At 70.5% G+C, this 57671-nt stretch carries 46 protein-coding genes and 5 pseudogenes (1 of these 51 running past the window's edge); 31 read left to right on the forward strand and 20 right to left on the reverse strand.

Features of this window, described 5'->3' with window-relative positions; genetic code table 11:
• From ABZ434_RS12175 to ABZ434_RS12195, 5 genes and pseudogenes are all read right to left on the reverse strand, one after another.
• A pseudogene (locus ABZ434_RS12175) lies at positions 1-392 on the reverse strand (6-phospho-beta-glucosidase); the annotation flags it as partial.
• Between the two features lie 3 nt (positions 393-395).
• The gene (locus ABZ434_RS12180) at positions 396-1307 is read right to left on the reverse strand and encodes a carbohydrate ABC transporter permease (protein WP_359134585.1); all 912 of its coding nucleotides are present in this window, start codon (positions 1305-1307) and stop codon (positions 396-398) included.
• A gap of 5 nt (positions 1308-1312) precedes the next feature.
• On the reverse strand, positions 1313-2266 hold the full coding sequence (locus tag ABZ434_RS12185; protein ID WP_359134587.1) for a sugar ABC transporter permease: 954 nt from the start codon (positions 2264-2266) through the stop codon (positions 1313-1315).
• A gap of 3 nt (positions 2267-2269) precedes the next feature.
• Positions 2270-3610 (reverse strand): extracellular solute-binding protein, encoded by a 1341-nt coding sequence (locus ABZ434_RS12190; RefSeq protein ID WP_359134589.1) that lies wholly within the window; start codon positions 3608-3610, stop codon positions 2270-2272.
• Positions 3611-3667: 57 nt separating this feature from the next.
• Positions 3668-4840 carry an ROK family transcriptional regulator gene (locus ABZ434_RS12195; protein WP_359134591.1) on the reverse strand — a complete coding sequence of 391 codons (1173 nt, stop codon included), beginning with the start codon at positions 4838-4840 and terminating at the stop codon, positions 3668-3670.
• Positions 4841-5135: 295 nt separating this feature from the next.
• Here ABZ434_RS12195 and ABZ434_RS12200 point away from each other — a divergent pair.
• Positions 5136-5417 (forward strand): annotated as a pseudogene (locus ABZ434_RS12200) (formate dehydrogenase); the annotation flags it as partial.
• 172 nt (positions 5418-5589) lie between these two features.
• Here ABZ434_RS12200 and ABZ434_RS12205 read toward each other — a convergent pair.
• A complete protein-coding gene (locus tag ABZ434_RS12205) occupies positions 5590-6174 on the reverse strand; it encodes a TetR/AcrR family transcriptional regulator (protein ID WP_359134593.1) in 585 nt (194 codons plus the stop codon).
• 88 nt (positions 6175-6262) lie between these two features.
• Between ABZ434_RS12205 and ABZ434_RS12210 the strand changes: the two genes are divergently transcribed.
• Positions 6263-7240, forward strand: coding sequence for a zinc-binding dehydrogenase (locus tag ABZ434_RS12210; protein ID WP_359134595.1), 978 nt, complete (start codon positions 6263-6265; stop codon positions 7238-7240).
• Positions 7241-7455: 215 nt separating this feature from the next.
• Here ABZ434_RS12210 and ABZ434_RS12215 read toward each other — a convergent pair whose 3' ends face one another.
• Positions 7456-7878, reverse strand: coding sequence for a YjbQ family protein (locus ABZ434_RS12215; protein WP_359134597.1), 423 nt, complete (start codon positions 7876-7878; stop codon positions 7456-7458).
• A 158-nt stretch (positions 7879-8036) separates the two neighbouring features.
• Here ABZ434_RS12215 and ABZ434_RS12220 point away from each other — a divergent pair, with 158 nt between their 5' ends.
• Positions 8037-9131, forward strand: a complete 1095-nt coding sequence (locus ABZ434_RS12220) for an NAD(P)-binding domain-containing protein (protein WP_359134599.1) — start codon at positions 8037-8039, stop codon at positions 9129-9131.
• Between the two features lie 21 nt (positions 9132-9152).
• Here the strand turns inward: ABZ434_RS12220 and mltG are convergent, their stop codons facing one another.
• The 3 genes and pseudogenes from mltG to ABZ434_RS12235 all read right to left on the reverse strand — a co-directional run bounded on the left by mltG (position 9153) and on the right by ABZ434_RS12235 (position 12348).
• Positions 9153-10001: an endolytic transglycosylase MltG gene (gene mltG, locus ABZ434_RS12225; RefSeq protein WP_359134600.1), complete on the reverse strand. Its 849-nt coding sequence runs from the start codon at positions 9999-10001 to the stop codon at positions 9153-9155.
• A gap of 261 nt (positions 10002-10262) precedes the next feature.
• Positions 10263-10469: pseudogene (locus ABZ434_RS12230) on the reverse strand (hypothetical protein); the annotation flags it as partial.
• 70 nt (positions 10470-10539) lie between these two features.
• Positions 10540-12348, reverse strand: a complete 1809-nt coding sequence (locus ABZ434_RS12235) for an ABC transporter ATP-binding protein (RefSeq protein ID WP_359134602.1) — start codon at positions 12346-12348, stop codon at positions 10540-10542.
• 223 nt (positions 12349-12571) lie between these two features.
• Here ABZ434_RS12235 and ABZ434_RS12240 point away from each other — a divergent pair, with 223 nt between their 5' ends.
• Both ABZ434_RS12240 and ABZ434_RS12245 read left to right on the forward strand, forming a co-directional pair.
• Entirely contained in the window at positions 12572-13015 is a 444-nt protein-coding gene (locus ABZ434_RS12240) for a MarR family transcriptional regulator (protein WP_359134603.1), read from the forward strand.
• 43 nt (positions 13016-13058) lie between these two features.
• Positions 13059-15992, forward strand: coding sequence for an FAD-binding and (Fe-S)-binding domain-containing protein (locus ABZ434_RS12245; protein WP_359134605.1), 2934 nt, complete (start codon positions 13059-13061; stop codon positions 15990-15992).
• A gap of 10 nt (positions 15993-16002) precedes the next feature.
• On the opposite strand, the gene ABZ434_RS12250 is transcribed toward ABZ434_RS12245, so the two are convergent.
• On the reverse strand, positions 16003-16743 hold the full coding sequence (locus ABZ434_RS12250; RefSeq protein ID WP_359134606.1) for a L,D-transpeptidase family protein: 741 nt from the start codon (positions 16741-16743) through the stop codon (positions 16003-16005).
• A 351-nt stretch (positions 16744-17094) separates the two neighbouring features.
• On the opposite strand from ABZ434_RS12250, the gene ABZ434_RS12255 reads away from it, so the two are divergent.
• Both ABZ434_RS12255 and ABZ434_RS12260 read left to right on the forward strand, forming a co-directional pair.
• A complete protein-coding gene (locus tag ABZ434_RS12255; protein ID WP_359134608.1) occupies positions 17095-18942 on the forward strand; it encodes an ABC transporter ATP-binding protein in 1848 nt (615 codons plus the stop codon).
• Complete coding sequence (locus ABZ434_RS12260; protein ID WP_359134610.1) at positions 18939-20720, forward strand: ABC transporter ATP-binding protein; 1782 nt, start codon at positions 18939-18941, stop codon at positions 20718-20720. Before ABZ434_RS12255 ends, ABZ434_RS12260 begins: the two co-directional genes overlap by 4 nt.
• Positions 20721-20801: 81 nt before the next feature.
• Here the strand turns inward: ABZ434_RS12260 and ABZ434_RS12265 are convergent, their stop codons facing one another.
• A complete protein-coding gene (locus tag ABZ434_RS12265; RefSeq protein WP_359134921.1) occupies positions 20802-22379 on the reverse strand; it encodes an MFS transporter in 1578 nt (525 codons plus the stop codon).
• A 299-nt stretch (positions 22380-22678) separates the two neighbouring features.
• On the opposite strand from ABZ434_RS12265, the gene ABZ434_RS12270 reads away from it, so the two are divergent.
• A complete protein-coding gene (locus tag ABZ434_RS12270; RefSeq protein WP_359134612.1) occupies positions 22679-23674 on the forward strand; it encodes an AsnC family transcriptional regulator in 996 nt (331 codons plus the stop codon).
• A 15-nt stretch (positions 23675-23689) separates the two neighbouring features.
• Here ABZ434_RS12270 and ABZ434_RS12275 read toward each other — a convergent pair whose 3' ends face one another.
• The gene (locus tag ABZ434_RS12275; protein ID WP_359134614.1) at positions 23690-24481 is read right to left on the reverse strand and encodes a metal-dependent hydrolase; all 792 of its coding nucleotides are present in this window, start codon (positions 24479-24481) and stop codon (positions 23690-23692) included.
• A gap of 170 nt (positions 24482-24651) precedes the next feature.
• Between ABZ434_RS12275 and ABZ434_RS12280 the strand changes: the two genes are divergently transcribed.
• Together ABZ434_RS12280 and ABZ434_RS12285 are read left to right on the forward strand one after the other, a co-directional pair.
• Positions 24652-27165, forward strand: a complete 2514-nt coding sequence (locus tag ABZ434_RS12280) for a DUF3516 domain-containing protein (RefSeq protein WP_359134616.1) — start codon at positions 24652-24654, stop codon at positions 27163-27165.
• Between the two features lie 46 nt (positions 27166-27211).
• On the forward strand, positions 27212-28093 hold the full coding sequence (locus tag ABZ434_RS12285; RefSeq protein ID WP_359134618.1) for an acyl-CoA thioesterase II: 882 nt from the start codon (positions 27212-27214) through the stop codon (positions 28091-28093).
• 4 nt (positions 28094-28097) lie between these two features.
• Here ABZ434_RS12285 and ABZ434_RS12290 read toward each other — a convergent pair whose 3' ends face one another.
• The gene (locus ABZ434_RS12290; RefSeq protein ID WP_359134923.1) at positions 28098-28289 is read right to left on the reverse strand and encodes a DUF6011 domain-containing protein; all 192 of its coding nucleotides are present in this window, start codon (positions 28287-28289) and stop codon (positions 28098-28100) included.
• Positions 28290-28382: 93 nt separating this feature from the next.
• Between ABZ434_RS12290 and ABZ434_RS12295 the strand changes: the two genes are divergently transcribed.
• From ABZ434_RS12295 to ABZ434_RS12305, 3 genes are all read left to right on the forward strand, one after another.
• Positions 28383-29072 carry a hypothetical protein gene (locus tag ABZ434_RS12295; RefSeq protein ID WP_359134620.1) on the forward strand — a complete coding sequence of 230 codons (690 nt, stop codon included), beginning with the start codon at positions 28383-28385 and terminating at the stop codon, positions 29070-29072.
• Between the two features lie 214 nt (positions 29073-29286).
• Positions 29287-31059: a cation:proton antiporter gene (locus tag ABZ434_RS12300; RefSeq protein ID WP_359134622.1), complete on the forward strand. Its 1773-nt coding sequence runs from the start codon at positions 29287-29289 to the stop codon at positions 31057-31059.
• Positions 31060-31186: 127 nt separating this feature from the next.
• A complete protein-coding gene (locus ABZ434_RS12305) occupies positions 31187-32527 on the forward strand; it encodes a chloride channel protein (RefSeq protein ID WP_359134624.1) in 1341 nt (446 codons plus the stop codon).
• Between the two features lie 28 nt (positions 32528-32555).
• Here the strand turns inward: ABZ434_RS12305 and ABZ434_RS12310 are convergent, their stop codons facing one another.
• A complete protein-coding gene (locus ABZ434_RS12310; RefSeq protein WP_359134626.1) occupies positions 32556-32993 on the reverse strand; it encodes a hypothetical protein in 438 nt (145 codons plus the stop codon).
• Positions 32994-33159: 166 nt separating this feature from the next.
• Between ABZ434_RS12310 and ABZ434_RS12315 the strand changes: the two genes are divergently transcribed.
• Genes ABZ434_RS12315 through ABZ434_RS12325 form a run of 3 tightly spaced genes read left to right on the forward strand, consistent with a single transcriptional unit; the run spans position 33160 to position 34860 of the window.
• Positions 33160-33741 (forward strand): XRE family transcriptional regulator, encoded by a 582-nt coding sequence (locus tag ABZ434_RS12315; protein ID WP_359134628.1) that lies wholly within the window; start codon positions 33160-33162, stop codon positions 33739-33741.
• 14 nt (positions 33742-33755) lie between these two features.
• Positions 33756-34322, forward strand: coding sequence for a GNAT family N-acetyltransferase (locus ABZ434_RS12320; RefSeq protein ID WP_359134629.1), 567 nt, complete (start codon positions 33756-33758; stop codon positions 34320-34322).
• A gap of 49 nt (positions 34323-34371) precedes the next feature.
• Entirely contained in the window at positions 34372-34860 is a 489-nt protein-coding gene (locus ABZ434_RS12325) for a glutathione peroxidase (RefSeq protein WP_359134631.1), read from the forward strand.
• Positions 34861-34938: 78 nt separating this feature from the next.
• Here the strand turns inward: ABZ434_RS12325 and ABZ434_RS12330 are convergent, their stop codons facing one another.
• Positions 34939-36168: an acyl-CoA dehydrogenase family protein gene (locus ABZ434_RS12330; RefSeq protein WP_359134633.1), complete on the reverse strand. Its 1230-nt coding sequence runs from the start codon at positions 36166-36168 to the stop codon at positions 34939-34941.
• A gap of 171 nt (positions 36169-36339) precedes the next feature.
• On the opposite strand from ABZ434_RS12330, the gene ABZ434_RS12335 reads away from it, so the two are divergent.
• On the forward strand, positions 36340-36990 hold the full coding sequence (locus ABZ434_RS12335) for a TetR family transcriptional regulator (protein WP_359134635.1): 651 nt from the start codon (positions 36340-36342) through the stop codon (positions 36988-36990).
• 12 nt (positions 36991-37002) lie between these two features.
• On the opposite strand, the gene def is transcribed toward ABZ434_RS12335, so the two are convergent.
• Positions 37003-37548, reverse strand: a complete 546-nt coding sequence (gene def, locus ABZ434_RS12340; RefSeq protein ID WP_359134637.1) for a peptide deformylase — start codon at positions 37546-37548, stop codon at positions 37003-37005.
• A gap of 384 nt (positions 37549-37932) precedes the next feature.
• On the opposite strand from def, the gene ABZ434_RS12345 reads away from it, so the two are divergent.
• The 14 genes and pseudogenes from ABZ434_RS12345 (at position 37933) to ABZ434_RS12410 (ending at position 55002) form a co-directional block, all read left to right on the forward strand.
• Positions 37933-39171 (forward strand): MurT ligase domain-containing protein, encoded by a 1239-nt coding sequence (locus ABZ434_RS12345; RefSeq protein WP_148015277.1) that lies wholly within the window; start codon positions 37933-37935, stop codon positions 39169-39171.
• A 34-nt stretch (positions 39172-39205) separates the two neighbouring features.
• Positions 39206-39934 carry a glutamine amidotransferase gene (locus ABZ434_RS12350; protein WP_148015276.1) on the forward strand — a complete coding sequence of 243 codons (729 nt, stop codon included), beginning with the start codon at positions 39206-39208 and terminating at the stop codon, positions 39932-39934.
• A 143-nt stretch (positions 39935-40077) separates the two neighbouring features.
• Positions 40078-41103: a 6-phosphofructokinase gene (locus tag ABZ434_RS12355; protein WP_359134639.1), complete on the forward strand. Its 1026-nt coding sequence runs from the start codon at positions 40078-40080 to the stop codon at positions 41101-41103.
• Positions 41104-41221: 118 nt separating this feature from the next.
• Positions 41222-42172, forward strand: a complete 951-nt coding sequence (locus tag ABZ434_RS12360) for a cytochrome c oxidase assembly protein (protein ID WP_359134641.1) — start codon at positions 41222-41224, stop codon at positions 42170-42172.
• A 244-nt stretch (positions 42173-42416) separates the two neighbouring features.
• Complete coding sequence (locus ABZ434_RS12365; RefSeq protein ID WP_359134643.1) at positions 42417-42575, forward strand: hypothetical protein; 159 nt, start codon at positions 42417-42419, stop codon at positions 42573-42575.
• A gap of 151 nt (positions 42576-42726) precedes the next feature.
• Positions 42727-43263 carry a hypothetical protein gene (locus tag ABZ434_RS12370; RefSeq protein WP_359134645.1) on the forward strand — a complete coding sequence of 179 codons (537 nt, stop codon included), beginning with the start codon at positions 42727-42729 and terminating at the stop codon, positions 43261-43263.
• A gap of 3 nt (positions 43264-43266) precedes the next feature.
• Entirely contained in the window at positions 43267-43665 is a 399-nt protein-coding gene (locus ABZ434_RS12375) for a cupredoxin domain-containing protein (RefSeq protein ID WP_359134647.1), read from the forward strand.
• 748 nt (positions 43666-44413) lie between these two features.
• Positions 44414-45949: an endo-1,4-beta-xylanase gene (locus ABZ434_RS12380; protein ID WP_359134649.1), complete on the forward strand. Its 1536-nt coding sequence runs from the start codon at positions 44414-44416 to the stop codon at positions 45947-45949.
• Positions 45950-46181: 232 nt separating this feature from the next.
• A complete protein-coding gene (locus tag ABZ434_RS12385) occupies positions 46182-48935 on the forward strand; it encodes a glycoside hydrolase family 48 protein (RefSeq protein WP_359134925.1) in 2754 nt (917 codons plus the stop codon).
• Positions 48936-48997: 62 nt separating this feature from the next.
• Positions 48998-49690, forward strand: a pseudogene (locus tag ABZ434_RS12390) (hypothetical protein); the annotation flags it as partial.
• A 33-nt stretch (positions 49691-49723) separates the two neighbouring features.
• A pseudogene (locus ABZ434_RS12395) lies at positions 49724-50476 on the forward strand (cellulose binding domain-containing protein); the annotation flags it as partial.
• A gap of 288 nt (positions 50477-50764) precedes the next feature.
• Complete coding sequence (locus ABZ434_RS12400; RefSeq protein WP_359134927.1) at positions 50765-52819, forward strand: glycoside hydrolase family 6 protein; 2055 nt, start codon at positions 50765-50767, stop codon at positions 52817-52819.
• 355 nt (positions 52820-53174) lie between these two features.
• Positions 53175-53888, forward strand: a complete 714-nt coding sequence (locus tag ABZ434_RS12405) for a lysophospholipid acyltransferase family protein (protein ID WP_359134651.1) — start codon at positions 53175-53177, stop codon at positions 53886-53888.
• 64 nt (positions 53889-53952) lie between these two features.
• Positions 53953-55002 carry an NAD-dependent epimerase/dehydratase family protein gene (locus ABZ434_RS12410; RefSeq protein WP_359134653.1) on the forward strand — a complete coding sequence of 350 codons (1050 nt, stop codon included), beginning with the start codon at positions 53953-53955 and terminating at the stop codon, positions 55000-55002.
• A 57-nt stretch (positions 55003-55059) separates the two neighbouring features.
• Here ABZ434_RS12410 and ABZ434_RS12415 read toward each other — a convergent pair whose 3' ends face one another.
• The 3 genes from ABZ434_RS12415 to ureG all read right to left on the reverse strand — a co-directional run.
• A complete protein-coding gene (locus tag ABZ434_RS12415) occupies positions 55060-56637 on the reverse strand; it encodes an alpha/beta hydrolase (protein ID WP_359134655.1) in 1578 nt (525 codons plus the stop codon).
• Between the two features lie 155 nt (positions 56638-56792).
• The gene (locus tag ABZ434_RS12420; protein ID WP_359134658.1) at positions 56793-57566 is read right to left on the reverse strand and encodes an urease accessory protein UreD; all 774 of its coding nucleotides are present in this window, start codon (positions 57564-57566) and stop codon (positions 56793-56795) included.
• Positions 57563-57671: the final stretch of an urease accessory protein UreG gene (gene ureG, locus ABZ434_RS12425; RefSeq protein ID WP_359134660.1), read on the reverse strand. It continues 569 nt past the right edge of the window; 109 of the gene's 678 nt are visible here — the last part of the coding sequence; the start codon falls outside the window, past its right edge; its stop codon occupies positions 57563-57565. Before ureG ends, ABZ434_RS12420 begins: the two co-directional genes overlap by 4 nt.

Consider the following 57671-nt stretch of genomic DNA (forward strand, 5'->3'; position numbering starts at 1 on the left):
CGGACGCGCTCGGCGATGTCCAGGACGACCGGGACGGTGCGCAGGGCCTTGGCGAGGCCGCCGGCCCCGGTGGTCTCCTGGCCGACGCAGCCGCATTCCAGCGGCCATGTCTCGTCCTGATTGCGGGCGGCCTGGCCGCCCACCCGCAGCTGGAGCAGGACCGCGTCGGCGCCGGCGACGCCCGCGTCGATGTCCGAGGTGGTGACGATCCGCCCCGGGTGGCCCTGCTTGGCGAAGATCCGCCGGGCGAGGCCGCCGACGAGTTCGAGCCGGTCGGCCGCCGGGTCGACGAGCACGAGCTCCTCGATTGGCAGGGTGTCCCGCAGCCGTGCGAAACCGTCGATCAGTTCAGGTGTGTAGGTGGACCCGCCACCCACTACTGCGAGCTTCATCAATCAGCCCTTTACTCCGGTCAGTGTGACGCCCTCGACGAAGGCCTTCTGTGCAAAGAAGAAAACGATGACGACCGGCACCATCACGAGGAGCGTCGCGGCCATGGTCAGGTTCCAGTTGACGCTGTGGGCGCTCTTGAAGGACTCCAGTCCGTAACTGAGCGTCCAGGAAGCGGGGTTCTGAGCCGCGTAGATCTGCGGGCCGAAGTAGTCGTTCCAGCAGTAGAAGAACTGGAACAGCGCGATGGCGGCGATCCCGGGCTTGGCCATCGGAACGATGATCGTCAGCAGTGTGCGGAGCTCCCCGCAGCCATCGACGCGGGCCGACTCGATGTACTCCTTGGGGATGGTCAGCAGGAACTGCCGCAGCAGGAAGATCGAGTAGGCGTCGCCGAAAGCCATCGGGATGATCAGCGGCCAGAGCGTGCCCGAGAGGTGGAACTGCTGAGCCCACACGAGGTACATGGGGATCACGATGACCTGGGGCGGGAGCATCATCGTGGAGATGACGAGGATCATCAGCCCTCGTCGGCCGCGGAAGCGGAACTTGGCGAGTGCGTAGGCGACCGGGACGGCCGAGCAGACGGTGAAGAGCGTGCCGAGCCCGGCGTACACCAAGGAGTTCTTCCACCAGGTGAGGAAGCCCTCCGTACGGAAGACGGCTGTGTAGTTCTCCCAATGCCAGGAATCGGGCCACAGGTCGCCGCTCATGGCTTGCGCGTCGCTCATCACCGACGTCAGGAACACGAAGACGAACGGCAGGACGAACAGCAGCGCGATGGCCAGGGCCACGCTGTGGACGGCGATCCAGTTCAGCACGCGTTTGCGGCGGGCGCGCACGGCTTCGGGGCCCTGCGCGGGTGAGGTGGACGGGGCCCTGGCAGCGGCCGGGGCTTCGACGGTCGTAGCGGTCATCGGAATCAGTCCTCCGCCGAGAGCAGGCCCGAGCGCTTACGCATGAGCAGCATGGTCACGGCCATCGCGATGGCGAACAGCACGAGCGACAGAACGCACGCCGCGCCGGTGTTGAAGTTCTGGAAGCCCATCGAGTAGACGAGCTGGGGGACGGTGAGGGTCGAGTGGTCCGGGTAACCCGGCTGGATGACCGAGCCCGGGCCGATCGAGACCCCGGAGGCGAGCTTCCCGGCCACCAGGGCCTGCGTGTAGTACTGCATCGTCTGGACGACACCCGTGACCACCGCGAACATCACGATCGGTGTGATCGACGGCCAGGTGACATAACGGAACCTGGCCCACGCTCCCGCACCGTCGAGCTCGGCGGCCTCGTACTGCTCCTTCGGCACGTCCAGCAGGGCCGCCATGAAGATCACCATCAGGTCGCCGATGCCCCAGAGCGAGAGCATGACCAGGGAAGGCTTGGCCCAGTTCGGGTCGTTGAACCAGTTCGGACCGTCGATCCCGATGGCCGAGAGGATGCCGTTGACCGGCCCGGTCGCCGGGTTGAGGAGGAAGACGAAGGCGACGGTCGCTGCGACCGGAGGCGCCAGATAGGGGAGGTAGAAGGCCGTACGGAAGAAGCCCGGGCCTGTCTTGATCTTCGTGATCAGCATACCGAGCGTCAGCCCGAAGACCACCCGCAGCGCCACCATGATCACGACCAGCCAGAGGGTGTTCCACAGGGCGGGTCCGAACAACGGCATCTGTTCGAAGACGTAGGTCCAGTTCCGCAGGCCGACGAAGGTCGGCGCCTGGATCTGGTTGTAGTGCATGAACGAGAAGTAGACGGTGGCGATCAGCGGATAGGCGAAGAAGACGCTGAACCCGATCAGCCACGGGGAGAGGAAGCCGAGCGTTCGCAGTCTGCGCCGCGCCGGCATGGAAAGGGTGAGGGCCATGGTGTGGTGCTCCCGCATCGGTCAGCTCTTCGACTGAAGGGTGTCTGCGTCGATCTGTGCGTCGAGCTCGCGCAGCCCCTTGTGCAGGTCAGGGATCCGTCCCGCCTCGGCGGAGTAGGAGAAGTCCTGCAGCGACGTGATGTACATGCCACCGGTGGTGGACTGCGGCATGGCTTGGCTGTACTTGTTCTGCGCGATGTCGATGAACGTCTTGAACGTCGGGTCGGCGTCCAGGTCGGGCGACTTCAGCGCCGCGTAGGTCGAGGGCACGTTGTGGATCGCGTTGGCGAAGTCCACCACCTGCCGGGTGTCCGTCGTCAGGAACTTGACCAGCTCCCAGGCCGCGTTCTGGTGCTTGCTGCTGTGGCCGATGCCGGTGACCGTGCCGGTCAGATAGCCACGCCCGTACGTGTCCGCCTGCTCGTCGGGCACCGGGAGCGGGGCCACGCCCCAGTCGAAGCCGGCCTTGGCCTCGTTCAGCATCAGACCGCGCCACTCGCCGTCGAGGTGCATGGCGAGCTTCCCGGTGAGGAAGGCGTTCTGCGCGGACGACTCGTCACCGAACGAGGTGCGGAACTTCTCCAGGGCGCCGTAACCGCCCTGCGCATCCGCCAGCTGGCCGGCGACTCGGTAGAAGTCGGTCGTCGCCTTCTGCCCGGCGAGGACGGAGTGGCCCTCCTTGTCGAAGTACGTGGGGCCCCACTGGCTGAACAGACGGTCCGGGCTGTTCTGGTACAGCCGGAAGTTGGGCATGAAGCCGACCCGCTCGTACGACCCCTTGCCGGAGCGCACGGTCAGCTTCTTCGCGTCGACGACGAACTCCGACATGGTCCTTGGCGGACGGGCGATGCCCGCCTCCCGGAACGCGTCCTTGTTGTAGTACATGCCGAACGCGTCCGCGAGCAGCGGGAGCGCGCACTGATTGCCCTCGAAACTCGTGTACTGCAGAAGGCTCCTGGGGAAGACCTTCGTCTTGTCGACGCCGGACTTGTGCAGGAACGGATCGAGGTCCGCCCACATCCCGGATTCGCAGTACTGGCCCACGTTGTTGGTGGTGAACGAGGTGATCACGTCGGGTGCGCTGTCGCCACCGGCCCGCAGGGCCTGGTTGATCGTGGCGTCGGTGACGTTGCCGGTCGCCTGAACGTGGATGTTCGGGTGGAGCTTCTCGAAGCGCGCGACCGAATCGTTGATCGCCTTCACTTCGCCGGGCGACGACCAGCCGTGCCAGAACTTCAGTGTGACGGGGGCGGTCACGTCGTCGTCGGCACTGCCGACTCCGGGGTTGGCACAGCCGGACAGCAGCAGTCCGGCTGTGGCAAGTGCCGCGGACACGCACGTGCGCATGCGCCATCGCTTCATGGCGGCTTCCTTTGCGGTGGTCTCCCCCACTGGGGAGTACGGAACAGGGGCGGGGGATCAGGCGGAGGTGTCGAAGACGGTGTGGCGTGCCCGGGTGAGGGCGCGGCGCAGAGCGCCGATCAGGATGGGGTCGCCGTCCAGGTCGCTGATGCGGAGCTCGGGTCGAGGAAGCGCGAGGCCGGTCATCTCCTGCTCCACCAGGGCACGGAGTGATTCGCCGCCGGCTTGGGCGACGCTGCCCGACAGCACGACGAGGTCGGGGTCGACCACGGCGACGACCGAGGCCAGGCCGGCGGCCAGCCGTCGGGCCAGCTCCTTGCGTACGGAGTCGTCGGCGAGCGCCTCCTCCAGCGAGGCGGTGCCGCCGGCGAGCCGGCGTACGGCGGCCGCGGCGACGAGGCTCTGGAAGCCGCCGCCGGCGTCCCGGCCGGTCCCCTCTGCTTCCTCGCGGGCGAGAGGTGCGCCGGGCAGGGGCATGTAGCCGATCTCGCCCGCTCCCCCGGTCGCACCGCGCAACAGCGTCCCTCCCAGCACGATGGCGGCGCCGACGCCCTCGTCGATCCAGACCAGCACGTAGTTGTCCCGGTCCTGGGCGGCGCCGTCGTACTGCTCGGCGAGCGCGGCAAGGTTGACGTCGTTCTCGATGTCCACCTGGGTGCCCAGCACCTCGGCGAGTTCGCCGCTCAGGGTGCGGGAGTGCCAGCCGGGCAGGTGGGGGGCGTAGCGGAGCTGTCCGCTGCGGGGGTCGATGGCTCCCGGCGTGCCGATGACGGCGGCCGAGACGTCGTCATGGCCGAGCCCGGCCCGGCGGAGCGCTCCGTCGACGGCCTCGGCGACGAGCTGGGCGGTGCGGTGACGCACGTCCTCGGCTACGGCGCTGGCCGCGATGTGACAGCGGCCGACCTCACGTCCGGCGATGTCGGCGACGATCGCCGTGATGCCGGTGGGGCCTGCGGAGAGGGCGGCGACATACCCGGCGGAGGGATCGACCTCGTAGAGCAGTGCATTCGGACCGGGGCCACCGGTCTGCGCCCCGACCGCCCTGGTCAGCCCTGCGCTCTGCAGACGCTCCAGCATCTGCGAAATGGTCGCCTTGGAGAGTCCGGTGAGTTCGCCGATGCGCGCCCGGGTCAGGGCTCCGTGCGCCACGAGGAGGTCCAGGGTCGCGCGGTCGTTCATCGCACGCATGGTGCGCGGGGTGCCCGGGGTTCCCCTCACCGGAGCGGCCATGGAGTGACTCCTCGTTGAATAGTTAGGACACTTTCCGATCTATTGCAGGAATGTAGGTCCGGCCGGCTAGGGCGTCAAGGGGTGTCCACGCAGGAGAAGGCGAGGAAATTCCGGGAGAAATGCGGTCAAGTGAGTGCACGCCTCACGCTCCCGGCCCGGCGGATCCGCCGGGCCGGTCCGCACCAGAGCCTCAGTCCTGAGCTTCCCCACCGGTCCAGCCGGATGAGAGCCTCCCTGGAGCGGGCACGACGCCACGACATGCTGGTGTCCTACGAGATGCGGGACGAGCCGCTGACTGCCTCACACGGAGCCCCGGTGCGCCGTCACCGCCGCCCCCCTCTACCTACCGGTGCCGGCCGAACTTGTCGGCCGCCGGAGGCTGTTGGTCACCCTGCACGAGTGGTCGGGCGTCGCCATACCCGTCCCGCTCCTGACCGGCCTGATCTCCCGAGCGTTCCGTGCCGATCTCAGCCGCCTCAACCGATTCGGCCCGCACGATCGCGGCTGGGTGCGTGCAGCCGTTCGTCGACGGTCTCGTACAGCGGCGAAATTCAATGCCAGTCAGACGTTGCACGCGAACAACCGGGCGATGGTGAAGCGGGGAGCCAGGGACCGGCCGGTGTCCACCAACATCCGTCAGGACAACCCTCAAGGTGCCTGATCGCACCCTTCACCTGATGCGCCATCGGGCAGATGCCAACCCGAACACGCGCCCCGCGAGCCCGACGACCTCGGCCAGGTCGGCTGAATCACGTATCCAGCAAGGTCGTCACCATCAGCCGCAACGTGACCGCCAGCCGTTCTCCCTCTCCCGTCTCCAGGAGTTGCAGAATGGGCTCACTTCCCAGGGTCGACAACAGAACGTGTGCCACCAACTCGGCATCCAGCGAGGGGCGCAGCTCGGCAAGCAACATGCTGAGGTGGCCGTGCCAGAAGCGGTAGACAGGATGACCGTCGTCCGCCTTGGGGCGTTGGGTGGTGGTGGCGTGACCGAGGGCCGCGAGCAGGCCCTTGTTGCGGGCCACCACGTCCACGATGCCGTCGAGGAACGCGAAAAGGCGCGACCGTGGGTCGGCGTCGGGACCCAGCGGGGGCGGGCCGGAGACCACGGCGTCGTGCAGGGCCAGGGCGCGGTCCTGGATCAAGGCGTCCATGAGGCCCGCGCGGCTGCCGAAGCGGTGGAACACGGTGCCCTTACCGACGCCCGCTGCCGCGGCGACTCGTTCCATGGAGATCTCTTCCGGGCGGTACACGGCCAGGAGTTCCTCGGTAACGCGCAGGATCGCGCGGCGATTGCGGGCCGCGTCGGCGCGCTCGCGTCGGACTTCCGCCATCGAGAAACCTCCGAGACAACTGGACCGGCGGTCCAGTACGCTCACAAATTGACTGCCAGTCCACTTTAGCCGGGATCGAGGGGCCATCATGCGGCGTGTCCGCTACCACGAGTACGGGGGACCTGAGGTCCTGCAGGTCGAGGAGACCGAGGTGCCGGTTCCTGGCCAGGGTCAGGTGCTCGTCAAGACGGAGGCGGTCGGTGCCAACTTCGTCGACACCAAGTACCGGCAGGGGCCAAAGGCGGGGGAGATCTTCCAGCGGCCGCTGCCGGGCAAGCTGACCGGTGACGTGGTCGGCACCGTCGAGGCTGTCGGTGAGGGTGTCGAGGGATTCGCGGTCGGAGAACGAATTGCGGCCCTCGCGGTGGAGGACGCCTACGCCGACTACGTGCTCGCCACGGCGCAGTGGATCGTCAAGGTGGACGAGCGTATCGACAACGGTTCGGCCACCATGCTGCCGATGGGCGCGCCGGTCGCGTTGCGCGCGCTGCGGACGGGCAACTTCGCCCCCGGTGAGTCGGTACTGGTGCACTCGGCGGCCGGAGGCATCGGGCACCTCGCCGTGCAGATCGCGAAGCTGCTCGGAGCCGGCACGGTGGTCGCCACCGCCGGCTCGGCCGCCAAGCTGGAGTTCGCCCGCGGGCACGGCGCCGACGTCGCGGTGAACTACACCGAGGAGAACTGGACCGACCAGGTGCGCGCGGCGGTGCCGGGCGGGGTCGACGTCGTGCTCGACGCGGTCGGTGGCGACATCCTGCAGCGCAGCTTCGAGGTGCTGGCGCCGTACGGCCGGGCCGTGACCTACGGTGCGGCCGGCGGTGACCTGATCTCCGTACCGGTCACGAGCATCTTCGCGCTGAAGTCCCTGGCGGGCTTCAACCTCACGGCATGGCGGATGGCCAGGCCCGAGCAGGCACGCGCGGAAATGGACGAGCTCGCCGGCTACTTCGCCGCAGGCAGACTCACCACCTCCGTGCACGCCACCGTGCCGCTCGCCGAGGCGGCCGAGGCGCACCGGCTGCTCGACAACAGGGCCGCGCTGGGCCGGGTTCTACTGGTCCCGTAACGCCTCGGCTCGGCCTCGTACGCGCGTCAGCTCTCGCCCAGGCCCTGCGGCTCGACGACGCTGGCGGCCAGGGCGCTCCGGACGCCCGTGCAGCCGTGGGGAAGGGGGCAGGCCGGGCTCGTGGTGGTCCGGAGGGGAAAGGCAAGTTCCTCGGCCGTTCAGGTGGGCGCTTGGTGCGGCCGGACATCACTCCTGCAGTGACGACAGACGCCGCTCTACCCGAGGAATGACAGACGGACCTGCCGATCCGCATTGTCGACGTTCGTGTCCACCAGACACACCGACTGCCACGTCCCCAACTCCAGCCGCCCCCCGATCACCGGCAGCGTCGCGTGCGGCGGGACGAAAGCGGGGAGTACGTGGTCGCGGCCGTGGCCCGGGCTGCCGTGGCGGTGTTGCCAGCGGTCGTCCGCGGGGAGCAGGGCGTGCAGGGCCGACAGGAGGTCGTCGTCGCTGCCCGCGCCGGTCTCCAGGACGGCGATGCCGGCGGTCGCGTGGGGGACGAAGATGTTGAGCAGGCCGTCGCGGCCCGCGGCCGTCCGGGTGAGGAACTGTTCGCAGTCGGACGTCAGGTCGGTGACGGTCTCCGTCGTACCTGTGGTGATGTGCAGGACGCTGGTGGTGAAGGCAGAGGACATGGGCTCATTGTCCTGCCCGCGCAGCGGGATTGCTCGTCCGCTTGCCGAGACGACCGGTGTCGGCCCCGGCCCGGGGCCGGCGGGGAGGGCGGCGACGGATCCTGCGCGGGAAGATCCACGCTGCCGATGCGGTTGGTAGAAGCGTGAACAATGCCGGGGTGCACTCAGTGGATGTCGTGGTGATCGGCGCCGGACAGGCAGGGCTGTCCAGCGCCTACCATCTGCGTCGCAGCGGGCGGGAGCCGGACCGCGATTTCGTGGTCCTCGACCACGCCCCGCGTCCCGGCGGCGCCTGGCAGTTCCGCTGGCCCTCGTTGACGTACGGCAAGGTGCACGGCATGCACGCCCTGCCCGGCATGGAGCTGACGGGCGCCGACGACAGCCGGCCCTCGTCCGAGGTGATCGGTGCGTACTTCGACACGTACGAACGCACCTTCGACCTGCGGGTGCACCGGCCCGTGGAGGTCGGCGCGGTGCGGGAGGGCGGGGGCGGGAGACTGCTCGTCGAGACGTCCGAGGGTACGTACTCGACGCGGGCGCTGATCAATGCCACGGGGACCTGGGACCGGCCGTTCTGGCCGCGCTCCCCGGGTCAGGAGACTTTCCGTGGAAGGCAGTTGCACACGGCGAACTACCCGGGGCCTGACAAGTTCGCCGGGCAGCGGGTGGTCGTCGTGGGTGGTGGGGCCTCCGGGACCCAGCATCTGATGGAGATCGCCGAGGTGGCGGCGGCCACCTTCTGGGTGACGCGCCGACCGCCGGTGTTCCGGGAGGGTCCGTTCGGGGCCGACCAGGGCCGGGCGGCCGTGGCCATGGTGGAGGAGCGGGTGCGGCGCGGGCTGCCGCCGCAGAGTGTCGTGAGCGTCACCGGGCTACCGCTCACCGATGCGGTACGGCGTGCCCGCGAGTCGGGGGTGCTCGACCGGCTGCCCATGTTCGACCGGATCACTCCGGACGGCGTGGCATGGAACGACGGTCGCACCGTAGAGGCGGACGTCATCCTCTGGGCGACCGGTTTCCGGGCCGCCGTCGACCACCTCGCCCCGCTGAAGCTCCGTGAGCCCGGCGGCGGGATCCGGGTCGAGGGGACACAGGCCGCGCGCGACGAGCGCGTCCATCTCGTCGGGTACGGGCCGTCCGCCAGCACCATCGGCGCCAACCGGGCCGGACGCGCCGCCGTGCGCGGCATCAGCCGGCTGCTGGAGCGCGTCGGGCCGCCTGCCGCGGAACGGACGGCCTCCGTGCCCGTGTGAGGGGCCGCTCAGGCGTGTCGCTCAGCCGTTGGCCGCCTCGCGGCGGTTGCGGTTGAACTCGGCCACGTTGCGCTGCTGCTCCGCGTAGTCGTCGGTGAATCGGGTGTCGCCGGGTGCGACCGTGACGAAGTACAGCCAGGGGCCGGAGGTGGGGCCGATCGCCGCCACCATCGCCTGTTCCCCGGGGTTGCCGATGGGGGTGGGCGGAAGTCCCTTGTGGGCGTAGCTGTTGTACGGGCTGTCGATCTTCGTGTCACCCGTGGTGGTGTCCAGTGTGCTGCGGTTCATCGCGTAGTTGAGCGTGGAGTCCATCTGGAGCGGCATGCCGCGGTCGAGCCGGTTGTGGACGACGCGGGCCACCTTGCCCATGTCGGACCGGGTGTCCGCCTCGGCCTGGACGATGGCCGCGATGATCACGGTCTGGTAGACCGTGACGTTGTTGCGCTGGGCACCCGCCGTGATGTGGTCCGAGCCGAACCGGCTCAGCGCGGTGTCGACCATGTAGCGCAGCAGGCCCTTCGGGGTCGTGGCGGACGTGACCGGGTACGTCGCAGGGAAGAGGTAACCCTCGGGGTTGCCCTTCGCCTCGGCCGGAAGCGGCAGGTCTGCCGTGGCGACGGCCTTCTCCGTGGTGCCGGCGGGCTCGTCGAGGGCCTGGTCGGCGGCCGCGTACACCTGCGAGGCCCGCCACCCCTCCGGGATGACCAGTGTGCGGGGCTGTTCGCTCGTCGGCTCCCTGGTCAGCAGCGGTACGAGCACGGCGGCGGCCACCGCGAGGACGACGACGGCGCCGATGACCAGCGTCAGACGGCCGCGACGCGTGGGGCGGATCCTGCGGCGAGGAGGGGTGTCCGGGGACTCGTTCACCATGCGGGAACGCTATCCCGCGCCGCTCCGGCCGTCGGTAACCCGTCCGCGGCGACACGCGGTGCACACCACGCGACGTGAACACACGAACAGGGGATCGGGTGTTCGCCGGAACGCGTGATCGTATCGGCATTCGTCTCTCAGCTACCCACCGCCGGTTGATGATTGCAGGGCGCAGGCAACGGGCTGCAGCCCGCGACCGCGCCGTCCCGGAGATTCACCATGCGCAAGGAGAAACACCCGGTGAACCTGATCACCAACCTGCACGGACGCCTCGATGAGTCCGCCGCCCGCCCGCGCGGTGTGGTGCGTGAGCGCGTTGCGCAGCGCCGGGCCGTCATCGAGTGCGGCCGGCAGATCGGGGGCCAGGGCGAAGAAGTGCAACGAGAGCACGTCGTCGTGGTCATTCGCCCAGGCGTCGTCGCCGACAGGCCGGAATCCGGGGAGTTCGACCCCGAGGAGAGCTCTCATGGCCGGGGATCATGCCCTACCGCGCCCCTGCTCCGCGCAGAGGGGCCGGGTGCACGAGACCCGGAACCGATCAGCTCGCCACGGGGGCGAGCCGGGTGTCGTCCCTGCGGACCAGGGCCGCGTACCGTCCGTCATGTCGCAGCAGTTCCTCGTGACTGCCGCGTTCCGCGGTGCGGCCGCCGTCGAGGACGACGATCTGATCGGCATCGCGCACGGTGGAGAGCCGGTGGGCGATGGTGATCGTCGTACGTCCGGCCGAGAGTGCGTCGATCGCCTCCTGTACGGCGAACTCGGTACGGGTGTCGAGGGCGCTCGTCGCCTCGTCGAGGATCAGCACCGGCGGGTCGCGCAGGATGGTGCGGGCAATGGCCAGGCGCTGTTTCTCCCCGCCCGAGAATCGATAGCCCCGTTCACCGACGAGGGTGTCGTACCCATCGGGCAGCGAGGCGATGTGGTCGTGGATCTGTGCGGCTCGGGCCGCCGCCTCGATCTCCTCGTCGGTCGCCTCCGGCTTGGCGAAGCGCAGGTTCTCGGCGACCGAGGCGTGGAAGAGGTACGTCTCCTGGGAGACCACGCCGACCGCCCTGGCCAGGGTGTCGAAGTCCAGGTCTCGCACATCCACCCCGTCCAGCGTGACCCGGCCGCCGGTGACGTCGTAGAGCCTCGGCACCAGATAGCTGAGCGTGGACTTGCCGGAACCGGTGGGACCGACGACGGCCAGGGAGGTACCGGCGGGAACGGTCACATCGACGCCGCTGAGGGTCGGGCCGCTCTTCTCGTCGTAACTGAAGTCGACGTTCTCGAAGCGGATCTCACCGCGGATCCTCTCCAGCCGTACCGGCTTCTCCGGCTCGGTGATGTCCACCGTGAGGTCGAGGTATTCGAAGATGCGCTGGAACAGGGCGAGGGACGTCTGCATCTGCACCCCGGTCGAGAGCAGGCTCACGGCGGGTCGGAAGAGGCCCTGCTGGAGCGAGACGAAGGCCACGAGCGTCCCGATCGAGACATCCGGACCACCGGACTGCAGGGCGATACCGGCGGCCCAGTAGATGACGGCCGGCATGGCGGCCATCACGATGCCGATCGTCGACATCCGCCAGCGCCCGGCCATGCTGGAGCGCACTTCCAGGTCGACCAGACGCTCGGACTCCTCGGCGAAGCCCTTGGTGAGCGAGTCCGAGCGACCCATCGTGCGGCCGAGCAGGATGCCGCTGACGGAGAGCGATTCGGTGACGGTCGCCGCCATGGCGGCCATCTGCTTCTGGCGCTGGGTGGTGATCTTCTTCCGCTCACGGCCGACCCGGCGGCTGATCCAGACGAAGACGGGCAGCAGGAGCAGCGAGACGCCGGTGAGCCGCCAGTCGAGTGCCAGCATCGCCACGATCGTGGCGATGACCGCGGTGAGGTTGGAGACCAGTGAGGTCGCCGTCGAGGTGACGGTGGCCTGCATGCCGCCGATGTCGTTGGCGATCCGGGACTGAACCTCGCCCGTGCGGGTTCTGGTGAAGAACGCGAGCGGCATCCGCTGGAGCTGCGTGTAGACGGCGGTGCGCAGGTCGTGCATGACCCGCTGGCCGACCGTGGTGGAGATGAGGGTCTGCAGCACACCGAAGACGCTGTTCATCACCGCGGTGAGGATCATGCCGAGGGCGAGCAGGGAGAGCAACCCGGTCCGCCCCTGCGGGATGGCGGTGTCCAGGATCTCCCGCAGCAGGAACGGGGAGGCGACCGACACGAGCGACGAGGCGCCGACGAGCAGGCCGACCACCGCGAGGCGGCCGCGGTAGGGGCGGAACAGGCGGAGGATGCGGCGCAGCTCGGCGGGCGGCTGGCCGGCGTCCCGGGGTGGGGGTGTCCACGTGGGTCCGTCGGGTTTCATGGGCTCCTTCGTCAGGCGTGCGGCAAGGTGAGGGGCGGGCGCCCGTGAAGCGTGCGCGTCCGCTGTGCGGCGGCGCTGCGGGCTCGGGGCCCGGCCGTGCTGCCTGCCGTGGTCTCTGCCAGGGGCTCGGGCGTCGCGGTCCCCGGCAGTCAGGTACAGGATGAGAGCCTAGCTCATTGTTACCTGTACTCACAATGAACAAGGTCCTGATATTGTTCCCGGTATGGATTCCCCCGACCCCGACGGCCTGCTCGCCGAACAGCTGCTGCGGCTGACTCGCAGGCTTCAGCGCATCCAGAGCCGTCAGCTGGGGCCGATCGGCATCACGCCCGCGCAGTTCCGGCTGCTGCGCACCGTCGCTCACTATGACGGTCCCCCTCGGATGGCGGATCTCGCACAGCGTCTCGATGTCGTCCCCCGCGCCGTGACCACGCTGGTCGACGGGCTGGAGGCCAGCGGCAGGGTGCGCCGGGCCCCCGATCCGGACAGCCGCCGGGTGGTCCGGATCGAGATCACGGACGAGGGCATCGCCACGCTGCGGTCGCTGCGCAACGCGCGCCGCGCGGCCGCAGAGGAGATCCTGGCTCCACTGACCGCCGATCAGCGCGAGGTGCTCGGCGGTCTGCTGACCGCTCTGGTCAACGGAATGCCGGAGCGCAGCTGCTGACCGAGTGCGAAGCGTCGCGCAGAGCCGCCGAGGGGATCTGGACATGCCATTGCTGGAACCGAACCCGGAATCCCTGCGCCCCGGCCCGGCCCGGCCTCCGTCCCACGACCGGGTTCCCGACGCACAGGCGCCGGGCACACCGGAGCCGCTGCGGGGCGAGCTGACCGCGCTCCTGGGCCCGCAGAAGGTCCTCTGGAAGATTTCCGACCTGGTGAGGTACGCCTCGGACGCCAGTCCGTACCGGTTCGTTCCGCAGGTCGTCGTCGTGCCCGAGGACATCGACGACATCTCCGCGATCCTCTCGTACGCCCACGGGAAGGGTCGCCATGTGGTTTTCCGGGCCGCCGGCACCAGCCTGAACGGGCAGGCACAGGGCGAGGACATCCTCGTCGACGTACGACAGCACTGGGCGGGCATCGAGGTCCTGGACGGGGGCGCGCGGGCCCGGATCCGCCCGGGGACGACGGTCATGCGGGCGAACGCCACGCTCGCCCGGCACGGACGGCTGCTGGGGCCGGACCCGGCGAGCGCGATCGCCTGCACGATCGGGGGCGTGGTCGCCAACAACGCCTCCGGGATGACCGCCGGCACCACCCGGAATTCGTACCGCACCGTCTCCTCCCTGACCTTCGTGCTGCCCAGCGGCACGGTGGTGGACACCGGCGGCCCCGCCGCGGACGAGGACCTGGCGCACGCGGAGCCGCGGCTCTGCGAGGGGCTGCTCTCCCTGAAGGCGGAGATCGAGGCCGATACCGCGCTCACTGCCCGGATCCGGGCCAAGTACGAGATCAAGAACACCAACGGCTACCGGCTCGACGCCTTCCTGGACGGTACGACGCCGGTGGAGATCCTGCGCGGTCTCATGGTCGGCTCGGAGGGGACGTTCGGTTTCATCTCCGAGGTCGTCTTCGACACGCTGCCGCTGGACCGGAGGATCTCCACCGCGCTTCTGTTCTTCCCCTCCCTGACTGCGGCCGCGGCAGCCGTCCCGCTGTTCAACGAGGCGGGCGCCATCGCCGTGGAGCTGATGGACGGCAACACCCTGCGCGCTTCGGTCAGCGTCAAGGGGGTGCCGGCGGACTGGGCGGGGCTGCCCAGGGAGACCGCGGCGCTGCTGGTGGAGTTCCGCGCTCCGGACGAGCCGGGCCAGGAGGCGTACGAGGAGGCGGCGGCCTCGGTCGTGCGGCAGCTGGAGCTGGTGCGGCCCGTCACCTCGGTCACCAACGAGTTCACCCGGGACGCCCGGACCATCTCCGGTTATTGGAAGGCCCGCAAGGCCTTCGTCACCGCCGTCGGCGGCTCCCGGCCGTCCGGTACGACGCTGATCACGGAGGACTTCGCGGTCCCGCCCTCCCGGCTGGCCGATGCCTGCGAAGCGCTGCTGAGCCTTCAGGCAGAGCACGGTTTCGATGCCGCCGTCGCGGGCCACGCGGCGCACGGCAATCTCCACTTCCTGCTGGCGTTCGACGCGGCGAAGCAGTCCGACGTCGACCGGTACGCCGCCTTCATGGCGGACTTCTGCCGGCTCACCGTGGAGCGGTTCGACGGATCGCTCAAGGCGGAACACGCCACCGGCCGCAACATCGCGCCCTTCCTGGAGCTGGAGTGGGGAGCGCGGGCGACCGAGCTGATGTGGCGTACGAAGCAGGTCATCGACCCCGACGGCGTGCTGGCGCCCCGGATCGTGCTCGACCGCGACCCGAAGGCCCATCTGCGCGGGCTGAAGACCATTCCCGAGGTCGAGGCGGTGGCCGACCCCTGCATCGAATGCGGATTCTGCGAGCCGACCTGCCCCAGCCACGACCTCACCACCACGCCGCGCCAGCGCATCGTGCTCCGCCGCGAGATGATGCGGCAGCCGGGCGGTTCACCGGTGGAGGCGGGGCTGCTCGACGCCTACGGCTACGACGCCGTCGACACCTGCGCGGGCGACTCCACGTGCAAGCTCGCCTGCCCCGTCGGCATCGACACGGGCGCCATGATGAAGGACTTCCGCCACCGACGGCACTCCGCGCGCGAGGAGCGGATCGCCGCGCTCACCGCGAAGAACTTCCGCGGCGTCGAGGCAGCGGCCAGGCTGGCGGTCGCCGCGGCCGACCGGATCGGCGACCGGCTGCTCCAGGGAGTCACCCGTCTCGCCCGCAGGGCCGTGCGCCCCGATCTGGTACCGGAATGGCTGCCGGAGATCCCGGGCGCGGCCGCCCGGAAACTGCCCCGCACCTCCCGGGTGGGGGCGAGCGCGGTCTACTACCCGGCTTGCGTCAACCGCATCTTCGGCGGCCCCGAGGGGCATCATGGCCCCTCGCTCCCCCAGGCCGTGGTCCTCGTCTCGGCCCGGGCGGGCAAGCCCGTCTGGATTCCGGAGGATGTCGCGGGCACCTGCTGCGCGACGATCTGGCACTCCAAGGGGTACGACGCGGGGAACGCGGTGATGGCCAACCGGATCGTCGAGGCCGCCTGGGGCTGGACCGCCGGTGGAAAGCTGCCCCTGGTCGTCGACGCCTCCTCGTGCACGCTGGGCATCGCCCACGAGGTGGTGCCGTATCTGACCGAGGAGAACCGGGAGTTGCACCGGGAGCTGACGGTGGTCGACTCGCTGGTCTGGGCGGCCGACGAGCTCCTGCCGGAGCTGACGGTGCTGAGGAGGACCGGTTCGGCGGTTCTGCACCCCACGTGCTCGATGGAGCATCTCGACGACGTCGGCCAGTTGCGCTCGGTCGCGGAAGCCTGCGCGGAGGAGGTCGTGATCCCCGACGACGCCGCATGCTGCGGCTTCGCGGGCGACCGGGGCATGCTGCACAAGGAACTGACGGACTCGGCCACGGCGAAGGAGGCCGCCGAGGTGAACGCCCGGGAGTACGACACATATCTGTGCGCGAACCGCATGTGCGAGATCGGGATGGACCGGGCTACGGGGCGCTCCTACCATTCGGCGCTGATGGAGCTGGAGCGGGCGACCCGGCCCGGGCCGCCCTGATCCTGCTCCGTCAGGCCTTGAGGGCGGCGCGGTCGCCCATCACCACGACAGGCTTCTGCTTCGGGTCCAGGGTGCGCAGCAGCTTCACCATGGCGGCCTTCGGCAGACTCACACAGGCCGACGTGCCACTGCCGTGGTCCATGTGGAGCCAGATGCTGCCGCCTTTGGACTGCCCCTCGGGGCGCGTCGGGTCGTTGGGCGCGGTGCCCTTGACGCGGTTGTAGTCGATGGCGATGACGTAGTCGAAGTCGTGCCAGTAGGGCTTGGCCCAGTAGCGGGGGGCCTGGATGGCAGCCGATTCGCTGTACGGGAGCAGGGCGCCCGGGTCGGGCAGTGCACCGCCCGCGTCGGTGAGGGTGAACACGCCGACCGGGGAACGCTTGTCGTCCTCGTGGTGGTCGGTGGTCCAGCCCTTGCGGCCGTTGTGGGCCTTCCAGTCGGCGGTCTTGTCCCAGGTGGAGCCGGTACGGGTGTAGAGGACGACGGTGGAGTCCGCGGAGTTTCTGCCTGCGCCGTAGACCGCGACGACCTGGCGGGAGTCGTGCGGGATCTTCGACTGCAGCCGGTCACCGACGTCCGGGATGCGTTTCAGGTCGGTCGTCGCCGCTTCCTCGTTGCCCTTCCGGGCATCGGCCGACCTCGCGTCCCCCTTCTTCGGGTCCTGTCCCTCGCCGCACGACGTCAAGGTCGTGAGCAGGACACCGCAGGCGGCCGCCGAGGCCACCACTCGTACCGCACCGGCTATACGCATCCGTCCATGCTCGCACCACCCGGCGTCCGGGGGCGCCCTCGCCGGCGGGGTCCGGCTGATGCGTGCCCAATCTTTACTCCGTGGAAGGGCCGGCGCTGCCGGCATCCACGGGGCGCGGCGATACCCGGCGCGGTCCCGGGGCCCAGGAGTGCCCGACGTCCAGGGGGCTCGGCGCTGCCCCGTTCACGGGCTCGGCGCTGCCCCGCGTTCACTGGGCTCGGCGCGTAAAAGCGTTTGCCTCGGTCCCTGCCGGGAGCGAGGCTTGGACGGTTTGGTTCCCCCACACGCTCTCCCCACGTGCTTCTGGAGATCCCTCGCGGATCTCAGCTCCTTCCGATCTTTTGGGACGTCATGCAAATTCGCGATCTTCCGTACTCGGATCCCGGCGATCCCGACGTCCGGTCGGGCCCTCGCTTCCTGCTCTGGCTCGGCCGCAACCAGATCCGCGGACAGCTCAAGTCCATGTCGTGGGGCCTGCTGCACCAGTGCTCCATCGCCGGACTGCCGCTCGCCGTGGGATTCGCCGTCCAGTCGGTCGTCGACCGGTCCGGCGGACGCCTGGCTCTGGCCGGCGGCATGATCGCGGTGCTCGGCGTGCTGATCGCGGTGGGCGACACCATGCTCCACCGGACCGCCGTCACCAACTGGATCACCGCCGCTGCCCGGGTCCAGCAGTTGCTGGCCCGCAAGACCGCCGAGCTGGGCTCGGCGCTGACCCGCCGGGTCGCCGCGGGCGAGGTCGTCGCGGTGTCCACCGGTGACGTGGAGAAGATCGGCTGGTTCGTCGAGGCGCTCTCCCGCTTCGCCGCGGCTGCTGCGGCCCTCGTGATCATCTGTGTCGGGCTCGTCCTCTATCTGCCCTCGCTCGGCGTGCTCGTGGCGCTCGCCATGCCACTGCTCGCCCTGGGCGTACTGCCGTTGCTGCCCCGGGCCACCCGCCGCGCCGATGTCCAGCGCGAGAAGGCGGGCAAGGCCACCGAGCTGGCGTCCGACACGGTGGCCGGGCTGCGCGTGCTGCGCGGCATCGGCGGCGAGGAGCTGTTCCTCGGCCGCTACCGGCGTGCCTCTCAGGAGGTCCGCGAGGCGGCGGTGCGCAGTGCGCGGATGTGGTCGCTGATCTCGGCGATCCAGGTGCTCCTGCCGGGCGTCCTGCTGATCTCGCTGGTCACCTACGGGGCCACGCTGGCCCGGGACGGGAAGATCGACGTCGGTCAGCTCGTGACGGTGTACAGCGCGGCGACCCTGCTGCTGTTCCCGTTGCGGCACTTCGAGGAGATCGCCATGGCGTACTCCTTCTCGCGGCCGTCCGCGCAGCGCGCGGTGCGGGTCCTCTCCCTGAGCCGGGTCGCGCGGCCGTCCACGGTCGACGCCGCTGCGGCCGGCGACCTGTACGACCCGGCCACCGGTCTGATGGCTCCGGAGGGCCTGTTCACCGCAGTGGTCTGCGGAGATCCGGACGAGGCGGGCAGGCTCGCCGACCGGCTCGGCGGCCATGCCCAGCCGGCCGTGGCGCAGGAGGGCGAGGCGGCGGACGCAGCGGTTCCCGCGCTTCCCTCGGTCCTGCTCGGAGGCGTACCTCTGGACGAACTGGAGCTCGACGCCGCCCGGACCGCCGTCCTGGTCCAGGACAAGGACCCGGTACTGCTCTCCGGCACGCTGCGTGAACTGCTCGACGTGCCGTCGTCCGGCAGGGTCGCCGCCGCGGACGCGCTGGCCGCCGCGCAGTGCGGTGATGTCCTGGACGCGCTCGCGCAGGCGTCCGTCGACGCGGACGGCGACCCCATGAGCACCCGGATCACGGAACGCGGCCGGTCGCTGTCCGGCGGCCAGCGTCAGCGGCTCGCCCTGGCCCGGTCGCTGGTGACGGACCCCGAGGCCCTGGTCCTCGACGAGCCGACGTCCGCCGTCGACTCGCACACCGAGGCGCGGGTCGCCGAGGACATCAAGGAGTTGCGCAGCGGCCGTACGACGGTGGCGTTCGCCTCGTCCCCACTGCTGCTCGACCTGGCGGACCGGGTGGCGCTGGTCCACGGCGGCACCGTGGTGGCGGTCGGCACCCACCGTGAACTGCTGCGCGACGAACCGCGCTACCGCGCGGTCGTCACCCGTGAGACCGACGACGAGATCGTCGCGGCGGGTCCGCACAACGAAGACATCGGCACGATCCGCACGATCGAGGAAATCGAGGAGAGGGCATGATCGGCGTCGCACCACCGGCGTACGACCCGGCCGCCCCGGAGTCGGCGACGACCCTGCCGGTCGGCACCCCCACGACCGTACGCACCTACGTCCGCGAGCTGATGCGGCGCCACCGGCGGCCGTTCGTCGTGGTCACGGTGCTCAACTGCATCGCGGTGATCTCTTCGATCGCGGGCCCGTACCTGCTGGGCGGGCTGGTCGAGGACCTGTCGGAGGGGGTCACCGATCTTCATCTGGAGCGCACCGCCGCGGTGTTCGCACTGGCGCTGGTCGTCCAGACCGTCGTCACCAGGATGATGCGGCTGCGCAGCGCGATGCTGGGCGAGGAGATGCTGGCCGATCTGCGCGAGGACTTTCTCGTACGGTCGGTCCGGCTGCCGCCGGGCGTACTGGAGCGTGCGGGGACGGGCGACCTGCTGTCCCGGATCACCACGGACATCGACCGGCTCGCCAACGCCATGCGTGAGGCCGTGCCGCAGCTGGCCATCGGGGTGGTGTGGGCGGGGCTGCTGCTCGCCGCGCTCGCCGTCACCGCTCCCCCGCTGGCGCTCTCGGTACTCATCGCCCTGCCCGTGCTGATCATCGGCTGTCGGTGGTACTTCCGGCGGGCGCCGTCGGCGTACCGCTCGGAGGCGGCCGGCTACGCGTCGGTCGCGGCGATGCTCGCGGAGACGGTCGACGCCGGACGGACCGTGGAGGCGCACCGGCTGGGGGCGCGGCGGGTCGCCCTGTCGGACCGGCGGATCAAGGAGTGGACGGCATGGGAGCGGTACACGCTGTTCCTGCGGTCCGTGCTCTTCCCCGTCATCAACGTCACGTACGTGACGATTCTCGGCGCGGTCCTGATGCTCGGCGGCTGGTTCGTCATCGAGGGCTGGCTCACTGTCGGTCAGCTGACGACGGGCGCGCTGCTCGCACAGATGATGGTCGATCCGATCGGCCTGATCCTGCGCTGGTACGACGAGTTGCAGGTCGCCCAGGTGTCGCTGGCACGCCTCGTGGGGGTCCGCGAGATCGAACCGGACGCGGGCGACGACGGGGTGGCGCCGGACGGCCGCGAGGTGCGTGCCGAGGAGGTCCACTTCGGCTACCGCGCCGGTCTCGACGTGCTGCACAAGGTGTCGCTGGACGTCGCTCCCGGTACGCGGATGGCGCTGGTCGGGCCGTCCGGGGCGGGCAAGTCCACGCTGGGCCGGCTGCTGGCGGGGATCTACGCCCCGCGGACCGGTGAAGTCACGCTGGGCGGTGCGCGGCTGTCACAGATGACGGCGGAACGGGTCCGTACGCAGGTGGCCCTGGTCAACCAGGAGCACCATGTGTTCGTCGGATCGTTGCGGGACAATCTGCTGCTGGCCCGTACGGGCGCCGGGGACGCGGAGCTGTGGGCCTCGCTGGCCGCGGTGGACGCGGACGGCTGGGCGAGGGCCCTCGACGAGGGGCTCGACTCCGAGGTCGGCTCGGGCGGTCTGGTGCTCACCCCGGCGCAGGCGCAGCAGATCGCGCTGGCCCGGCTGGTGCTGGCCGATCCGCACACCCTGGTGCTGGACGAGGCGACGTCGCTGCTGGACCCGCGCGCGGCCCGTCATCTGGAGCGTTCGCTGGCCCGGGTGCTGGACGGTCGTACGGTCGTGGCGATCGCCCACCGGCTGCACACGGCGCACGACGCGGATGTGATCGCCGTCGTCGAGCAGGGCCGGATCAGTGAACTGGGCAGCCATGACGAGCTGGTGGCGGCGAACGGCGCGTACGCGGCGCTGTGGCGGTCCTGGCACGGCTGACCTGCGGGGCTGATGACGCACGGCGGGCGGGCTCGGTCTCCTGAGCCCGCCCGCCGTGGTTCCGGTCGCATGGCGTCGGCGTCAGCCGTGCCGCCCCACCGCGACCGGTTCGCCGCCCTCTTCGGATGCGGCCGTGTCGCCGGCTCCGCCGGGAAGGGACTGCGCGGCCACCGTCACCGTGGCAGTGGCCGCCTTGCGCGGCCGGAGCAGGACCACGGACACGAGTGCGGCGAGCAGCGTGAGGGCTGCGGCCACGATCAGGCACAGGTGGAGGCCGTCGAGGAAGGCGTCGCTCACGGCGCCCAGGGCCTGGCCGGTGTGGGCGCCGAGGTCCATGCGGGCGACCGCGCCGAGCCCGCCCTCGCGGGCGGCCCCCACCATGCCCTGCCGGGCTTCTTCCGTGATGCCGGCGTCGGCGAGGTGGGCGGGGAAGGTGTGGAGGGCCCGGGCGGTGAGCAGGGCTCCCAGGACGGCCGGGCCGAGTGCGCCGCCGATCTGGCGGAAGGCGTTGTTGCCGGCTGCGGCCATGCCCGCCAGGTGGTGGGGCACCGAGGCGACCGCGGTCGCCGTCATCGGCGTCAGGATGCCGCCCATCCCGAGCCCGAGCAGGGCCAGCCGCCATGCGAGGGAGAGGAACGACGTGTCCGCGTCGAGGGTGGTCATCGAGATCAGCGCGCCGGAGACGACGAGCAGTCCGGCAGTGATCAGGGTGCGGGCCGGAATCCGGTGCATGAGACGTGAGACGGGACCGCCGACGACGATGGAGGTGGCTGTGACCACGAACAGGCGCCATGCGGCCTGAAGGGTATCGAGCTGCTGCACCATGCCGAAGTAGAGGCTGAGCAGGAAGAAGAAGCCGATGAGCGCCAGGAACGTGATCATCGCGACGAGAGTCGTGGCTGTGAACGCCGGGCTGCGGAACAGCGCCGGATCCAGCATCGGGCTGTCGCTGCGCCGCTCCGCCCCGACGAAGGCGACCGCGCCTGCCACGGCGACGAACAGGGCCACCAGGACCTGCACATCGGTGAAGGAACCGGCGCCGCCCTCGATCACGCCGTACACCAGCGCGGTGATCGCCACCGCTGCCGTGAGCTGTCCCGGCCAGTCGAGCCGTCGCCCGTGCGGGGCGCTCGAATCCGGCAGCAGCCGCGCGGCGACGGCCATCGCGAGCAGCGAGACGGGAATGACCAGGAGGTAGATCCACCGCCAGCCCGCGTGGCCCAGGACGACTCCGGCGACCAGCGGGCCGACGGCCAGTGCCATCAGGAGCGAGGTGGCCCACAGGCCGATGAATTTGCCGCGCTCCCGGTGGTCGGGCACCGCGTGGCTGATGAGAGCCAGCGTCGTGGGCAACAGCGCGGCCGCACCGAGACCGGCAAGAGCCTGGCCGGCCCACAACACCTGGATCGAGGGGGCGGCGAGCGCGACGGCGGCGCCGACGGCGGAGAGCAACAGACCTGCCTGGAAGACCTTCTTGCGCCCGTGGACGTCGCCGACCACGCCGGCCGTCAGGATGAACGCGGCCATGGGCAGGACGAACGCGTCCTGCACCCAGGACAGTTGCGCCGTCGATGCGTCCAGCGCCCCCTGGATGGCGGGCAGGCTCACGGCGACGGTGGTCACCGGCAGGTAGGCGACGAAGACGCCCAGGCAGGCCATGACCAGCGTGGCCGTCCGCCGGTCGGGCCGGCTGCTCGCCGAGGGTGAGACGTTCAAGGAAGCACTCCTTTGCGACGCGATGCGCCGCGGTTGATGTCCAGCGGGGTTCCGTCCACCCGGGCGTCGACTGCCCGGACGCGCCGTTCGCACCGGTGCGGGCGAGGGCCGGGAAACGTCAGGCCCTGGCTGCGGACAGTTCCGCGCCCCAGCATCGGTGAGACCTCGCGGAATCAACGAAGCGGCAGCACGGTCACAGAGAAAACCTCCATTTTGGCGAATCCTCGTGACATCCTTCTTCCGTGCTCGACGACACGGACATGAAAATCCTCCGCACGCTCCATCACGCGCCACGTGCCCCGTTCCGGCTCATCGGGGAGGTGTGCGGGGTTTCGGAGCAGACGGCGGCCCGCCGCTATCAGGCCCTGCGCCGCGCCGGCGTGATGCGGGTCGTGGGACTGGTCGATCCCGCCGTACACGGTGAGGCGCAGTGGGTCGCCCGCATCCGCTGCCGTCCCGACCGGGTCGCTCCGCTCGCCGACTCTCTCGCCCGGCGCCCCGACATCGCCTACGTCGGCATCGCCTCGGGCGGCTCGGAGATCATCTGCGTCATCCGCTCACCGCTCCGCGCACCGCGCGAGGACATGCTGCTCCAGCAGCTTCCCCGGTCCACTGCCGTACTCGACGTGAGCATCGATCTGCTCATCCACCCCTTCGGCACCCCCGGAACGGCGGGCTGGACCGGTTACGGCGGGCATCTGACCGCCGAGCAGGAGCAGCGGCTGTCGGACAGCACGTCGCCGGTCGTGGCCGGCCCGCTCCTCCCCCTCACCGCCGAGGACGGCCCTCTGCTCGACGCACTCGCCGAGGACGGGCGCACCTCGCACACGCGACTGGCCGAGGTCACCGGCTGGTCCAAGGGCCGCGTCGCCCGCCGGCTGGAGACTCTCGAGGCCTCCGGCACCCTCTCGTACGACATCGACCTGCTGCCGGAGCATCTCGGCTACCACCTCAACGCGACTCTCTGGCTGCGCGTCGCCCCCGCGCGCCTGGAACGCACCGGAGACGAGATCGCCCGTCACGAAGAGGTCGCGTTCGCCGGCGCCACCAGTGGCGACCACAACATGATGGCCATCGTCATCTGCCGCGACGCCGAGGAGTTCTACCGCTATCTGACCACGCGCCTCGCCGCCACCCCCGGCATCGACGCCTACGGGGTCAGCATCCGGATGCGGCGCCTGAAGCAGGCGGCCTCCCTCATCTCCCACGGGCGTCTGGTCCCTCCCGCACCCGCGTAGGGACAGGGCACCACGTCAGATGAAGTTCATGGCGGCGGCCCCGCCGACTCCTCCGAGCACCATGAACATCGGCATCAGCACCTTCAGCTCCACCCAGCTGCCGGCCCTGAAGCGCATGACCTTCGGCGGCCCGATCGGGTACCACCGCTTGCGTCCGACCGGGATGGGCCACAGGATCGGGCAGCCGGAGACGGTCAGTGCGTCACCGATGTCGTGGACGAGGGCTCCGAGCACGATGGGCAGGCCGAGCCAGAGGTACTCCTGGCCGGGGGCGTCGAACAGCCAGTCCGAGCCGTTGCCCGGTTTGTCCAGGACGCCGGCGAGAATCCAGGCGCTGGTCGCGCCGAGCAGCCACACCAGTACGTCGCTGGACACCCGGGCGGCCCGCCAGAGCAGTCCCTCGACGGCGAGCACCAGGTGGACGAAGAGTATGGCCAGCACCGCCCACCGGCCGCCGGTGACCGCCGCCGCGGAAGCGCCCCCGCCGATCAGGACCGCCCACAGCCAGGTGTGGGTCAGTGTCCGATGGCCACCGTTGCGGTTCGAGTCGCCCCGCAGTTTGGTCGCCTTGTAGACGGCGTGCGAGAGCTTGTCGACGATTTCGCAGAGTCCGCGGGAGATCGGTCCGAAAGCGCGCGAGATGGTCGCCGACTTGTGGTCGAGGTCCGGGGCGAGCGCCGCACCCGCGGTGATCAGCGCGCCGACGACCAGGACGGGCCACGGCATCGTGTGGCCCGCGGCGGCCGCGGCCGCGCCCACCCCCAGCCAGGCCGCTGCCCCTGACAGAGAGTGTGCCGGTCCCATCATGGCTGTTTCCGCCCCCGTAGGTGTCATGAGGTGCGACAGGTGTTGCCTGTGCGCGGGTTCCGGCCATCATCGGTGTGGTGCGGCCGAGTTGAGAGGGCAGCGTATCGTCCGTGATCTTCGTACCGTCGTCCGGTTCCCTCATCGGGGTGGAAGACAGGCAAGATGGGGGCGTGACCCTTATCGATCAGCTGCCCCCGACCGACGACCCCGACGCCCTCTTCGAGGCTTTCTCGTCATGGACCGAGACGCAGGGGATCACCCTCTATCCCGCTCAGGAGGAGGCGCTGATCGAGGTGGTCTCCGGGGCCAACGTGATCCTTTCCACCCCCACCGGATCCGGGAAGAGCCTGGTCGCGGCAGGTGCGCACTTCACCGCCCTGGCCCAGGACAAGGTCACTTTCTACACCGCTCCGATCAAGGCCCTGGTCTCGGAGAAGTTCTTCGACCTGTGCAAGCTGTTCGGCACGGAGAACGTCGGGATGCTCACCGGCGACGCCTCGGTCAACGCGGACGCCCCGGTGATCTGCTGCACCGCCGAGGTGCTGGCCTCCATCGCGCTGCGTGACGGGAAGTACGCGGACATCGGCCAGGTCGTCATGGACGAGTTCCACTTCTACGCGGAGCAGGACCGCGGCTGGGCGTGGCAGATTCCGATCCTGGAGCTGCCGCAGGCCCAGTTCATCCTGATGTCGGCCACGCTCGGTGACGTCAGGATGTTCGAGGAGGACCTGACCCGCCGTACCGGCCGCCCCACCTCCGTGGTGCGCTCGGCGACCCGGCCGGTCCCACTGAGCTACGAGTACCGGCTGACACCGATCACCGAGACGATCACCGAGCTCCTGGACACCCGGCAGTCGCCCGTCTACATCGTGCACTTCACCCAGGCCGCGGCGGTCGAGCGGGCACAGTCGCTGATGAGCATCAACATGTGCACCAAGGAGGAGAAGGAGAAGATCGCCGATCTCATCGGCAACTTCCGCTTCACCACCAAGTTCGGCCAGAACCTCTCCCGTTACGTACGACACGGTATCGGTGTGCACCACGCGGGCATGCTCCCGAAGTACCGCCGCCTGGTCGAGAAGCTGGCGCAGGCGGGGCTGCTGAAGGTCATCTGCGGTACGGACACGCTCGGCGTCGGGGTCAACGTCCCCATTCGCACCGTGCTGTTCACCGCCCTCACCAAGTACGACGGCACCCGGGTGCGGACACTGCGCGCACGCGAGTTCCACCAGATCGCGGGCCGGGCCGGCCGGGCGGGCTTCGACACGGCGGGCTTCGTCGTGGCCCAGGCCCCGGAACACGTCGTCGAGAACGAAAAGGCGGTCAAGAAGGCCGGCGACGACCCGAAGAAGAAGCGCAAGGTCGTCCGCAAGAAGGCCCCCGAAGGCTTCGTCGCCTGGTCGGAGACCACGTTCGACAAGTTGATCCAGTCCGATCCGGAGCCGCTCACCTCCCGTTTCCGGGTGACCCACACCATGCTTCTGTCGGTGATCGCGCGTCCCGGCAACGCCTTCGACGCGATGCGGCATCTACTGGAGGACAACCACGAGCCGCGCAAGGCGCAGCTGCGCCACATCCGCCGGGCGATCGCGATCTACCGGTCGCTGCTGGACGGCGGTGTCGTGGAGCGGCTCGACAAGCCCGACGCGGAGGGCCGCATCGTGCGGCTCACCGTCGATCTGCAGCAGGACTTCGCGCTGAACCAGCCACTGTCCACGTTCGCGCTCGCCGCGTTCGAGCTGTTGGACGCCGACTCGCCGTCGTACGCGCTGGACATGGTCTCGGTGGTGGAGTCGACGCTCGACGACCCGCGCCAGATCCTGGCCGCGCAGCAGAACAAGGCGCGCGGCGAGGCGGTCGGACAGATGAAGGCCGACGGCATCGAGTACGAGGAGCGGATGGAGCTCCTCCAGGAGGTCACGTACCCGAAGCCGCTGGGCGAACTGCTGTGGCACGCGTACGACGTCTACCGTCAGAGCCACCCGTGGGTGAGCGATCACCCGGTGTCGCCGAAGTCGGTCATCCGTGACATGTACGAACGCGCCATGACGTTCACCGAGTTCACGTCGAACTACGAACTGGCGCGCACCGAGGGCATCGTGCTGCGCTATCTGGCGAGCGCGTACAAGGCGCTGGAGCACACCATTCCGGACGACATCAAGTCCGAGGACCTGGAGGATCTCATCGCCTGGCTCGGCGAGATGGTCCGGCAGGTCGACTCCAGTCTGCTCGACGAGTGGGAGCAGCTCGCCAATCCCGAGGTGGAGACGGCCGAGCAGGCGCAGGAGCGGGCCGACGAGGTCAAGCCGGTCACGGCCAACGCCCGCGCCTTCCGCGTGCTGGTGCGCAACGCGATGTTCCGCCGGGTGGAGCTGGCCGCGCTGGACCGCGTCCGCGACCTGGGCGAGCTGGACGGGGACGCGGGCTGGGACGAGGACGCGTGGGGCGAGGCCATGGACGCCTACTGGGACGAGTACGAGGAGCTGGGCACCGGGCCCGACGCCCGCGGTCCGAAGCTGCTGAAGATCGACGAGGACGCCGAGCACGGCCTGTGGCGCGTCCGGCAGACGTTCGCCGACCCGAACGGCGACCATGACTGGGGCATCAGCGCCGAGGTCGATCTGGCCGCGTCCGACGAGGAGGGCCGGGCGGTTCTCCGGGTCACCTCCGTGGGCCAGTTGTGAGCGCGTCCGTACCGACGGCGCCGCTGCGAGAGTGGAGAGGAACCGCATGACGAACCCCGCCGAGCGCCTGGTCGACCTGCTCGACCTGGAGCGGATCGAGGTCAACATCTTCCGCGGCCGCAGTCCCGAGGAGTCCCTCCAGCGGGTCTTCGGCGGGCAGGTCGCGGGCCAGGCGCTGGTCGCGGCGGGCCGCACCACGGACGGCGACCGGCCGGTGCATTCACTGCACGCCTACTTCCTGCGGCCGGGCCGTCCCGGGGTGCCGATCGTCTACGAGGTGGAGCGGGTCAGGGACGGCCGGTCGTTCACCACGCGCCGGGTGACGGCCGTGCAGCAGGGCAGGACGATCTTCAATCTGACGGCGTCCTTCCACCGCCCGGAGGAGGCCGGATTCGAGCACCAGTTGCCGCCGGCCCGTGTGGTGCCGGATCCGGAGGAGCTGCCCACGGTCGCCGAAGAGGTGAGCGAGCACCTGGGCGGTCTGCCGGAGGCCCTGGAGCGGATGGCGCGGCGTCAGCCCTTCGACATCCGCTACGTCGACCGGCTGCGCTGGACGCAGGAGGAGATCAAGGACGCGGACCCGCGCAGCGCGGTATGGATGCGCGCGGTCGGCCCGCTCGGTGACGACCCGCTGGTGCACACCTGTGCGCTGACCTACGCCAGCGACATGACGCTGCTGGACGCGGTGCGCATCCCGGTGGAGCCGCTGTGGGGGCCGCGCGGCTTCGACATGGCGTCGCTGGACCACGCGATGTGGTTCCACCGTCCGTTCCGGGCGGACGAGTGGTTCCTGTACGACCAGGAGTCGCCGGTGGCGACGGGCGGGCGGGGGCTGGCGCGCGGCAGGATCTACGACCGCGAGGGCAATCTGCTGGTGTCGGTGGTGCAGGAGGGCCTGTTCCGGCGGCTGGGTGAGCGGCCGTCCTGACGGCTCAGGTGCCCGGCAGGGGGTCCTGCTCGACGTCGTGACGGCGGGTGCGGATGTCGGGCGGCGCCGGGTGCAGCTTCGCGTCGCAGGTGGGTCCGAGACCGGTGCGGCGCGAGGCCGTGCCGGTGAGGGGGCGGCCGCACACGCGGCAGCGCACGACGCGGCGCCCGGCGGCCGTGGCGTCGGCGCCGGGCAGTTGCCCGGCGTCAGGGGCGGGGGCTGGATCCGGTGACTCCACGTACTCATCCTAGGATTCGGACTCCCCGCCCGCGCAACCGAGGAGCCGTACGTGCCGAGCACCTTCAAAGTGGCGGCCCTGCCGAAGCCGAGCAAGGCCAGGCCCGAGCCCCTGCCCGGTGTGGCCGAGGGCTTCGAACACGTCGTCGTCGACGCGTCGAGGGGCCCCTTCCACGTGTTCGCCTACCTGGAGCGCGAGTTGCCGCCCGGCGGCATACCCGCGTACCTCACGGCGCGCAAGGACGGCGCCCGCTCCTTCGTGCTGTGGGCCGAGCCGGAGCGCCGCACCCGGCTGGCCACGCTCGTCACCACCTCGGCGGGCGGCGGCGTGGCGGAGTACCAGGTGTGGGGCGGGCAGGGCGAGCTGATCGGCACCTTCGTCCGGGAGAAGGCGCTGTCCGGGAAAGGGCTGCGCACGCGCTGGACCGTCAACCAGGCCGGCTGCCCGGCGGCCGTCGGGTTCAAGGGCCGGATCTTCTGGTGGTACGTGTGGTGGCCGCTGTTCCCGCTCTGGGTACTCATCGCGGTGGGAAGTCTCTTCAACGGCGGCGGCGACGTGCCGCGCGGACCACGGCGCATCGTGTGGCGCGCCGGCGACGATGCGCCGCTGGAGTACCGGTCCGACGACGAGGTCGTCGCGCATGCCCCCTGGGTCGACCTCCGGCTCGCGGCCGCGCTCACGGCGGTGGTCCGCTCGTTCGACAGCTGGCTCGGCACACCGTGGGACGACAGGAAGAAGTGACCGCACCAGGACCGGACCGGCGCCGTCGCAGGCCGGCCGCCGCACCCTCGCACCGTTAGGCCGTTGGATGGATACCGCGGGCCCCTGTCGGCCCCGGGCGCGCGCCTGACCGCCCTGCCGCACCCCGGCCGCGGAAGGTGGTCGCGCGCGGTGTTCCGCGGGCCGCGACCACAGCCCACGGCACCGGAGGGACGGCGTCGAGGGAGGTGCGGCCATGACGGCCGATCAGGTGCTCATGGGCCTGGGACTGATCGTGGTGCTGGCGGTCGGTTCGCAACTGCTGGCGAACCGGCTGCGCGTGCCCGCACTGCTCGTCCTCCTTCCGGTCGGCTTCACCGCCGGGGCGCTCACCGACAACGTCGACCCCGAGCGCCTGCTGGGCGCCGCATTCTCCCCGCTCGTTTCTCTGGCGGTGGCGGTGATCCTTTACGACGCCGGGCTGGGCCTGGACCTCCAACGGCTGAAGGGTCACACGCGCCGGGTCGTACACCGGCTGCTCTGGCTCGGGACGGTGCTCACCGTGGTGTCCGCCGCGCTGTTCGCCGTGCCGGTTCTGGACATGTCGATGGGGGCGGCGGTGATGCTCGCCTCGATCCTGGTCGTCTCCGGGCCCACCGTCGTGGGTCCACTGCTCAACTTCGTCCGGCCCACCGAGCGGCTGCAGCGCATCCTCATCTGGGAGGGCTCGCTGATCGACCCGGTGGGCGGCATCCTCGGGGCCTTCGTCTTCCACGGAGTCATGGCCGCCGACGGCCACCACCACTTCGGCAGCCAGTTCGGGGAGTTCGCGGTCAGTGCCGCAGTCGGCCTGGCCGGTGGCGTGGCCGGGGCGGCGCTGCTGTGGCTGCTGCTGAGCCGGGTGCGGATGAGCGAGGAGCTGGGTACCTCGGTACAGGTCGCCGCGGTCATCGGCGTTGCGGCGGCCTGCGACATGCTGCGCGACGACACGGGGCTGATCTCGGCGGTCGTCATGGGAATGGCCATGGCCAATCTGCCCGGTCTGGACATCCCGGCCAGACGCCCGTTCTTCGACACGCTGGTCTCCCTGGTCATCGGACTGCTGTTCGTCTCCATCTCGGCCACGGTCACCCCTTCGTCGCTTCGGCACGTGGTGCTGCCGGCGCTCGCCCTGGTCGCTCTGCTCGTCCTCGTCACCAGGCCCCTGGTGGCCCATCTGGCGACGCTGCGTACCGATGTGCCGCGCGGGGAACGGTGGTTCATCGGCTGGATGGCCCCGCGCGGCATCGTCGCCGCGGCCACGGCGTCCACGTTCTCGGCCGAGCTGACCGACCGGGGCGTCACGGGCGGCGAGCGCATCCTGCCCGCCACCTTCGTCGTGATCGTCGCCACGGTCATGCTGTACGGCCTGACGGCGTTTCCGGTCGCCCGCAGGCTCGGGGTGCTGCGTCCGGCCCGGTCCCGGCCGTTGCTCGTCGGCGGCGCACCGTGGGCCGTCGACCTGGCCGGTGCGCTGGGTTCGGCAGGGCTGGACGTCCTGATGTGGGCGGGCGCCGACCGTGAGCGGGAGCGGATCACGGAGGCAGGGCTGAAGCTGGCACCCGGTGAACTGCTCGCCTCGGCCACCGGCGCCGGTGCGGAGCTCGAGGGGATCACCGGAGTGCTGCTCCTCACGGGCGAGGACGACTTCAACGCCCTCGCCGCAACGACGCTCCGCGAGAGCGTCGAGGGCCCGGTGCACCGGCTCGCGTCCCCCTCCGCGAGCCACGGGGTGGTCGCGCCCTACACCGGCGGCGAGTCGCTGTTCGGCGCCGCTCTCACCGGCCCCGAACTCTCCCGCAGGTACGAGGCCGGTGCCCGCGTGGTGGCGCGGCCGGCCGGCGGCACTCTGCCGTCCGGTCACGCTCTGCTGTTCGTGGTGGATCCGGACGGGCGGCTCACCCCGGTCACGGACGCCCGGACCCCCGTCCCGGGCGCGGGCGACACCGTCATCCTTCTGAGCCCGCCCGCCGGCGCGCTCACCGGCTGACCACGGCCGCGCGGCCGGCGCCCGTGAGCCGTGCGCATGCCCCGGACCACCCCACCGTGACACCGCCCTGGGCAACGCCGTCAGGGCGGGCGACCACACAGATCACCCAGCCGAGGAGACAACGAACATGCCGGCCGAACCCGCCGGGGCGCCCGCCGCCCAGCCGCCCGATCCCGCCACCATGGTCCGCACCCGCGGTTACGCGGTCCTGCTGGTGATCGTGGCGGTGCTGGGGGTCCCGATCTCGGCGGGGGCCTTCGGCTTCCTCGCCCTCGTCTCCGAACTGCAGTCCCTGACGTACGACGACCTGCCCAAGGGCCTCGGCTTCGCCGGGACACCCTCGTGGTGGCCGGTGCCGCTGGTCGGCGTGGCGGGGCTGCTGACGGGGCTGGCCATCCGGTACCTCCCGGGCGAGGGCGGGCACAAACCGGCCGAGGGGCTGGTGAGTACGGGTGTGGCCCCGGCCGCGCAGCTGCCCGGTATCGCTCTCGCGGCCGTCGCCTCCCTCGGGCTCGGCGCGGTACTCGGCCCCGAGGCCCCGCTCATCGCTCTGGGAGGGGGCGTGGCCGTGTACGCGGTCCGGCTGATCAAGCCGGACATCGAGCCGGGGGCGAGCGCCCTGGTGGGGGCCGCGGGCAGCTTCGCCGCCGTCAGCGCCCTGCTGGGGTCGCCGCTCCTCGGTGCGTTCCTGCTGATGGAGGCCTCGGGGCTGGCCGGGATGATGCTGGGGGTGTCCCTCGTGCCCGGGCTGCTGGCGGCCGGGATCGGTGCGCTGATCTTCACCGGCCTCGGCTCGTGGACGGGGCTGGGGACGTACTCCCTGGCGCTGCACGAAGTGCCTCCGGCCGACGGTCCCACCGTCGCCGAATTCGGCTGGGCCGTCGCGCTGGGGCTGGGGGCCGCGCTCGCCGGGGCGGGAATTCACCGGCTGGCGCTGTTCCTTCAGCCGCGGGTCGAGCGGCGACGGGTGGTGGCCACCCTGGGGATGGGCCTGGTCGTCGGTGTCCTCGCGCTCGTGTACGCCGAGATCACCGGCGACTCCGCCTCACAGGTGCTGTACTCGGGCGAGCATGCGCTGGACCCGCTGCTGGCCGACTCCGCACGGTACTCGGCGGCCACCCTGGTGGTGCTCGTCGTCTGCAAGTCGCTGGCCTACTGCGCTTCCTTGAGCGCCTTTCGGGGCGGCCCCGTCTTTCCGGCCATGTTCGCCGGGGCGGCGGGCGGCCTCGCGCTTTCCCATCTCCCGGGGCTGAACCCGACCTCCGGATTCGCCATGGGAATCGGGGCGATGTGCGTGGCGATGCTGAAGCTGCCGATGACGTCGGTGCTGCTGGCCACGCTGCTGCTGGGGTCCGAGGGGCTCACCGTCATGCCTCTGGTGATCGTCTCGGTGGTGGTCTCCTACGTCGTCACACTCAGAATCACTCCCCCGCCGGCAGCGTTCGCCACGAAGCCACCCGCGCCGTAGCGAGCGCTGCCGGCCCAGCAGCCTGCCCTCAGACCCGTTCGCGCTCCCCGGGGCTCGCGCAGAGCGCCCAGATGACGAAGATGTCCAGCGCGATGAGAACGATGGACCACAGCGGATAATGCGGCAGCCATGCGAAGTTGGCGAGGGCGGCGAGTCCGGCGAGTACGACGCCGACGGCACGCGCCCAGAACGCCCCGGTGAACAGGGCGCAGCCGGCCAGGACGATCAGGATGCCGAGAATGAGGTGGATCCATCCCCACCCGGTCAGGTTGAACTGGAACACGTAGTTGCGCGTGGTGACGAAGACGTCGTCCTTGGCGATGGCGGAGATCCCCTGGAAGATCGCCATGGCCCCGCCGAAGATCATCAGGATGGCGGCGAAGGCGGTCCAGCCCGTCCGGAACGGGTGGTGGGAGTCCCTGGGAGCGGCAGGCGCCGCTCCGGGGTGGTTGCTGGTACTGGCCATGTCGGCCTCCTCGGGTAGCAGAATCACCCGGCAGGACCGAGCAGCCCCGCCGGGCGTCCTCGATAACAGCGTGGCACGGGGGCGGGTGACCGGCACCACGAGCGGTGCACGCCGGGCCCCCGGGGCAGCGCGAGGACCATCTCATGTCAGAGATAGAATCTCTGACATGAGAGAAGTGGGAGAGCCCGAGGCCACGGCCGTGGAGGCAGGGCTCGCAGCGCGGCTCGGCGGTCTACGGGGCGAGCGCGGCTGGTCGCTCGACGAGCTGGCCCGGCGCAGCGGGCTGAGCCGCTCGACGCTCTCGCGGCTCGAACGCGGCGAGCTGAGCCCGACGGCCGCCCAGCTCGGCCGGCTGTGCAGCGTGTACGAGCGGACCATGTCCCGGCTGCTGCAGGAAGTGGAGGCGCAACCGCCGCAGCTCGTCCCCGCCGAAAGTCAGACGGTGTGGCGGGACGAGGCGACGGGCTTCGTCCGCAGATCCGTCTCGCCTCCGCACGCCGGTCTGCGGGCGGAGGTGATCGAGGGCATTCTCGGCCCGGATGCCGACATCGCGTACGAAGGTCCGCCCGTCCCGGAACTGGAACAGCACATCTGGGTCCTGGAGGGCACGCTGGAGGTCGCCGTCGACGACACGGTGCACACGGTCGGCCCGGGCGACTGCCTGCGGTTCCGGCTGCGCGGCCCTTCGCGATTCCGCTGTCCCGGCCCGGATCGGGTCCGTTACGCACTGATGATCGTCACACCGTGAAAGGACCTTGCCGCATGACCGAGATCGTTCAGGCGTCCGGACCCGAACTGGTCACGTACGCCGATGAGCTGGCCGCACTCCTCGTGGAAACGGTCGACGGCGGATCGTCCGTGGGGTTCCTCGCCCCGCTCGACCGGGACGCGGCCGCGTGCTGGTGGCGGGAGCGCGCCGCGTCCGTGGACGCGGGCCGTCACCTGGTGTGGCTGGCCCGGGACGGTGAACGGATCGCGGGGACCATCGGCCTCGCCCGGGCGCCGCTGCCCAATGCCCGGCACCGCGCGGAGGTGGCCAAGCTGATGGTCCGTCCGTCGGCTCGGGGCCGGGGGCTCGGAAGGCAGTTGCTGGACGCGGCCGAACGTTCGGCGGCGGGGGACGGCGTGACGCTGCTGGTCCTGGACACCGAGAGCGGAAGTCCGGCCGAGCGGCTGTACCGCTCGGCGGGCTGGACGGAGTGCGGCTCCGTTCCGGACTACGCCGCCGATCCGGCCGGCGTCCTGAAGCCGACCACCTTCTACTTCAAGGCGATCGGCCCGGCCGGCCCGGCGTCCGCCCGCGCCTCGAGCCCGGCTTCGCACCGATGAACCCGCGGGCGCGACAATGGCCACGGAAGACACCGACGAGGAGATATCCATGACGCTGCACGACATCCCGCTCCACACCCTCACCGGCGAGCCGACCACGCTGGGCGCCTACCGCGGCCAGGCGGTGCTGCTGGTCAACGTCGCCTCCAAGTGCGGCCTGACCCCGCAGTACGCCGGTCTCGAACGGCTCCAGAAGGAGTACGGGGACCGGGGCTTCACCGTGCTCGGCGTGCCCTGCAACCAGTTCGGCGGCCAGGAGCCCGGGAGCTCCGAGGAGATCCGGACGTTCTGCTCGACGACGTACGGGGTGAGCTTCCCGCTGCTGGCGAAGACCGACGTCAACGGCTCGGGCCGGCATCCGCTCTACGCGGCGCTCACCCAGCTCGCGGACGCGGACGGCGAGGCCGGTGACATCCAGTGGAACTTCGAGAAGTTCCTCATCTCCCCGGCGGGCGAGCCGGTCGCCCGGATCCGCCCCCGCACGGAGCCCGAGGCCCCGGAGGTCGTGGCGGCCATCGAGGCGCAGCTCCCTGCCTGAGCACCGGGCCGGTGCGACTAGGCCCCGTCCCTGTCGCGACGGCAGGGACGGGGCCGGTCCACGGGGCACGGCGGAGCGTCAGCGGATGGGCATCCCGGACAGCGTGCGGGCGATCACCAGGCGCTGGATCTCGCTCGTCCCCTCGAAGATCGTGTAGATCGCGGCGTCGCGGTGCATGCGCTCCACCGGGTACTCACGGGTGAAGCCGTTCCCGCCGAGGATCTGGATGGCCTGAGCGGTGACCTTCTTGGCGGTCTCGCTCGCGTACAGCTTGGACATGGAGCCCTCGGCCGACTCGAACGGCTTGCCTGCGGTCGCCATCCACGAGGCGCGCCAGACCAGCAGGCGGGCCGCGTCGATCTGGGTCCGCATGTCGGCGAGCTGGAAGGCGATGCCCTGGTTGTCGATGATCGGGCGGCCGAACTGGGTCCGGGTCTTCGCGTAGTCCAGCGCGACCTCGTACGCGGCGCGGGCGGTGCCGACCGCCATCGCGCCGACGGCCGGGCGGGACGCCTCGAACGTGGCCATCGCGGCGTTCTTCACGCGCTCGCCGCCGCCGGAAGCGGCGCGCTCGCGGGCTCGGGCGAGCCGCTGGTCGAGCTTCTCCTTGCCGCCGAGCAGGCAGTGGCCGGGCACGCGCACGTCCTCCAGGACGACCTCGGCGGTGTGCGAGGCGCGGATGCCGTGCTTCTTGAACTTCTGGCCCTGCGAGAGGCCGGCCGTGTCCGGCGGCACGATGAACGAGGCGTGCCCCTTGGAGCCGAGCTCGGCGTCGACGACCGCGACCACGACGTGGACGTTGGCGATGCCACCGTTCGTCGCCCACGTCTTGGTGCCGTTGAGCACCCACTCGTCCTTGGCCTGGTCGTACACGGCGCGGGTACGCATCGAGCCGACGTCGGAGCCGGCGTCGGGCTCGGAGGAGCAGAATGCGGCGACCTTCACATCGTTCGCGTCACCGTACATCTGCGGGATCCAGGTGCCGATCTGCTCCTCGGTGCCGTTGGCGAGGACGCCGACGGCCGCAAGGCCCGTACCGACGATCGACAGGGCGATGCCCGCGTCCCCCCAGAACAGCTCCTCCATCGTCATCGGGATGCCGAGACCCGTCGGGTCGAAGAACTGCTGCGCATAGAAGTCGAGGGAGTAGATTCCGATCTTGGCGGCCTCCTGGATGACGGGCCAGGGCGTTTCCTCACGCTCGTCCCACTCCGAAGCTGCCGGACGGATCACGTCTGCGGCGAAGCCGTGAAGCCAGTCACGGACCTGCTTCTGGTCGTCGTTGAGATCGAGCGTGAACTCGGCCATGTTCCCCTCCACGTGCTGCCGTCAAATGTGATCGTTACTTGCGGTAACAACAGTCTGTTACCGGCAAGTAGCCTGTGTCAACCACACAGACGGCGATCCTCCCACCGCTGGGCAGGGTGTTACGTTGCGCAGGCAGGACGGACATGCAGGGTCAGGGGTGGGAGAAACGACATGGAGACCACACGACAGGCCGAGCGACAGCGGAGCGCGGCCGAACGCCGCCGCCGAGAACTGCTCGAGGCCGCCGACCGCGTGGTGCTCAGGGACGGCCCCGGAGCCTCGATGAACGCCATCGCCGCAGAGGCGGGCATCACCAAGCCCATCCTCTACCGTCACTTCGGCGACAAGGGCGGTCTCTACCGCGCCCTCGCCAAGCGGCACACCGACGCACTCCTGAGTGCCCTGCGGGCCGCACTCGACGCCCCCGCCGGCCGCCGCGAGCGCGTCGAGGCGACGCTCGACACGTATCTCGCGGCGATCGAGGCGCGCCCCCAGGTGTACCGCTTCCTGATGCACCCCTCCGACGACGCGGCACCCTCCCCCGAGCAGGGCTTCGACGTCGGGCGGCACTCGGCTCCACTGCTGCGCCGCCTCGGCGAGGAGCTCGCCACGGTGATCGCGGAGCGGGTGGATCTCGGCCCGGGCAGCCAGGAGATGGCCCGGATCTGGGGCCACGGCATCGTCGGCATGATGCATGCCGCCGGGGACTGGTGGCTGGGCGAACGACCCTGTTCGCGCGAGCAGTTGGTGCGGAGTCTGGCCGATCTGCTCTGGGGCAGGCTGGCCGCGGCGGGCGACCGCCCGGGCGGTCCCGGGTTCTGAGCCGCCGACGTCTCAGCCGGTGCGCCCCCAGGGCGCCCGGCGGGCCGCACGCAGCGCGCGAGCCTTGCGCAGTCCGGTCAGCCGGTCCGTGTAGACGGCGCCGTCGAGATGGTCGCATTCGTGCTGGAGGCAACGGGCGAAGAAACCCGTACCGCTGACCCGTACCGGCTCCCCCTCGGCCGTCAGACCCGCCACGACGGCATGGTCGAAGCGCGGCGTGCCGGCCTCGATCCCCGGGAGCGACAGACAGCCCTCGGGACCACGCACCGTGACACCGTCCGCCTCGACGAGCGTGGGGTTGACCACGTGGCCCAGATGGCGGACGTCCTCGTCGTCGGGGCAGTCGTAGACGAAGACGCGCAACGGCACCCCGACCTGGTTGGCGGCGAGGCCGACGCCCTGCGCCTCGTACATCGTGGCGAACATGTCCTCGACCAGCCGGGCGAGGGACGGCCCGAAGTCCGTGACCGGCTCGCACACGGTGTGGAGCACCGGGTCACCGAGCAGGCTCATGGTCCGGACGAGTCCGGAGCTGCCGGGGATGGGGCGGTTTCGCATGACGGTCATCGTACGTTCCGCCGGAACGTCCTTGTCAGGGCGCGGCTGTCCGCTCGATCGCCGTTCCCCACCCGGGCGCAGCCGCCCTCGCACTCCCCGTTCCCGGGCCGCGCAGACGCCCCTGGCCGGCGGCGGGAGCGGGAGCGAAGAGCGCCGGCGCACGATCAGCCCTCCCGGCCCCACCGGACCCGGGAAATGCGCGGGACCGGACTCCTCACCGACAGACCCCCTCTGACCTGTATGTTTGCCAGTTCAGCGCGGTGGTGTCAGTTCGCCCGCCGCGCGTTCCATGGGAACTCCACGGCGCCGACGGTGCCGCCGTGCCTCCGCCGCGCCGGACATCGATAGGCTGGGCGCGGACCGATGCAAGGAGGATCTAGGACGATGGCAGGCAACACGGAGCCGTTGTCGCCGCGGGCCAAGCTGGCCGTGACGGCGGGCAAGGCCGCTGCGGCGGTGTCGCGAGCGGCCGGGCGGGGCAGCGGATCGGTGATCGGCGGCCGGGTGGCGCTCAAGCTCGACCCCGACCTGCTCGGGCGGCTGGCGCAGCACCTGGACGTGATCCTCGTGTCGGCGACGAATGGCAAGACGACCACGACCCGGCTGATCGCCGAGGCGCTGCGGGCCGCGGGCCCGGTCGTGTCGAACGCGCTCGGCGCCAACATGCCCGCGGGCATCACCTCGGCCCTGGCCGGCGGCTCCGACGCGCAGTACGGCGTGATCGAGGTCGACGAGAAGTATCTCGCCGGGGTCGCGCGCGACACGACGCCCAAGGTGATCGCACTGCTCAACCTCTCGCGCGACCAGCTGGACCGGGCCGCGGAGACCCGGATGCTGGCCGAGAAGTGGCGGGAGGGGCTGTCCGGCTCCAAGGCCGTGATCGTCGCCAACGCCGACGACCCGCTGATCGTCTGGGCGGCCTCCTCCTCCCCCAACGTGGTGTGGGTCGCGGCCGGCCAGGCGTGGAAGGACGACGCCTGGTCCTGCCCGTCCTGCGGCGGCGTGATGCAGCGCCCCGGCGACGACTGGTTCTGCGGCGAGTGCGGCTTCCGGCGCCCGCCGCCCAGCTGGGTCCTGCACGGTGACTACGTGCTCGACCCGCACGGCTCGGCGTGGCCGATCCATCTCCAGCTGCCGGGCCGCGCCAACAAGGCCAACGCCACCAGCTCGGCCGCCGTGGCCGCCGTCTTCGGGGTGCCGCCGCAAGTCGCCCTGGAGCGGATGTACCAGGTGCAGGCCGTGGCGGGCCGCTACGACGTGGTCACCTTCCTCGGCCGCGAGCTCCGCCTCCTGCTGGCGAAGAACCCGGCGGGCTGGCTGGAGACGTTCTCTCTGATCGACCCGCCCCCCACCCCGGTGATCCTTTCCGTGAACGCCCGCGGCGCCGACGGTACGGACACCTCGTGGCTGTGGGACGTGGACTACACCCAGCTCGCCGGCCACCCGATCTTCGTGCTCGGTGACCGGAAGCTGGATCTCGCGGTCCGCCTCGAAGTGGCCGGTCTCGACTTCCGGGTCTGCGAGAACCTCGACGAGGCCGTCCAGCAGGCACCGCCCGGACGCATCGAGGTCATCGCCAACTACACCGCCTTCCAGGATCTGCGCCGTCGTGTCGGCAACTGACCCCGGCCCCGGGCCCCTCCGGAGAGGACGAAGCATGAGCAACAACAGCCTGCGGCTGGTGTGGGTCTACCCGGACCTGCTGAGCACCTACGGCGACCAGGGCAACGCCCTCGTGGTGGAGCGCCGGGCCCGTCAGCGCGGTCTCGACGTGTCGCGCGTCGACGTGCGCAGCGACCAGCCGGTCCCCACGTCCGGGGACATCTATCTGATCGGCGGCGGTGAGGACCGGCCCCAGCGGCTCGCGGCGGAGCGGCTCCGCCGCGACGGCGGGCTCAGCCGGGCGGCGTCCAACGGCGCGATCATCTTCTCGGTCTGCGCCGGGTACCAGATCCTCGGCCACGAGTTCGTCAACGACCTCGGTGAGCGAGAGCAGGGTCTCGGGCTGCTCGACGTGGTCTCCACCCGCGGCGAGGGGGCCCGGTGCGTCGGCGACGTGCTCGGGGACATCGACCCGCGTCTCGGGCTGCCGCCGCTGACCGGTTTCGAGAACCACCAGGGCGTCACCCATCTCGGGCCGACGGCACGCCCGTTCGCCCAGGTGCGCTTCGGCCGGGGCAACGGCACGGGCGACGGGACCGAGGGCGCGTACAACGACACCGTCTTCGGCACGTACATGCACGGGCCCGTGATGGCACGCAACCCGCTGATCGCGGATCTGCTGCTGAAGCTGGCACTCGATGTGAACGCCCTGCCGCCCTGCGACGACCGCTGGTACGAGGCACTGCGCGCCGAGCGGATCGCCGCGGCGACACAGCCCGCCTGATGAGGCGTGATTCGCTCAGCTGAGCGGAGTCCAGCAGGCGGACGCCCGGTTCGGTCCCGCCACCCTGCGCCGGTAGGGTGGCGGGGATCCAACCGGACGACGTGGTCCGGTCGTCGGCCCACGTTGCAAAGGTTTCCCGGGCAATGCGAATTGGTGTGCTCACCTCCGGCGGCGACTGCCCCGGCCTCAATGCCGTCATCCGTTCCGTCGTCCACCGTGCTGTGGTCGACCACGGCGACGAGGTCATCGGCTTCCACGACGGGTGGCGGGGCCTCCTCGAGTGCGACTACCGCAAGCTCGACCTGGACGCGGTCGGCGGCATCCTCGCCCGCGGCGGCACGATCCTCGGCTCCTCCCGGGTCCAGCCCGCGCACCTGCGCGGCGGCGTCGAGCAGGCGAAGGGCCATGTCGCGGACCTCGGTCTCGACGCGATCATCCCGATCGGCGGCGAAGGCACGCTGAAGGCGGCCAACCTGCTGTCCGAGGCGGGGCTCCCGATCGTCGGCGTCCCGAAGACGATCGACAACGACATCGCGTCCACGGACGTGACCTTCGGTTTCGACACCGCGGTGGGCGTGGCCACCGAGGCCCTCGACCGACTGAAGACCACCGCCGAGTCCCACCAGCGCGTCATGATCGTCGAGGTCATGGGACGCCACACCGGCTGGATCGCCCTGCACTCCGGCATGGCGGCCGGTGCGCACGCCATCGTCGTCCCCGAGCGCCCCTTCGACATCGACGAGCTGACCGAGCTGGTCGGCCGGCGCTTCTCGGCCGGCAAGAAGTTCGCCATCGTCGTCGTCGCCGAGGGCGCGAAGCCCCGTGAGGGCTCCATGGAGTTCGAGTCGGGCGTCAAGGACATCTACGGGCACGAGCGCTTCGCCGGCGTGGCGACGCAGCTCTCCATCGAGCTGGAGCAGCGCCTGGGCAAGGAGGCGCGCCCGGTCATCCTCGGCCATGTACAGCGCGGCGGCACGCCGACCGCGTACGACCGCGTCCTCGCGACCCGCTTCGGCTGGCACGCGGTGGAGGCCGCACACCGTGGCGAGTTCGGCATGATGACGGCACTGCGCGGCACGGACATCACGATGGTGCCTCTCGCGGACGCCGTGGAGACCCTGAAGACGGTTCCGGCCGAGCGGTACTCCGAAGCCGAGTGCGTGCTCTGAGACACTCCACGACCCGACACCGCCCCCGGCCGCAGCTGCGGCCGGGGGCGGTTCTACTCTGGTCGGGACAACCGGCACGAAACAGGGACGTCCCGACGTTCCCATCGGGAGTGAACAGATGGATCACAGCGGGCACGGCATGAACATGGATCTGCCGCCGTTCACGCTGGGACGCGGGCTCCAGTTCTCCGCGGACCCGTTCTTCCTGATCGGCTGCGTCCTCGCAGTGCTTCTGTACGGGTACGGGGTGCTGCGGCTGCGCCGGCGCGGGGACGGCTGGCCCGTCAGCCGGATCGTCTTCTTCGTCGTCGGGGTGCTGACCATCGCGCTGGTGATGTGCACCCGGCTGAACGACTACGGCATGGTCATGTTCAGCGTGCACATGGTGCAGCACATGGTGATCAGCATGCTGTCGCCGATCCTGCTGCTGCTCGGTGCGCCCGTGACCCTCGCGCTGCGTGCCCTGCCGGTGGCGGGGCGTGGCACGACCGGGCCCCGCGAGCTGCTCCTGATGCTGCTGCACAGCCGCTACATGAAGATCGTCACGCACCCGGCGTTCACCATCCCGCTCTTCATCGCCAGCCTGTACGCCCTGTACTTCACACCTCTCTTCGACTTCCTGATGGGCTCGACGGCCGGGCACCTCGCGATGATGGTGCACTTCCTCGCGGTCGGCCTCGTCTTCTTCTGGCCGATCATGGGCGTCGACCCGGGACCGCACCGCCCGGGCTATGTGATGCGGATGCTGGAGCTGTTCGCCGGCATGCCGTTCCACGCCTTCTTCGGTATCGCGCTGATGATGGCGAGCGAGCCGATGGTGAAGGTCTACGAGAACCCGCCGGCCTCGCTCGGCATCGACGCCCTGTCCGACCAGAACGCCGCCGGTGGCATCGCGTGGGCGTTCAGCGAGATCCCCTCGGTGCTGGTCCTGGTGGCCCTGGTGTTCCAGTGGTACCGCTCGGAACAGCGGACGGCCAAGCGCAGCGACCGTGCCGCGGACCGGGACGGCGACCAGGAGCTCCAGGCGTACAACGCCTATCTCGCCTCGTTGCAGGCGCGCGGACAGTAGCGGTGGAGGGGCCTTCGGGGTGACGATGGCATCATCGGCCGCGCGGCCGATGAGGTCCTGTCCGGGGTTCCCCGTCGTCCGCGCGGAGCGCGGGCGCGACGGCGGTCGGCGCGTGCGATCGGCGTGCGGTGTCGCGGGTCCTGTGGCGGAGCCACCTGTCCCGCGGCACGGTGCGACGGGCGGGCGTGTCGGAGTCGGGGCGCAGACGGGGAACTCCGGACAGGACCTCTAGGAGGGTGCCCGCATGTCCGGTTCCACGAAGGCAATGGGAGTACTCACCGTAGGCACCCTGGTGGCAGTCACCGCGTACACGGTGGCGCTGGGGAGCAACGGCTGGCTCTGGTTCGGATGGGTGGTGCTGGGTCTGGTCACCATGGGAATGGTCGCCACGCGCGAGACCTGAGCCGGACGGAGCAGGGCCGGGCCGGTTCCGTACACCCGGACGGTGCCGGCCCGCCGTTCGCCCCGAGCGCCTGTCGGGGGGCGGGCGGGTGCGCCCCTACTGTTCGGGCCACGGTGCCGCCGGCACGGCGGCCGGGCCCGAGGAGTTCGTGATGGGGAACCGCGCAGGAGCGGCCGCGGCCGCGATCGTGTGCTTGCTGGCCGCCGCACTCGGCGGCTGTTCGGACGACAGCGGGAGCAGCGGCTCGGCTTCGGCCTCCGCGTCGGCAACCGGTACGGCGGCATCCGGGACCGTGGCGACCGCGTCGAGCCCGCTGGGCACGATCCTGGTCGACGGCGAGGGGCGGACGCTCTACCTCTGGGAGGCTGACACCTCCCCCAAGTCGACCTGCGACGGTGACTGCGCGAAGTCCTGGCCGCCCGTGACGGCCACCGGGAAGCCGGTCGCGGGCAAGGGTGCGAAGGCCTCCCTGCTCGGCACCACGACGCGTGACGACGGCCGCGAGGAGATCACCTACAACGGGCACCCGCTGTACCGCTACGCGGGCGACACGAGCGCCGGCGACGTCAACGGGCAGGGATCGAACGGTTTCGGCGCCGCCTGGTACGTGCTGGATCCCGCCGGAAACAAGATCACGAAGGCTGCGCCCTCCCCCTCGTCCTCGTCGCCCGGCGACGGGGGGTACTGACCCGTGTTCGCACTGCTTCCCCTGAGGGCTCGCATCGCCGTGGTGGTCGCGACGACCTGTGCCGCCACCCTGGCCGGCTGCTCCGGCGGTGGGGGCGGCTCCTCGTCGTCGGCCTCCCCCACCCCGCACACGACCTCGCCTTCGAAGGACGGCGCCCTGATCACCATCAAGGACTTCGCATTCCGTCCGGCCACCCTCACCGTCGCCCCGGGTACAAAGGTCACCGTGATCAACAAGGACGCGGTACCCCACACAGTGACGGCCACCGGCGACAAGGTGTTCGACACCGGCAAGGTCGAGTCGGGGCAAACGGTGAGGTTCGAGGCGCCCGCCCGGCCGGGCTCGTATCCGTACATCTGCACCATCCACCCGACGATGAACGGCTCCCTCACGGTGCGCTGAGAGCGCTCTCGGTTGCCCACTGCGAGCCCGGCCCCGGGGTCGCGACGCCGCCCGGAGTACGCCATCGCGTACGCCGGGCGGGGCGCCCCGGGGATCCGCGCACGGCCTGCCCGGCTCGGCGCGTTCGTCACTCTCCGCGCAGCGCCGGTCCATGATCTTCCTGCCGGAGCCACCGGCCGCCGGCTCGGCAGGGGCTGCTCCGCCGGGCACGCCGCCACCGCTCTACGGGAGACTGTCCAGCGGCTTTGCCTCCGGCGCTCAGTCGGCGTCCCACCGCGACACGGGGCCGCCGGGCGCCGTCGCACGGGGCTCGGATCTCGCGTCCCGTCACCCACCGTGCATACCCGGCGACCACGTTCACGGCCCCGTCCGCGGCCGCCCGCACGCAATCGCGAACGCGTCCCGCCCGCCCCGCCCACACCTTCACCCCCGCCCGGGGCAGAGCGTTCACGCACCGTCGGGAACGCGCCCGGCCCAGGGCACCGCCCGCACCTCGCGCAACGGTCGACCCCACCTCCCCCGGCGTCCGTTCGAGGTGTGGCCGAGTTAACGCGCTCGTAAGGCAGTTGTGATTTAAGTCTTGACAGGTGCCCATCACCAGGCCACCTTGGGAGCGCTCCCACAATCAAGACTTGCACACTCCACTCCCCTCCCTTCTCCCCCAACACCGGTTAGCTGCAAGGGCGTTACGGGGCGCAGCCGCGCTCCCCGTGACGTCCCAGCCACCCGGCCGAGGAAGGCGTTTGTCATGAGCTTGGTGAAGCGCTGTAGACGCAGCCGCACCGCAGGGCTCCCGACCGTCCTGGTCGGAGCCCTCGCCCTCGCCACCACCCTGGTGGGCGGACCGGCGAGCGCGTCCCAACAGGGCACATTGCACGAACTCGCCGCCGCCCAGGGCAAGTACTTCGGGTCCGCCACCGACAACCCGGAGCTGCCCGATGCCGCATACGCGGCCACCCTGGGCTCCGAGTTCGGGCAGATCACCCCCGGCAACTCGATGAAGTGGGACACCACCGAGCCGGTGCAGGGCCAGTTCAACTTCGCCAAGGGCGACGTGATCACCGACTTCGCCCAGCAGCACGGCCAGACCGTGCGCGGCCACACCCTCGTCTGGCACAGCCAGCTGCCCGGCTGGGTCGGCGCGCTGCCGTCGGCCCAGGTGGAGGCCGCCATGACGAACCACGTCACCGCGGAGGCCACGCACTACCGCGGGGCGGTCGACGCGTGGGACGTGGTGAACGAGCCGTTCAACGAGGACGGGACCTACCGCACAAGTCCCTTCTACACCGCCATGGGCAGCGACTACATCGCCACCGCACTGCGCGCCGCCCATGCCGCGGACCCGGACGCCGAGCTCTACCTCAACGACTACAACATCGAGGGGCTCGGCGCGAAGAGCGACGCCATGTACGCCCTGGTCAGCGAGCTGCTGGACGAGGGTGTACCGCTCGACGGGGTGGGCATGCAGGCACATCTGGCCGTCCAGTACGGCTTCCCGTACCAGATGCAGGCGAACATGCAGCGGTTCGCCGACCTCGGTCTCGACGTGGCCGTCACCGAACTCGACGTGCGCATGCAACTGCCCGCCGACGCCGCCAAGACGGCCACGCAGTCCTCCTACTACCGGCAGGTGACCGAAGCCTGTCTGGCGGTCCAGCGCTGCGTCGGCATCACCGTCTGGGACTACACGGACAAGTACTCCTGGGTCCCGAGCACCTTCCCCGGCCAGGGCGCGGCGAATCTGTACGACGAGAGCCTGCTGCCGAAGCCCGCCTACTCCGCCGTGCGCACCGCACTGGGCGGCGACGACGGGGGCGGCGAGGGCGGCGAACCCGGCGCGCTCAAGGCGCAGTACCGCAGCAACGACTCCTCCGCCGGTGACAACCAGATCAAGCCGGGTCTCCAACTCGTGAACACCGGCGACACGTCGGTCAGCCTCTCGGACGTGACAGTCCGCTACTGGTTCACTTCCGGCAACGGGGCTACCACGTACGGGACTTGGTGCGACTGGTCCCCGATCGGCTGCTCCACCGTGACCCACCGGGTCGCCGCCGTGAGCACCCCGAAGGCCGGCGCCGACCACTACCTCGAAGTGGGCTTCACCGGCGGCGGTCTGGCGCCTGGCGCCACCACCGGCGAGATCCAGCTACGCCTCAGCAAGTCGGACTGGTCGAACTTCGACGAGTCGGACGACTACAGCCACGGTGCCGGCACGTCGTACACGGACGCCACCAGGATCGGCGTGTACGTCGGTGGCCGGCTGGTCTGGGGCATCGAGCCCTGACCTTCGGCCCCGCCGGCCGCCCATCCCCTTCCGCTCCCCGCCGCACCTCCCCACGCTCCTCCCTGCTCCTTCCCCACGCTCCTCCCCGCTCCTTCCCCACGCTCCTCCCCGCCGCAGCTCTCGCTTCATCCCCCGTCCCCCTTTTTCGTCCCCTCGCTCCCCGACGACACCCGCCAATGGAGGATTTGTGTCGATATCACGTAGAACATTCAGCAGCGCCCTGGGCGGCAGCCTGCTGGCAGCGGGCCTGGTGCAGGGCACCGCCGTCGCCAAGCCCGCGTCCGCCGCCGGCACCGCCGGCCGCGCGGCCGCCGCGGATGACCCCTACACCCAGGCCTTCCTCACCCAGTACGGCAAGATCAAGGCGTCCGCCAACGGCTACTTCAGCCCGGACGGCCTGCCGTACCACTCGGTCGAGACCCTGATGGTGGAGGCTCCCGACCACGGCCACCAGACCACGTCGGAGGCCGTCAGCTTCTGGATGTGGCTGGAGGCCGCGTACGGACGGGTGACCGGTGACTGGGCGCCCTTCAACGCGGCCTGGGCGGTGGCCGAGAAGACCATCATCCCGCAGCACACCGACCAGTCGACCGCCGACTCCTACAACCCGTCCGCCCCCGCCACCTACGCCCCGGAGCACGCGCTTCCCAGCGGCTACCCCTCCGCCCTGAACCCCGCCGTCAAGGTCGGAACCGACCCGCTCGCCACCGAACTCGCCTCGTCCTACGGGACGATGGACGTCTACGGCATGCACTGGCTGATGGACCTGGACAACGTCTACGGCTACGGCAACAAGCCGGGCACGGGCGGCGAGTCGGGGCCGGGCGCCGGGGCCTCCTACATCAACACCTACCAGCGCGGTGCACAGGAGTCGGTGTGGGAGACCGTCCCGCAGCCCACCACCGACCTCTTCAAGTACGGGGGCCCCAACGGGTACCTCGACCTGTTCGTCGATGACGCCAGTTACGCCAAGCAGTGGAAGTACACCAACGCGCCGGACGCCGACGCCCGCGCGGTGCAGGCTGCCTACTGGGCGTACCGCTGGGCCTCCGCCCAGGGTAAGGCGAGCGAGGTCTCGGCCTCGGTCGCGAAGGCCGCCAAGATGGGCGACTACCTCCGCTACGCCATGTTCGACAAGTACTTCAAGCGGGTCGGCGACTGCACCGACCCCGCCTCCTGCCCGGCCGCGACGGGCCGGGACTCGCAGCACTACCTCCTGTCCTGGTACTACGCCTGGGGCGGAGCGGCGGCGGGCAGCGGCGGCGGCTGGGCCTGGCGCATCGGCGACGGCGCCTCCCACCAGGGCTACCAGAACCCGCTGGCGGCCTGGGCCCTGTCCAACGTGCCGGCGCTGACCCCCAAGTCCGCCACGGCCAGGGGCGACTGGTCCAAGAGCCTGACCCGGCAGCTGGAGTTCCTGACCTGGCTGCAGTCGAGCGAGGGCGCCTTCGCGGGCGGGTGCACCAACAGCTGGGACGGCAGCTACAGCAAGCCGCCGGCCGGCACACCCACCTTCTACGGGATGGCCTACGACTGGCAGCCGGTCTACCACGACCCGCCGAGCAACAACTGGTTCGGTTTCCAGGCCTGGGGCATGGAGCGGCTCGCCGCGTACTACCACGAGACGGGCAACGCGGCCGCCGAGGCGGTGCTGTCCAAGTGGGTCGCCTGGGCCTCGTCCGAGACGACGGTGGGTGCCGACGGCAGCTTCCGCTTCCCCTCCACGCTCAACTGGACGGGGCAGCCGGACACCTGGAACGCCGCTTCCCCCGGGGCCAACGCGGGTCTGCACGTCACGGTCGTGGACTACGCCAACGACGTCGGTGTGGGCGCCGCGTACGTCAAGACGCTCATCTACTACGCCGCCAAGTCGGGTGACGAGGACGCGGCGGCGCTGGCCAAGGCGCTGCTGGACGCGATGTCGCTGAACGCCACGGACAAGGGCATCTCCGTGCCGGAGACCAGGAAGGACTACAACCGCTTCAACGACGAGGTGTACATCCCGGCCGGCTGGTCGGGCACGATGCCGAACGGCGACACGATCGAGCCGGGTTCGACCTTCATCGACATCCGCAGCTGGTACAAGGACGACCCGGACTGGCCGAAGGTGCAGGCCTACCTCGACGGCGGCGCGGCCCCCACCTTCACGTACCACCGCTTCTGGGCGCAGGCCGCGCTCGCACTGGCCTTCGCGATCTACGCGGAGCTGCTGGTGGAGGGCGGCGGCGAGCCGGGCGGGGACACCGAGCCGCCGACGGCTCCGGCCGGTCTGACCGTGACGGCGACGACGAGCAACAGCGTGTCGCTCTCCTGGTCGGCCTCCACCGACAACGTCGCCGTGACCGGCTACGACGTGTACCGCAACGGGGTGCTGGCGGGGAACGCCACCACCCGGACGTTCACCGACACGGGCCTCGCCGCGGTGACCCAGTACAGCTACACGGTGGCGGCACGGGACGCCGGCGGCAACACCTCGGCGCTGTCGGCCGCGGTCACCGCCACCACGAAGACGGGCGGCTCGACGGGGACCGGCGCGGTGAAGGTCCAGTACAAGAACACCGACTCCTCCGCCACCGACAACCAGATCAGGCTCGGTCTGCAGATACTGAACACGGGAAGCGCCCCGATCGACCTGTCGACGGTCAAGCTGCGTTACTGGTTCACCGCCGACGGGGGGCCGAGCACCTTCGGTACGTACTGCGACTACGCCGCGCTCGGCTCGTCCAACATCACGCACTCCGTGGTCGCCGTCTCCAGCCCGAAGACGGGTGCGGACCGCTATCTCGAGGTCGGATTCACCGGCGGTGCCGGCACGCTGGCCGCGGGCGCGTCGACGGGTGAGCTCCAGCTGCGGCTCAACAAGAGCGACTGGTCCAACTTCAACGAAGCCAACGACTACAGCCGGGCCACCAACACCGCGTACGCCGACAGCTCCAAGGTCGGGGCCTACGTCGCCGGGGCCCTCGCCTGGGGGGTCGAGCCGTGACCGGTGAGAGGTTCCCGGCGCTGGCGGGGGCGGCCGCCGCCCTCGTGCTCGCCGCCGCGTCGATGCTCACCGGCGCCCCCGCCGCATCGGCGGCGCCGGTCACCGACTGCACCCAGTGGGGCACCACCGAGCTGCAGGGCGGGGAGTACCTCTACCAGCAGAACGAGTGGAACTCCGAGGCCGAACAGTGCGTCAGTGTCGACCCGGACACGGGAGCCTGGAGCGTCACCAAGTCCTCGTTCTCCCTGCCGACGAACGGTGCCCCGGCGACGTACCCCTCCAGTTACAAGGGCTGTCACTGGGGGGCGTGCACGACGGACAGCGGGCTGCCGCTGCGGGTGGACGAGCTGGGCAGCGTACGCACCGACTGGTCGACCACCCAGGTCGGCTCCGGCGCGTACAACGTGTCGATGGACATCTGGTTCAACTCGGCGCCGGTCACCGACGACCAGCCTGACGGCACCGAGGTGATGATCTGGATGAACCACCGCGGCGGAGTCCAGCCGATCGGGTCACGCACCGCGACGGTGCAGCTCGACGGCCGGAACTGGGACGTGTGGACCGGTCCCGGTGCCTCGGGCTGGAAGGTGATCTCGTACGTCCTGCAGGGCGGCGCAACCGAGCTCGCCGACTTCGATGTGAAGGACCTGATCGACGACGGTGTGGGCCGCGGCTCGATCAACCCGGCGCATTACCTCATCGACGCCGAGGCCGGGTTCGAGATCTGGCAGGGCGGTCAGGGGCTCGGGATGAACGGGTTCTCCTTCGAGGCGAGCACGGAGTCCGGTGGCGGCGGGGACGACACCCAGGCGCCTTCGGTACCGGCCGGCGTGGCCGTGACCGGGACGACCGACACTTCGGTCTCCCTGTCCTGGAACCCGGCGACGGACGACACCGGGGTCAGCGGCTACGACGTCTACCGCGACGGGGTGAAGGCGGGCTCCACCGCATCCGCCTCCTTCACGGACACGTCTCTCGCCGCTTCGTCCACGCACAGCTACACCGTGCGGGCCAGGGACGCGGCCGGGAACACCTCCGCGGCCTCCGCGGCGGTCAGCGCCACCACCGCGCCAGGAGGCGGCGGAAGCACCGGCGCGCTCAAGGTGCAGTACAAGAACAACGACGCATCGCCCGGCGACAACCAGATCAGGCCCGGCCTCCGGCTGGTCAACACCGGCACGACGGCGGTGGACCTGAGCAAGGTCACCCTGCGCTACTGGTTCAGCGGCGAGGCCGGCTCGGCCTCGTACGGCACCTCGTGCGACTACGCGGTGATCGGCTGCGGAACGGTCACCCACCGCGTGGTGCCGGCCGGTTCGGCGAGGCCGGGAGCGGACCACTACCTGGAGGCCGGCTTCACGGGCGGCACCCTGGCCCCCGGTGCCTCCACCGGAGAGATGCAGCTCCGGTTCAACAAGGCCGACTGGTCCTCCTTCGACGAGACCGACGACTACAGCAGGGCCGCCAACACGGCCTTCGCCGACGCCTCGAAGGTCGGGGTGTACGTCAACGGCACCCTGTCCGCGGGCACCGCCCCGTGACCGGCGGCTGAACGGCAGCCGGTCACCCACCCACTCCCGATGGCGGGCTTTCCACTCACCCCGCTGTGCCCGCCATCGGGGAACCACCCCCGTCCTCACGGACGCACCACGGCTCGCCGTCCACGCCGGCGGCGGCCCGAGGGGGCCCCGGCCCCCGGCAACACCCCCACAACCCGTCTGCGGGGAGCTTCCGCAGGCGTACGAGAGGAGCACGGAGCCGCAATGAGTAGCAGAGGCACGATCATGCAAGGGCTGAACCGGAGGCTGGCCGCAGTCTCCGCCCTGGCCATGGGCGCAGCGCTGATGGTGGCCATACCCACCCCCGCGTCGGCAGCCGCGCGGGTCGACAACCCCTACGTGGGCGCCACGGCATATGTGAACCCCGACTGGTCCGCCAAGGCGGCGGCCGAACCGGGTGGCGCCGCGATCGCCGACACGCCGGCCTTCGTCTGGATGGACCGCATCGCGGCCATCGGTGGCTCGGCCTCCGCGATGAGCCTGCGCGAGCACCTCGACACCGCTCTGGACCAGGGAGCGAACCTGTTCCAGGTCGTCATCTACGACCTGCCGGGACGCGACTGTGCCGCACTGGCGTCCAACGGTGAGCTCGGTCCCACGGAGCTCGACCGCTACAAGAACGAGTACATCGATCCGATTTCCGAGATCCTTGCCGACCCGGCGTACGCGAGCCTGCGCATCGTCACCATCATCGAGCCGGACTCGCTGCCCAACATCGTCACCAACGCGGGCGGCACCGCCGGTTCCACGGACGCCTGCGCGGTGATGAAGGCGAACGGGAACTACGAGAAGGGTGTCGGCTACGCCCTGCACACCCTCGGCGCCATTCCCAACGTCTACAACTACATCGACGCCGCCCACCACGGATGGCTCGGCTGGGACAGCAACATGGGTCCGGCCGCCACGGAGTTCAAGAAGGCCGCCACCTCCGAAGGCGCCACGGTCAACGACGTGGCCGGCTTCATCGTGAACACGGCCAACTACTCGGCTCTCAAGGAGCCGAACTTCAAGATCACCGACTCGGTGAACGGCACCACGGTGCGCCAGTCGAAGTGGGTCGACTGGAACTACTACACCGATGAACTGACGTTCGCCCAGGCGCTGCGCACCCTGCTGGTGTCCCAGGGCTTCAACTCCAACATCGGCATGCTGATCGACACGGCCCGCAACGGCTGGGGCGGCTCCGCGCGGCCCACCTCCGCAGGCCCGCTGACCAGTGTGGACGCCTACGTGAACGGCGGCCGGGTCGACCGTCGGATCCATGCCGGGAACTGGTGCAACCAGAGCGGCGCCGGCATCGGCGAGCGTCCCACCGCAGCCCCCGAGGCCGGAATCGACGCGTACGTGTGGGCCAAGCCCCCGGGCGAGTCGGACGGCAACAGCGCCCCCGTCGAGAACGACGAGGGCAAGGGTTTCGACCGGATGTGCGACCCGACGTACGAGGGCAACGGCCGTAACGGCAACAGCATGACGGGCGCGCTGGCGAACTCCCCGCTCGCGGGTCACTGGTTCTCCGCGCAGTTCCAGGAGCTCGTGCGCAACGCCTACCCGCCGATCGACGGCGGCGGCAACCCCGGCGGCGGCAACGACACCCAGGCGCCGACCGCGCCGACCGGTGTGACCTCGACGGCCAAGACGAGCAGCAGCGTCTCGCTGTCCTGGACGGCGTCGACCGACAACACCGCCGTGACCGGCTACGACGTCTTCCGCGGCGGTGTGAAGGTGGGCTCCTCCACCACCACCTCGTACACGGACTCGGGTCTGTCGGCGTCGACGGCCTACAGCTACACGGTCAAGGCCAAGGACGCGGCCGGCAACGTCTCGGCGGCCTCCTCCGCCCTGTCCGTCACCACGTCCGCGGGCGGCGGCACCGGAACGGGCTCGCTGAAGGTCCAGTACAAGAACACCGACTCCTCGGCGACCGACAACCAGATCCGGATGGGTCTGCAGCTGGTCAACACCGGCAGCACCGCGGTGGACCTGTCCACGGTCAAGCTTCGCTACTGGTTCACGCCCGAGGCCGGGGCCTCCACCTTCGGCACCTCGTGCGACTGGGCGGTCATCGGCTGCGGCACGCTGACCCACAGCGTGAAGTCCGCCGGTTCGGCAGCCGGTGCCAGCCACTACCTGGAGGTCGGCTTCGGCAGCGGCACCCTGGCGGCGGGCGCCTCCACGGGTGAGATGCAGCTGCGGCTGAACAAGAGCGACTGGTCCAACTTCAACGAGGCGGACGACTACAGCCGTTCGACCGTGACGAGCTACACCGACGCGTCGAAGGTCGGCCTGTACATCACCGGCACGCTCGCCTGGGGCACCGCGCCCTGACTCCGCCGTCCGGTCTCCGTCCCCGTCCTGACACGGTGACGGAGACCGGACCCGGGGTACCCCTACGGACCTGCCCCCTGCCGGAAAGCCGGCAGGGGGCGGTGTCATGTCCGCCTCTCTCGTCGCGAAGACCTGGACCAGGCCCCCGTACCGTCCCCGAACGCGACAGCCCGGAAAGAGCGCCCTCGGCCCGTGACATCGGGCCGGTGGTCCGCACCCGCCGCGTACGACATCACGTCGCGCCGCTCGCAGACGGTTACATGACGCGCCGACCGGCCCTAGGCTGTGCTGGAGAAATCCGCCGACCTGGGAGAACGCCGCCCCGGAGCCGATCCGGCAGAGCTTGGAGCCGCCCGTGTTCTATTACGTGCTCAAGTACGTCGTCCTGGGGCCGCTGCTGCGGCTGTTCTTCCGTCCTGTCATCAAGGGCATGGAGCACATTCCGGCGGACGGTGCGGCGATCATCGCCGGCAACCACCTGTCCTTCTCGGACCACTTCCTGATGCCCGCGATCATCAAGCGACGGATCACCTTCCTGGCGAAGGCGGAGTACTTCACCGGACCCGGCGTGAAGGGACGCCTGACCGCGGCCTTCTTCCACAGCATCGGCCAGATCCCGGTGGACCGGTCGGGCAAGGAAGCGGGGCAGGCGGCGATCCGCGAGGGGCTCGGGGTGCTGAGCAGAGGTGAGCTGCTGGGCATCTACCCGGAGGGCACCCGCTCGCACGACGGGCGGCTGTACAAGGGCAAGGTGGGTGTGGCGGTGATGGCCATCCGGGCACAGGTGCCGGTCGTGCCGTGCGCGATGGTCGGTACGTTCGAGATCCAGCCGCCCGGGAAGGTCGTTCCGCGCATCAAGCAGGTCACCATCCGCTTCGGCGAGCCGCTGGACTTCTCCCGCTACGCGGGTCTGGAGAACGAGAAGGCGGCGATCCGGGCGGTCACGGACGAGATCATGTACGCGATCCTCGGTCTCTCCGGTCAGGAGTACGTCGACGAGTACGCGGCCAAGGTGAAGGCCGCCGAACAGCCCGACAGTGCGGGGAAGTTCCCGAAGCGGCGACGCTGACAGCGGATTCGCGGTCGGTGAACCCCGCTGGTCCGCATGCCTCACGGACCCTGACGTGCGGAGCATGAGCAAGGGACACGCATGGGTGCTGGGAGCGACGGGCCAGATCGGGCGGGCCGCGGTGCGCTCGCTCGTCAAAGACGGATGGGAGGTCACCGCGGCCTCCCGCGGCGGCGGACGCGACGGGAGCTGGGACGCCGGCGTCCGGACGGCGGCACTGGACCGCGACGAGGACGGCGCGCTCGCGGCGGCGATCGGCGGCGGCTGTGACGTGCTCGTGGACATGGCGGCGTACGGGGAGCAGCACGCCCGGCAGCTGACAGCGCTCGCGGGCCGGGTCGGCTCCGCGGTGGTCGTCTCCAGCGGTGCGGTGTACGCGGACGAGCACGGCCGGAGTTTCGATACGCAGGGTGAGCCGGACGGGGCGCCCCGTTACCCGGTGCCGGTTCCGGAGTCGCAGGCCACGGTCGAGCCGGGCGGGGCCACGTACGCGACGCGCAAGGTCCGGCTGGAGCGCGATCTGCTGGCCGCGGGTGACTCGCTGCCGGTCACCCTGCTGCGGGCGGGCGCGGTGCACGGCCCCCACTGCCGCTCGCCCCGGGAGCTCTACTTCGTGAAGCGGGTCCTGGACGGCCGCGCGCGACGGGTGCTGGCGTACGGGGGAAGTTCGCGCTTCCACCCCGTCCACTGTGCCAATGTGGCGGAGCTGATCCGGCTCGCCGCGCTGCGGCCGGGCTCGCGGGTGCTCAACGCCGCCGATCCGCAGGCACCGACGGTCGCGGAGATCGGCGCGGCGGTGGACGCGGTGCTGGGGCACAGCTCGCAGACCGTGCTGATACCGGGCAGCCCGACTCCGCAGGGCGTGGGCGACACGCCCTGGAGCATCCCGCACCCCGTCGTCTACGACATGAGCGCCGCGGAGCGGGAGCTCGGGTACCGGCCGGTGACGGGCTATGCGGAGTCGCTGCCGGAGACGGTCGAGTGGATCGCCGGGCAACTCGCGGGCCGCGACTGGACGGAAGCCTATCCGGAGATGGTGCGGGCCTACGGCATCCAGCTCTTCGACTATGCCGCGGAGGACGCCTGGCTGGCACACCACGACCAGGAGCGGTGAGCCGGAGCGGGGACGGGCCGCCGGTGATGTACCGGCGGCCCGTCCTTCACCCGCGGGTCACGGCATGGGGGTGGCGTGCGGCGTGCACGTCACATCGCGCCGGTCGGTCTTCCCGGTGAGCAGGTAGCTGTCCACCCGCTCGTTGATGCAGGGATTGACCAGCCCGGTGACGCCGTGCGATCCGGCGCCCGCCTCGGTGATGAGGCGCGAGTTCCTGAAGCGCTTGTGCAGTTCGACGGCGCCCTCGTACGGAGTGGCGGCGTCACGCGTGGACTGCACGATCAGGACCGGGGGCAGGCCCTTGCCGGTGCGGACGTTCAGCGGGGTCTGCTGCTTGGCACCCCAGGTCGCGCACGGCAGGTTCATCCAGGCGTTGGCCCAGGTCATGAACGGGTGGTCCTTGTGCAGCCGGGTGTTGTCCCGGTCCCATGTCCGCCAGTCGGTGGGCCACTTGGCGTCGGCGCACTCGACCGCGGTGTACACGGCGTTGCTGTTCTCGGACCGGATGTTGCCCGCCGTGTCCGACAGGTCGGGGGCGGCGGCGTCGAGCAGCGCCTGGGTGTCACCGGCCCGGTAGGCGCTCCAGGTCCGGGCGGTGGGCGCCCAGGCGGAGTCGTAGTACGGCGCGCTCTGGAAGAAGCCGATGAGCTCGGCGGGACCGAGGACGCCACCGATCGGGCTCTTCTTCGCGGCCGCGCGCAGCTTCAGCCACTCCTGCTCGACCTTCTGGGGCGTGTCGCCGATGTGGAAGGCCGCGTCGTTGGCGGCGACCCAGGCCTTCCAGTCGTCCCAGCGCTTCTGGAAGGCGATGTCCTGATTGAGGTTGGCCTGGTACCAGATGTTGTCCTTGGCCGGGTTGACGACGCTGTCGACGACCATGCGGCGGACGTGGGACGGGAAGAGGGTGCCGTAGACCGCGCCCAGGTAGGTGCCGTAGGAGACGCCCAGGTAGTTGAGCTTCTTCTCACCGAGCGCGGCGCGGATGACGTCCAGGTCGCGTGCGGTGTTGGGGGTGGTCATGTGCGGCAGCATGTCGCCGCTGCGTTCGGCGCAGCCGTCCGCGTACTCGGCGGCGAGCTTGCGCTGGGCGCGCTTGTCGGCCTCGGAGTCGGGCACCGGGTCGGCCTTCGGCGCCTTGACGAACTCCTGCGGGTCGATGCACGAGATCGGCGCCGAATGGCCGACGCCGCGGGGGTCGAAGCCGACGAAGTCGTAGGCCTTCGCCGTGTTCGCCCACAGCGGGTTCTTCGTGACGATGCGCTTGGGGAATGCCATACCGGAGCCGCCGGGGCCGCCCGGGTTGTAGATCAGGGCGCCCTGGCGCTCGCTGCTGGTTCCGGTGCTGACGTGCCGGTCGACGGCTATCTTGATCTGCTTGCCGTCGGGCCTCGCGTAGTCGAGCGGGACGGTGACCCATCCGCACTGGATCGGCGCGGAGATGGCCCAGTCGGCCGGGCAGTCCGCCCAGTCGATGCCCGCCCTGGCCGCCCGTGCCGCGGCCAGCTGGACGCCGCGCGCCTCGGAGCCGTTGTGGTGGCGGCCGTCGGCAGTGGCAGCCGGTGCGGCTATCGCCCCCGCTATGAGCGTGCCCGTGATCAGAGCGCCGGCCGAGCCGAACGCTGCTGTGCGTCTCAAGTGGAACCTCCCCCATGGTGAAGCGCCTTTGGGTGCGGCGCAGTTCAGTAGGAACCTCCCGCGGATCCTGTCTCCTGTGAGGCGCCTGAGAACAGATCGCACACACACTTCTTTACCGAATCGATAACCGGACACCGGAGTCCTGCCAGCGGTGTTCAGCCGCTCGCGTGGGGCGTCAGTTCGACCGCTGCCCGGTCGAGCACGGTGCGCAGCTCCCGCGCGTCCGGGGCGAGCGCGGTCACCAGGACAGCGGGGCCCGCGAGCCGGGTGAGCACCGCGGTGGCTCCCAGCAGCCGGGCGTCCGGGCCTTTGTCCGCGAAGCCCGGGTCCACGACGAGTAGTTGTCCGACAGCGCGGTGACCGCCGAGCACGGCCGGGCCGTCCCAGCCGCCGGGCGCGCCCGGCCCGTACCCCATCTGCTGATCGAGGAGCGGGCGTCCGGCGCGGCGGACGGTGAGCCTGCTCAGCAGGGTGCCGGTGATCTCGCCGTGCCGACCGAGGATCTGCTCCTCGCGCAGCATCAGGCGTGCGGTGGGCGCGAGTTCGGCGGTGGTGGTCAGACGGAGTTCGCTGCCGTGTGCCGAGATGAGCTGTTCGGGAAGCCAGTTGAGCTCGGCCCCCTCCTCCACCCGAAGCGTGATGTCGTAGCGGGCCGGCGCCGCTCCGGGCCCGGTCCCGGGCAGGGCGACGGTGGCCGCCGCCGAGTCGACGGTGAGCCGGGTCTCCTGCCCGGCCCGTGCCTCGATGGCGAGCCGGTCACCACCGAGCGGGGCGCTCATCGCGCCCACGACGGTGACGCGTGCGGCCCCGGGGCGGACGGCTCTCGTCCGGCGCAGGGCGAGCGGCCCGTCGCTCTCCAGGACGGGGAGCGTGGTGCGGCCGCGCCCGTCGCGTACGGCGGTGATGCGGGCGGTGGCGTGAACGCTCACGCGGTCCAGGAGGCGAGCTGCCCCCGCACCCAGTCGGCGACCGGGCCGACGCCTTCGCCCGAGGTGAGCGAGGTGAAGGCGACGGGCAGCTCGCCGCGCTGCTGT

It is taken from the genome of Streptomyces sp. NPDC005761 (genome assembly GCF_040630635.1).
In the GTDB taxonomy this organism is placed as follows: Bacteria; Actinomycetota; Actinomycetes; order Streptomycetales; family Streptomycetaceae; genus Streptomyces.

What these genes read in the sequence shown, in the direction of transcription:
- ABZ434_RS12335 (WP_359134635.1), top strand. Translation starts at nt 36,340, where the DNA reads ATGGAGACCACACGACAGGCCGAGCGACAGCGGAGCGCGGCCGAACGC.
- ABZ434_RS12320 (WP_359134629.1), top strand. Translation starts at nt 33,756, where the DNA reads ATGACCGAGATCGTTCAGGCGTCCGGACCCGAACTGGTCACGTACGCC.
- ABZ434_RS12410 (WP_359134653.1), top strand. Translation starts at nt 53,953, where the DNA reads ATGAGCAAGGGACACGCATGGGTGCTGGGAGCGACGGGCCAGATCGGG.
- ABZ434_RS12190 (WP_359134589.1), bottom strand. Translation starts at nt 3,610, where the DNA reads ATGAAGCGATGGCGCATGCGCACGTGCGTGTCCGCGGCACTTGCCACA.
- ABZ434_RS12400 (WP_359134927.1), top strand. Translation starts at nt 50,765, where the DNA reads ATGGGCGCAGCGCTGATGGTGGCCATACCCACCCCCGCGTCGGCAGCC.
- ABZ434_RS12265 (WP_359134921.1), bottom strand. Translation starts at nt 22,379, where the DNA reads ATGGCCTGCCTGGGCGTCTTCGTCGCCTACCTGCCGGTGACCACCGTC.
- ABZ434_RS12275 (WP_359134614.1), bottom strand. Translation starts at nt 24,481, where the DNA reads ATGATGGGACCGGCACACTCTCTGTCAGGGGCAGCGGCCTGGCTGGGG.
- ABZ434_RS12260 (WP_359134610.1), top strand. Translation starts at nt 18,939, where the DNA reads ATGATCGGCGTCGCACCACCGGCGTACGACCCGGCCGCCCCGGAGTCG.
- ABZ434_RS12255 (WP_359134608.1), top strand. Translation starts at nt 17,095, where the DNA reads ATGCAAATTCGCGATCTTCCGTACTCGGATCCCGGCGATCCCGACGTC.
- ABZ434_RS12330 (WP_359134633.1), bottom strand. Translation starts at nt 36,168, where the DNA reads ATGGCCGAGTTCACGCTCGATCTCAACGACGACCAGAAGCAGGTCCGT.
- ABZ434_RS12185 (WP_359134587.1), bottom strand. Translation starts at nt 2,266, where the DNA reads ATGCGGGAGCACCACACCATGGCCCTCACCCTTTCCATGCCGGCGCGG.
- ABZ434_RS12355 (WP_359134639.1), top strand. Translation starts at nt 40,078, where the DNA reads ATGCGAATTGGTGTGCTCACCTCCGGCGGCGACTGCCCCGGCCTCAAT.
- ABZ434_RS12285 (WP_359134618.1), top strand. Translation starts at nt 27,212, where the DNA reads ATGACGAACCCCGCCGAGCGCCTGGTCGACCTGCTCGACCTGGAGCGG.
- ABZ434_RS12310 (WP_359134626.1), bottom strand. Translation starts at nt 32,993, where the DNA reads ATGGCCAGTACCAGCAACCACCCCGGAGCGGCGCCTGCCGCTCCCAGG.
- ABZ434_RS12245 (WP_359134605.1), top strand. Translation starts at nt 13,059, where the DNA reads ATGCCATTGCTGGAACCGAACCCGGAATCCCTGCGCCCCGGCCCGGCC.
- ABZ434_RS12360 (WP_359134641.1), top strand. Translation starts at nt 41,222, where the DNA reads ATGGATCACAGCGGGCACGGCATGAACATGGATCTGCCGCCGTTCACG.
- mltG (WP_359134600.1), bottom strand. Translation starts at nt 10,001, where the DNA reads ATGGTGAACGAGTCCCCGGACACCCCTCCTCGCCGCAGGATCCGCCCC.
- ABZ434_RS12345 (WP_148015277.1), top strand. Translation starts at nt 37,933, where the DNA reads ATGGCAGGCAACACGGAGCCGTTGTCGCCGCGGGCCAAGCTGGCCGTG.
- ABZ434_RS12210 (WP_359134595.1), top strand. Translation starts at nt 6,263, where the DNA reads ATGCGGCGTGTCCGCTACCACGAGTACGGGGGACCTGAGGTCCTGCAG.
- ABZ434_RS12235 (WP_359134602.1), bottom strand. Translation starts at nt 12,348, where the DNA reads ATGAAACCCGACGGACCCACGTGGACACCCCCACCCCGGGACGCCGGC.
- ABZ434_RS12240 (WP_359134603.1), top strand. Translation starts at nt 12,572, where the DNA reads ATGGATTCCCCCGACCCCGACGGCCTGCTCGCCGAACAGCTGCTGCGG.
- ABZ434_RS12250 (WP_359134606.1), bottom strand. Translation starts at nt 16,743, where the DNA reads ATGCGTATAGCCGGTGCGGTACGAGTGGTGGCCTCGGCGGCCGCCTGC.
- ABZ434_RS12300 (WP_359134622.1), top strand. Translation starts at nt 29,287, where the DNA reads ATGACGGCCGATCAGGTGCTCATGGGCCTGGGACTGATCGTGGTGCTG.
- ABZ434_RS12380 (WP_359134649.1), top strand. Translation starts at nt 44,414, where the DNA reads ATGAGCTTGGTGAAGCGCTGTAGACGCAGCCGCACCGCAGGGCTCCCG.
- ABZ434_RS12315 (WP_359134628.1), top strand. Translation starts at nt 33,160, where the DNA reads ATGAGAGAAGTGGGAGAGCCCGAGGCCACGGCCGTGGAGGCAGGGCTC.
- ABZ434_RS12215 (WP_359134597.1), bottom strand. Translation starts at nt 7,878, where the DNA reads ATGTCCTCTGCCTTCACCACCAGCGTCCTGCACATCACCACAGGTACG.
- ABZ434_RS12180 (WP_359134585.1), bottom strand. Translation starts at nt 1,307, where the DNA reads ATGACCGCTACGACCGTCGAAGCCCCGGCCGCTGCCAGGGCCCCGTCC.
- ABZ434_RS12195 (WP_359134591.1), bottom strand. Translation starts at nt 4,840, where the DNA reads ATGGCCGCTCCGGTGAGGGGAACCCCGGGCACCCCGCGCACCATGCGT.
- def (WP_359134637.1), bottom strand. Translation starts at nt 37,548, where the DNA reads ATGCGAAACCGCCCCATCCCCGGCAGCTCCGGACTCGTCCGGACCATG.
- ABZ434_RS12305 (WP_359134624.1), top strand. Translation starts at nt 31,187, where the DNA reads ATGCCGGCCGAACCCGCCGGGGCGCCCGCCGCCCAGCCGCCCGATCCC.
- ABZ434_RS12205 (WP_359134593.1), bottom strand. Translation starts at nt 6,174, where the DNA reads ATGGCGGAAGTCCGACGCGAGCGCGCCGACGCGGCCCGCAATCGCCGC.
- ABZ434_RS12365 (WP_359134643.1), top strand. Translation starts at nt 42,417, where the DNA reads ATGTCCGGTTCCACGAAGGCAATGGGAGTACTCACCGTAGGCACCCTG.
- ABZ434_RS12350 (WP_148015276.1), top strand. Translation starts at nt 39,206, where the DNA reads ATGAGCAACAACAGCCTGCGGCTGGTGTGGGTCTACCCGGACCTGCTG.
- ABZ434_RS12370 (WP_359134645.1), top strand. Translation starts at nt 42,727, where the DNA reads ATGGGGAACCGCGCAGGAGCGGCCGCGGCCGCGATCGTGTGCTTGCTG.
- ABZ434_RS12325 (WP_359134631.1), top strand. Translation starts at nt 34,372, where the DNA reads ATGACGCTGCACGACATCCCGCTCCACACCCTCACCGGCGAGCCGACC.